At 70.9% G+C, this 56,622-nt stretch carries 56 protein-coding genes and 3 pseudogenes (2 of these 59 cut by a window edge); 19 read left to right on the forward strand and 40 right to left on the reverse strand.

The window, feature by feature from the left end; genetic code table 11:
• From VSR01_RS28050 to VSR01_RS28150, 21 genes are all read right to left on the reverse strand, one after another.
• Positions 1-1,230 carry the 5' portion of a type IV secretory system conjugative DNA transfer family protein gene (locus VSR01_RS28050; RefSeq protein ID WP_326451858.1) on the reverse strand. 567 nt of this gene lie to the left of the window's left edge, so the window shows 1,230 of its 1,797 coding nt (coding positions 1-1,230); its start codon is at positions 1,228-1,230; the stop codon falls past the left edge of the window.
• Between the two features lie 39 nt (positions 1,231-1,269).
• Positions 1,270-1,671, reverse strand: a complete 402-nt coding sequence (locus VSR01_RS28055) for a hypothetical protein (protein WP_326451859.1) — start codon at positions 1,669-1,671, stop codon at positions 1,270-1,272.
• Between the two features lie 242 nt (positions 1,672-1,913).
• Positions 1,914-2,750 carry a DUF317 domain-containing protein gene (locus VSR01_RS28060; protein ID WP_326451860.1) on the reverse strand — a complete coding sequence of 279 codons (837 nt, stop codon included), beginning with the start codon at positions 2,748-2,750 and terminating at the stop codon, positions 1,914-1,916.
• Between the two features lie 729 nt (positions 2,751-3,479).
• Positions 3,480-4,418 (reverse strand): hypothetical protein, encoded by a 939-nt coding sequence (locus VSR01_RS28065; protein ID WP_326451861.1) that lies wholly within the window; start codon positions 4,416-4,418, stop codon positions 3,480-3,482.
• Positions 4,415-5,215, reverse strand: coding sequence for a hypothetical protein (locus VSR01_RS28070; RefSeq protein WP_326451862.1), 801 nt, complete (start codon positions 5,213-5,215; stop codon positions 4,415-4,417). Before VSR01_RS28070 ends, VSR01_RS28065 begins: the two co-directional genes overlap by 4 nt.
• Positions 5,212-5,625 (reverse strand): hypothetical protein, encoded by a 414-nt coding sequence (locus VSR01_RS28075; RefSeq protein ID WP_326451863.1) that lies wholly within the window; start codon positions 5,623-5,625, stop codon positions 5,212-5,214. Before VSR01_RS28075 ends, VSR01_RS28070 begins: the two co-directional genes overlap by 4 nt.
• 46 nt (positions 5,626-5,671) lie before the next feature.
• Entirely contained in the window at positions 5,672-5,932 is a 261-nt protein-coding gene (locus VSR01_RS28080) for a hypothetical protein (protein WP_326451864.1), read from the reverse strand.
• 267 nt (positions 5,933-6,199) lie between these two features.
• Positions 6,200-7,999 (reverse strand): hypothetical protein, encoded by a 1,800-nt coding sequence (locus tag VSR01_RS28085; protein ID WP_326451865.1) that lies wholly within the window; start codon positions 7,997-7,999, stop codon positions 6,200-6,202.
• Complete coding sequence (locus VSR01_RS28090; protein ID WP_326453859.1) at positions 7,996-9,138, reverse strand: AAA family ATPase; 1,143 nt, start codon at positions 9,136-9,138, stop codon at positions 7,996-7,998. The genes VSR01_RS28085 and VSR01_RS28090 overlap by 4 nt, the downstream gene beginning before the upstream one ends.
• Positions 9,139-9,326: 188 nt before the next feature.
• Positions 9,327-9,548: a hypothetical protein gene (locus VSR01_RS28095; protein WP_326451866.1), complete on the reverse strand. Its 222-nt coding sequence runs from the start codon at positions 9,546-9,548 to the stop codon at positions 9,327-9,329.
• A gap of 243 nt (positions 9,549-9,791) precedes the next feature.
• Positions 9,792-10,961 (reverse strand): MFS transporter, encoded by a 1,170-nt coding sequence (locus tag VSR01_RS28100; RefSeq protein WP_326451867.1) that lies wholly within the window; start codon positions 10,959-10,961, stop codon positions 9,792-9,794.
• Positions 10,962-11,038: 77 nt separating this feature from the next.
• On the reverse strand, positions 11,039-11,578 hold the full coding sequence (locus tag VSR01_RS28105; protein WP_326451868.1) for a hypothetical protein: 540 nt from the start codon (positions 11,576-11,578) through the stop codon (positions 11,039-11,041).
• 384 nt (positions 11,579-11,962) lie between these two features.
• Positions 11,963-12,733 (reverse strand): glycosyltransferase family 2 protein, encoded by a 771-nt coding sequence (locus tag VSR01_RS28110; protein ID WP_326453860.1) that lies wholly within the window; start codon positions 12,731-12,733, stop codon positions 11,963-11,965.
• Positions 12,734-12,870: 137 nt separating this feature from the next.
• Complete coding sequence (locus tag VSR01_RS28115; RefSeq protein WP_326451869.1) at positions 12,871-13,926, reverse strand: hypothetical protein; 1,056 nt, start codon at positions 13,924-13,926, stop codon at positions 12,871-12,873.
• A gap of 61 nt (positions 13,927-13,987) precedes the next feature.
• Positions 13,988-14,302 (reverse strand): hypothetical protein, encoded by a 315-nt coding sequence (locus VSR01_RS28120; RefSeq protein WP_326451870.1) that lies wholly within the window; start codon positions 14,300-14,302, stop codon positions 13,988-13,990.
• A gap of 323 nt (positions 14,303-14,625) precedes the next feature.
• A complete protein-coding gene (locus VSR01_RS28125; RefSeq protein WP_326451871.1) occupies positions 14,626-15,222 on the reverse strand; it encodes a hypothetical protein in 597 nt (198 codons plus the stop codon).
• A gap of 80 nt (positions 15,223-15,302) precedes the next feature.
• Entirely contained in the window at positions 15,303-15,980 is a 678-nt protein-coding gene (locus VSR01_RS28130; protein ID WP_326451872.1) for a hypothetical protein, read from the reverse strand.
• 135 nt (positions 15,981-16,115) lie between these two features.
• Complete coding sequence (locus VSR01_RS28135) at positions 16,116-17,621, reverse strand: ATP-binding protein (RefSeq protein WP_326451873.1); 1,506 nt, start codon at positions 17,619-17,621, stop codon at positions 16,116-16,118.
• Between the two features lie 52 nt (positions 17,622-17,673).
• The gene (locus tag VSR01_RS28140; RefSeq protein WP_326451874.1) at positions 17,674-18,147 is read right to left on the reverse strand and encodes a DUF6238 family protein; all 474 of its coding nucleotides are present in this window, start codon (positions 18,145-18,147) and stop codon (positions 17,674-17,676) included.
• A gap of 134 nt (positions 18,148-18,281) precedes the next feature.
• Complete coding sequence (locus tag VSR01_RS28145) at positions 18,282-19,745, reverse strand: SCO6880 family protein (RefSeq protein WP_326451875.1); 1,464 nt, start codon at positions 19,743-19,745, stop codon at positions 18,282-18,284.
• The gene (locus tag VSR01_RS28150) at positions 19,628-21,103 is read right to left on the reverse strand and encodes an SCO6881 family protein (protein WP_442785564.1); all 1,476 of its coding nucleotides are present in this window, start codon (positions 21,101-21,103) and stop codon (positions 19,628-19,630) included. Before VSR01_RS28150 ends, VSR01_RS28145 begins: the two co-directional genes overlap by 118 nt.
• A 321-nt stretch (positions 21,104-21,424) precedes the next feature.
• On the opposite strand from VSR01_RS28150, the gene VSR01_RS28155 reads away from it, so the two are divergent.
• Together VSR01_RS28155 and VSR01_RS28160 are read left to right on the forward strand one after the other, a co-directional pair.
• Positions 21,425-22,096, forward strand: coding sequence for a hypothetical protein (locus tag VSR01_RS28155; RefSeq protein WP_326451876.1), 672 nt, complete (start codon positions 21,425-21,427; stop codon positions 22,094-22,096).
• A 10-nt stretch (positions 22,097-22,106) separates the two neighbouring features.
• The gene (locus VSR01_RS28160) at positions 22,107-22,562 is read left to right on the forward strand and encodes a hypothetical protein (RefSeq protein ID WP_326451877.1); all 456 of its coding nucleotides are present in this window, start codon (positions 22,107-22,109) and stop codon (positions 22,560-22,562) included.
• A 3-nt stretch (positions 22,563-22,565) separates the two neighbouring features.
• Here VSR01_RS28160 and VSR01_RS28165 read toward each other — a convergent pair whose 3' ends face one another.
• The 3 genes from VSR01_RS28165 to VSR01_RS28175 form a co-directional block, all read right to left on the reverse strand.
• The gene (locus tag VSR01_RS28165; RefSeq protein WP_326451878.1) at positions 22,566-23,261 is read right to left on the reverse strand and encodes a hypothetical protein; all 696 of its coding nucleotides are present in this window, start codon (positions 23,259-23,261) and stop codon (positions 22,566-22,568) included.
• Positions 23,258-23,542, reverse strand: coding sequence for a hypothetical protein (locus VSR01_RS28170; RefSeq protein ID WP_069467233.1), 285 nt, complete (start codon positions 23,540-23,542; stop codon positions 23,258-23,260). The genes VSR01_RS28165 and VSR01_RS28170 overlap by 4 nt, the downstream gene beginning before the upstream one ends.
• A gap of 348 nt (positions 23,543-23,890) precedes the next feature.
• On the reverse strand, positions 23,891-25,048 hold the full coding sequence (locus tag VSR01_RS28175; protein WP_326451879.1) for a C40 family peptidase: 1,158 nt from the start codon (positions 25,046-25,048) through the stop codon (positions 23,891-23,893).
• Between the two features lie 338 nt (positions 25,049-25,386).
• Here VSR01_RS28175 and VSR01_RS28180 point away from each other — a divergent pair, with 338 nt between their 5' ends.
• The 5 genes from VSR01_RS28180 to VSR01_RS28200 all read left to right on the forward strand — a co-directional run bounded on the left by VSR01_RS28180 (position 25,387) and on the right by VSR01_RS28200 (position 28,468).
• Positions 25,387-26,139, forward strand: coding sequence for a DNA-methyltransferase (locus VSR01_RS28180; RefSeq protein ID WP_326453861.1), 753 nt, complete (start codon positions 25,387-25,389; stop codon positions 26,137-26,139).
• Positions 26,140-26,245: 106 nt separating this feature from the next.
• Complete coding sequence (locus VSR01_RS28185; protein ID WP_442785565.1) at positions 26,246-26,866, forward strand: DUF4913 domain-containing protein; 621 nt, start codon at positions 26,246-26,248, stop codon at positions 26,864-26,866.
• Positions 26,863-27,306 carry a hypothetical protein gene (locus tag VSR01_RS28190; protein ID WP_326451880.1) on the forward strand — a complete coding sequence of 148 codons (444 nt, stop codon included), beginning with the start codon at positions 26,863-26,865 and terminating at the stop codon, positions 27,304-27,306. The genes VSR01_RS28185 and VSR01_RS28190 overlap by 4 nt, the downstream gene beginning before the upstream one ends.
• A 215-nt stretch (positions 27,307-27,521) precedes the next feature.
• The gene (locus tag VSR01_RS28195) at positions 27,522-27,791 is read left to right on the forward strand and encodes a DUF3631 domain-containing protein (protein ID WP_326451881.1); all 270 of its coding nucleotides are present in this window, start codon (positions 27,522-27,524) and stop codon (positions 27,789-27,791) included.
• Between the two features lie 131 nt (positions 27,792-27,922).
• Positions 27,923-28,468: a hypothetical protein gene (locus tag VSR01_RS28200; protein ID WP_326451882.1), complete on the forward strand. Its 546-nt coding sequence runs from the start codon at positions 27,923-27,925 to the stop codon at positions 28,466-28,468.
• Between the two features lie 74 nt (positions 28,469-28,542).
• Here the strand turns inward: VSR01_RS28200 and VSR01_RS28205 are convergent, their stop codons facing one another.
• Entirely contained in the window at positions 28,543-28,851 is a 309-nt protein-coding gene (locus VSR01_RS28205) for a hypothetical protein (RefSeq protein ID WP_326451883.1), read from the reverse strand.
• Between the two features lie 135 nt (positions 28,852-28,986).
• Here VSR01_RS28205 and VSR01_RS28210 point away from each other — a divergent pair, with 135 nt between their 5' ends.
• The 11 genes and pseudogenes from VSR01_RS28210 (at position 28,987) to VSR01_RS28260 (ending at position 38,156) form a co-directional block, all read left to right on the forward strand.
• Positions 28,987-29,430 (forward strand): hypothetical protein, encoded by a 444-nt coding sequence (locus tag VSR01_RS28210; protein ID WP_326451884.1) that lies wholly within the window; start codon positions 28,987-28,989, stop codon positions 29,428-29,430.
• A gap of 243 nt (positions 29,431-29,673) precedes the next feature.
• Positions 29,674-30,108, forward strand: coding sequence for a hypothetical protein (locus VSR01_RS28215; RefSeq protein WP_326451885.1), 435 nt, complete (start codon positions 29,674-29,676; stop codon positions 30,106-30,108).
• Positions 30,105-30,575, forward strand: a complete 471-nt coding sequence (locus VSR01_RS28220; protein ID WP_326451886.1) for a hypothetical protein — start codon at positions 30,105-30,107, stop codon at positions 30,573-30,575. The genes VSR01_RS28215 and VSR01_RS28220 overlap by 4 nt, the downstream gene beginning before the upstream one ends.
• 82 nt (positions 30,576-30,657) lie before the next feature.
• Positions 30,658-30,975, forward strand: a complete 318-nt coding sequence (locus VSR01_RS28225; RefSeq protein WP_326451887.1) for a hypothetical protein — start codon at positions 30,658-30,660, stop codon at positions 30,973-30,975.
• 85 nt (positions 30,976-31,060) lie between these two features.
• Positions 31,061-31,951, forward strand: coding sequence for a winged helix-turn-helix transcriptional regulator (locus VSR01_RS28230; protein ID WP_326451888.1), 891 nt, complete (start codon positions 31,061-31,063; stop codon positions 31,949-31,951).
• On the forward strand, positions 31,948-32,631 hold the full coding sequence (locus VSR01_RS28235; RefSeq protein WP_326451889.1) for a hypothetical protein: 684 nt from the start codon (positions 31,948-31,950) through the stop codon (positions 32,629-32,631). Before VSR01_RS28230 ends, VSR01_RS28235 begins: the two co-directional genes overlap by 4 nt.
• 98 nt (positions 32,632-32,729) lie before the next feature.
• On the forward strand, positions 32,730-33,899 hold the full coding sequence (locus tag VSR01_RS28240; protein WP_442785713.1) for an MFS transporter: 1,170 nt from the start codon (positions 32,730-32,732) through the stop codon (positions 33,897-33,899).
• Between the two features lie 44 nt (positions 33,900-33,943).
• On the forward strand, positions 33,944-35,197 hold the full coding sequence (locus VSR01_RS28245; protein ID WP_326451890.1) for an ATP-grasp domain-containing protein: 1,254 nt from the start codon (positions 33,944-33,946) through the stop codon (positions 35,195-35,197).
• A gap of 39 nt (positions 35,198-35,236) precedes the next feature.
• Entirely contained in the window at positions 35,237-36,169 is a 933-nt protein-coding gene (locus VSR01_RS28250) for a DUF317 domain-containing protein (protein WP_326451891.1), read from the forward strand.
• Between the two features lie 192 nt (positions 36,170-36,361).
• Positions 36,362-37,261 carry an MSCRAMM family protein gene (locus VSR01_RS28255; protein ID WP_326451892.1) on the forward strand — a complete coding sequence of 300 codons (900 nt, stop codon included), beginning with the start codon at positions 36,362-36,364 and terminating at the stop codon, positions 37,259-37,261.
• Between the two features lie 29 nt (positions 37,262-37,290).
• Positions 37,291-38,156: pseudogene (locus VSR01_RS28260) on the forward strand (IS5 family transposase).
• Between the two features lie 141 nt (positions 38,157-38,297).
• On the opposite strand, the gene VSR01_RS28265 reads toward VSR01_RS28260, so the two are convergent.
• Positions 38,298-39,473 carry a hypothetical protein gene (locus tag VSR01_RS28265; RefSeq protein WP_326451893.1) on the reverse strand — a complete coding sequence of 392 codons (1,176 nt, stop codon included), beginning with the start codon at positions 39,471-39,473 and terminating at the stop codon, positions 38,298-38,300.
• Positions 39,474-39,859: 386 nt separating this feature from the next.
• On the opposite strand from VSR01_RS28265, the gene VSR01_RS28270 reads away from it, so the two are divergent.
• Positions 39,860-40,567 (forward strand): DUF317 domain-containing protein, encoded by a 708-nt coding sequence (locus VSR01_RS28270; RefSeq protein WP_326451894.1) that lies wholly within the window; start codon positions 39,860-39,862, stop codon positions 40,565-40,567.
• Positions 40,568-40,676: 109 nt separating this feature from the next.
• Here VSR01_RS28270 and VSR01_RS28275 read toward each other — a convergent pair whose 3' ends face one another.
• The 14 genes and pseudogenes from VSR01_RS28275 to VSR01_RS28340 all read right to left on the reverse strand — a co-directional run.
• Complete coding sequence (locus tag VSR01_RS28275; protein ID WP_326451895.1) at positions 40,677-41,183, reverse strand: hypothetical protein; 507 nt, start codon at positions 41,181-41,183, stop codon at positions 40,677-40,679.
• A gap of 55 nt (positions 41,184-41,238) precedes the next feature.
• Positions 41,239-42,951 carry a relaxase/mobilization nuclease domain-containing protein gene (locus VSR01_RS28280; RefSeq protein ID WP_326451896.1) on the reverse strand — a complete coding sequence of 571 codons (1,713 nt, stop codon included), beginning with the start codon at positions 42,949-42,951 and terminating at the stop codon, positions 41,239-41,241.
• A 22-nt stretch (positions 42,952-42,973) separates the two neighbouring features.
• The gene (locus VSR01_RS38005; protein WP_442785566.1) at positions 42,974-43,612 is read right to left on the reverse strand and encodes a MobC family plasmid mobilization relaxosome protein; all 639 of its coding nucleotides are present in this window, start codon (positions 43,610-43,612) and stop codon (positions 42,974-42,976) included.
• Positions 43,609-43,776 carry a hypothetical protein gene (locus tag VSR01_RS28290; protein WP_326451898.1) on the reverse strand — a complete coding sequence of 56 codons (168 nt, stop codon included), beginning with the start codon at positions 43,774-43,776 and terminating at the stop codon, positions 43,609-43,611. Before VSR01_RS28290 ends, VSR01_RS38005 begins: the two co-directional genes overlap by 4 nt.
• Before the next feature lie 1,328 nt (positions 43,777-45,104).
• Positions 45,105-45,420: pseudogene (locus tag VSR01_RS28295) on the reverse strand (DUF2637 domain-containing protein); the annotation flags it as partial.
• A 122-nt stretch (positions 45,421-45,542) separates the two neighbouring features.
• Positions 45,543-46,190, reverse strand: a complete 648-nt coding sequence (locus VSR01_RS28300; RefSeq protein WP_326451899.1) for a WhiB family transcriptional regulator — start codon at positions 46,188-46,190, stop codon at positions 45,543-45,545.
• Between the two features lie 132 nt (positions 46,191-46,322).
• Positions 46,323-47,072, reverse strand: a complete 750-nt coding sequence (locus VSR01_RS28305) for an ATP-binding protein (protein ID WP_326451900.1) — start codon at positions 47,070-47,072, stop codon at positions 46,323-46,325.
• A complete protein-coding gene (locus tag VSR01_RS28310; protein ID WP_326451901.1) occupies positions 47,069-47,401 on the reverse strand; it encodes a hypothetical protein in 333 nt (110 codons plus the stop codon). Before VSR01_RS28310 ends, VSR01_RS28305 begins: the two co-directional genes overlap by 4 nt.
• Before the next feature lie 448 nt (positions 47,402-47,849).
• Positions 47,850-48,212, reverse strand: a pseudogene (locus tag VSR01_RS28315) (hypothetical protein); the annotation flags it as partial.
• Between the two features lie 1,273 nt (positions 48,213-49,485).
• On the reverse strand, positions 49,486-50,469 hold the full coding sequence (locus VSR01_RS28320) for a helix-turn-helix domain-containing protein (protein WP_326451902.1): 984 nt from the start codon (positions 50,467-50,469) through the stop codon (positions 49,486-49,488).
• A 216-nt stretch (positions 50,470-50,685) separates the two neighbouring features.
• Entirely contained in the window at positions 50,686-51,273 is a 588-nt protein-coding gene (locus tag VSR01_RS28325) for a hypothetical protein (protein ID WP_326451903.1), read from the reverse strand.
• Positions 51,274-52,298: 1,025 nt separating this feature from the next.
• Positions 52,299-52,457 (reverse strand): hypothetical protein, encoded by a 159-nt coding sequence (locus tag VSR01_RS28330; protein ID WP_326451904.1) that lies wholly within the window; start codon positions 52,455-52,457, stop codon positions 52,299-52,301.
• Between the two features lie 79 nt (positions 52,458-52,536).
• Positions 52,537-52,821, reverse strand: coding sequence for a DUF6233 domain-containing protein (locus VSR01_RS28335; protein WP_326451905.1), 285 nt, complete (start codon positions 52,819-52,821; stop codon positions 52,537-52,539).
• Between the two features lie 1,212 nt (positions 52,822-54,033).
• Positions 54,034-56,622, reverse strand: the 3' portion of a protein-coding gene (locus tag VSR01_RS28340) for a DEAD/DEAH box helicase (protein WP_326451906.1). Its footprint extends 36 nt past the window's final position; the window shows 2,589 of its 2,625 coding nt (coding positions 37-2,625); its start codon lies beyond the right edge, outside the window; the stop codon is at positions 54,034-54,036.

Here is a 56,622-nt window from a genome sequence, read left to right on the forward strand (position 1 = left end):
GGTGGTGGCGGTGCGCATCACGGAGTCGGCGCACGCTGCGATCAGGGCGGAGGCGCCTCCGCCGCCGTCCTTGGACAGCAGGTAGAGGGTGTCGCGGCTGGCCACGAAGTCCTCGGGGCGGAATTCGGAGATGCCGGGCTGGGGGGTGACCCAGGCGGCGATGTCGGCGTTGAGCAGGCACGCGGCGTACTGGCGGGCGGTTTCGTAGATGCCGTCGCGGGTCTCAGGCGGTCCTTCCACGGTGCCCTTGAGCTGGGCGGCGACGGGGCCGAAGCGGTGGTCGCGCAGGATGTCCAGCGGGGTGCGGTCGGCGGGGAACGCCAGCCAGGTCATCACGTCGGTGATGGGCCGGCGGTCGTTGGCCGCGGCCAGGAACAGCTGGCTGAGGACGTTGGAAGCGGCTTTGGACCAGAAATCGCCCTGCTGACTCGCATCCACGGAGGCGGCGAGGAAGTGCCCGGCCAGGCGCCCGGCGCCTTCCAGGGTGGTGGCATCAGCCAGCGGGTTCCACCACAGGGCGCGCTCGGCGTGGGCGATCTGCTGCGGGTCCATTGTCCACGTCCGCCCCACGGCCGCGCGGGCGTCGAGGGTGGCGGTGTAGGCGTCACCGGCGGCCTTGTTCGAGGTCAGGAGCACCGGACCGGGGGCGTTGAGGATCGCCGGAATGGCAAGGCAGGTGGTCTTGCCCGATCGCGGGGCCATGATCGCCACCGCGACGTCCTCGAAGCCCATGCGAACCTCGTGGCGGGTGCCGGCCAGATTCCCGAGCAGGATCCCGGTCTGGTGCGGGGCCGGCTTCCTCACGTCAAGGCTGGGCCGCAGGCTACGCGCCTTGGCCGTGACCGCGGGGGCGAGCAGGGGCTGGAGGTCGCCTCGCCTGGCCATGTCGGCAGCCGCGGGCGTGCGCTTGGTCACGCGGCCTCGTCGGTGCCACCACCAGCGTCCGACAAGGCCCGCGAGGACGGCGGCGAACGTCGCGGGAACGACGAAGCGGCCGATCAGCAGAGTGGTGCGGCCGGTATGCGGCCACAGCAGGGCGGGATGAAGGAGGGCGTCGGCGGGCCGGTAGGGTGCCCAGGGCCCGGAGCGGGTCACGACGGTGGCGCAGTTCCCGCCCAGCCAGACGGCGGTGGCGGCGGGAACGGCCACCGCGATGGCACCGATGATCAGTTTGAACAGCCAGTCGGTGAGGTCCGACGTGCCGGTGGACGGTGAGGGCTTAGTGGGCATCCTTCTCCGCGAGGTCGGGACGTGCAGACCGTGTCCGCATCAGGGGACTTGGTGAGGGCGGGGAGCGGTGCGCGCAACTGGACCGGGCAGTGTCACGGTCAACGCGGGGGCGGGCGGAGCTGGGTCATGCCAGGTGTTGTGCTCCGTCTGCGGCGCCGTTGCTTGTTGCAGGGCGGCGGCCAGATCGGGATCGATACCGATCCTGATGCCCACGGCCCCTGCACTGGTGCGCAGCGTGGTGAGGGCGACGCGGATCGCGGCGGCGTCGTGGGCGTTCCCGGGAAGGGTGTAGACGAACTCGCCTGGTTCGGTGACGAAGCCGGCGTGGCGGAGCAGTTCGTCCTCGATACCGGGGTCGTCCTCGGTGGTCAGGGCGACCAGGCCGAGGGATCGGTGCAGCCCGACGGCGATGCGGTTGGGATCGATGAGGGAGGACTCCAAAGCGGATCGAGGGACGTACGGCGAGGTTGCCGGTAGGGGAGAGTTGCGGGCGTCACCGGCTCGGCACTGCGGGTGGGGTTGTCGCCGAACCGGTCGGATCGCTGGGGCGAGTTCCGCGCAGATCTCGCTGTGTCCGCCGCGCCCGGCGCGCCGGATGTGGGGGCGTGCGCGTAGGAGCGCCAGCGGGGTCACCCGGGCGCGCGGGCGCGGCGTCGCGGGGAGCATTGGACGCCGAGGCGGGGTCATTGGCTCCTCGGCGGGTGTGCGAGGAGTGGGGGTGCGGGTGGCTGAGGCGGGACCGCTTGTCGGATCGGGTGCCGCGTGAGGAGCGCTCCGTGCCGTCTGCGGTAACCGAGGGTGCTGGCGGAGCGCGCCCAGGCGGCGGCGCGTCCCGCGGCGGCGCGGGCGCTGCGGATTGCGGCGAGCTGGGAGGGCAGGACGGGGTAGTCGGTGGCCGTTGTGTGTGCCGCGCTGCCGAAGGGGACGTGCCCGGGCGGGCGCAGGACCGGTCGGGGGTCGGCGAGCGCCGCGGCGAACGCTTCGACGGCGTGGAGCGGGGTGTGTTCGGAGAACGCCGCGTGCCACAGCGGCGGAAGCGGTGCGTGGGGCTCGGCGGTGCCAGGGGTGTGAGCGGTGGCCCACCACAGGCTGATGTCGCCGTCGTTCCGGTACTGCAGGAGGGCGGTGCCGTTGGGGTGGCCTGCCGAAGGATGCTCGCCCTTGCCGCGGGCCCATCCGTGGGCGGTCGCGCGGCCGAGGACATCGGGGGCGTGCGTTGGGCGGGGGCCGGCGAGCGCGTCGGTGAAAGCGCCGAGGATCTCCACCGGGACGGTGCCGCCGATCGAAGCGGTCCAGGACGGCCGGTCGGCCGGAGCGCCGGAGACGATCCACGAGGGCGTGCTGGCCTGGGCGGTGTAGGTGATCCGCACCGAGCGGTCGGGGTCTTCGAAGCAGATCGGCGAACCGGCTTTCGGAGTGCGGTTCTTCCAGCCCGCGCCGACCAGGTAGGCGGTGACGTAGGTGAGGTCACCGCCGCCGGCGAGGTGCCGGGGACGGACCAGGTAGTGGTGCACGGGCATTTCGCCGGCGGGCGGCGGTCTCCAGCGGGTGGGGCGCCGAGTCAGCGGCTTCTCCTGGCTGTGGGTGGGGTGGCGACCGGCGGGAGCGGGCGCGTGGCCGGCGCGTGCAGTGCGTCGTCCAGGTCGAGGACGAGGTCGTGGAGGTCGTCGGCGAACCTCCCGTACAGGGCGGCGTGAGGGTCGCCGTGACCCTGTGCGTGGTAGGAGGCCGTTGCCAGCAGGTGGACGATCCTGCCCAGGACGCCGTCTTCTGCGTCCAGGACGGTGCTCAGGATGCGGCGGGCGGCGTCGGGGTCGGCTGTGATCAGGGTCTCGGCGAGCCGGTCGACGTCGCGAGCGGCACCGCGTGCGACGTCACAGAGCGCAGCGTTCGTGGGCAGAGGCGTTTCCTCCGGGTGGGGGGCGGATGTGGGAGGTCGGGTTCGGGCTCGTGATGCGGGTCGGGGGCGGCACGCAGGGCCCGCCGGTGCGGGGTGTTGAGGGCCGTCACCGCGCGGCGCGGGTGTGGGTGCCACCGGGGACAGATGCGGCCGTGGTGTGCGGGGCCGGTCCGGGCTGGCTGGCCGCTCGCGGTGGAGGCGGCAGGGGCCGGGTCGGCGGGTCACAACTCCCGGAGATGCCGGCCGGGCTGCGGCTTTTCGCGGCTGCGGGGTGCACACGACTTTGTGGGCGATGCTGTGGATGTGTGGCGGGCCGTCGGCGAAGGGAGCCGCGGCGTGCGGGGCGGCGTCACCGGCGGCCTCGTGATGGTGTGCTGGGCGCGGCGGCCGGTCGCGGTGGGGAGGAGGGTGCTCGCAGGGGAATTCCCGGGCGCAGGGAGCCGCTCACGGCCTGGATGTCCTCCTGGATGCCGTGCAGGCGGCGGGCGATCCACTCCAGCCGTTGCGTGATGTCGTGGGTATATCTCGGGGGGAGCCCGGTCCTCGTCGTGGTCGTGAACGCCATGTTCTCGACGAGGCGCCGCAGGCGTGGAAGGTCGCCGGATCGTTCGTCGACGGCCCTGCTGAGCAGCTTGGTGAGGCTGTGGAGACGGTGGACATCGCGGCCTTGGGCGTCGGGTCCGGCCGGTTCGTTAGGCGGCAGCGGTGCGCGCGGTGCCTGCCCGGGAGGCCGGCGGGTGCCGGGGCGGGATGCGACCAGATCAAGGCGGTCTTCGATTCGCTGCACGGCTGCGGTCAGACGGCTGCGGACCTGGCGGGGACGGGGGAGCCAGGTGCCGTCGGTGTCGTGGATGAGGTTGGCGCACAGGTGGAGTTGCCGGGGGCCCGTCCGCACGGCCACCCACCGGTACGGTCCGTGGCCGTGTGCGTCAGCGATCCCCGCGGCGTAGGCCAGTTCGTGTGCGGCCAGCGCCCACTGGTCGTCCGTCAGCGGCCTGTCAGCGGGGTGGAGTTGCGCCTGGAGGTGGAAGACCGCGGCACGGTCCTTGCCGTCCGGGGCGGTGGCCGACGGGTGGGTGGCCAGGGGCTCGTCGAGGAATTGGGCCCACCGTGCGGCGCTCCAGGACCAGTGCTCACCGCCCGGGCACTGGTACCACAGCGCGGGCCAGTGGTCGATGACGCGGCCGTCCAGCGGCGCAGGGCCGTTGGACGGGGTGCCGGAGGGTGCCGCGGCGGGGGACAGGAGCGTGGCGGCGGAGACCGTTCGGGGCTGGAGGTTGTAGATCACTGAGTGTCCGGTTCTTCCACCAGCGGCCTGTCGCGGGTCAGGTCGAGGGCGGTCGTGATGAGGGTGCGTTCGCGAACGAGGTCGGCGTGCACGGTGGCGTCGCCCGCGGGCAGGGCGTCGATCGCGTCGTCGATGGTTGCGAGCGCTGCACGGTAACGGCCGAGTTGGCGCAGCGCTGCGGCCGTGCGCATCAGCGCGATCGGGTCCGCCGGTCGGGCCAGCGGCCCCAGCGAGGCGACGCGGAGGATGCGCTGCGGGCGGTGGGGCAGCAGGTGCCCGAGCCACAAACCGTGGAGCACCACGTGCAGTACCTCTCGGGACCCCGCCGCCTCGGGGTCGGCGAGCAGGCGGTCCAGCATGGTCAGCCCCGCGGGCTTGGACTGGCCGAGCACGGCGAAGGCCGTGTGCGCGCGGATGTAGGGGTCCGCCGATTCGACGTCGAGGGGACTGGCGCCGTGGAGGGCGGTGTCGAGTGCACGGCACCGGAAGTCGAATCGTAGCGCGGTGCAGTAGAGATGCCAGCGGGGCCGCCACCGCGGCTCGGTGAAACTGCGCGGCGGCGCTTCGATTTCTGCGAGTTCGCCTGCGGTGTCGCGTCCGACGCGGCGCGCATGCCAGGCGGTCGCGCTGCAGACCTGGGCGGATTCCTGCCAGGTTGCTCCTATACGGTCCAGGTCATCCGCAAGTGGGGTGATCCAGTCCGCGGCGGCATCAATGCGGCTTCGTGCAGCGGTTCCCAGCGACGTCAGGGCCCGGGCTCGTGCTGGCTCGTCGGGGCGGGCGGGCGGGGCCGTCATCGGCTGTTGCCGAGGTCGGCGGTGTGGACGAGCTGATCGAGGGTGGTCTGGTAGTACCAGCCTCCGTCCACCGTCTGCTGGCTTTCGGGCATCCGGGGCAGCAGCGCCTGGGACAGGGAGCGGAAGAAGCCGGTGCAGTCGGGGCAGTACCGGTCGGTGTGGATCATGTAGCGGGGGTGAGCGGTGACGTAGGAATGTTCACCGCCGCGCGGGTTGCGCAGCCGCCAGCCGGCCTCGTCGGTCGGGGTGTGCCAGGAAGGGGCGACGACCGTCATCTCCTGGCCGACCAGTTCGCCGCGGAAGGCGCCTTTGATGATCACGACATGGTCGCCGGGAGTGAAGTGCTCGTGGGTGACGAGCCGCGCCGGGGTGAGGGCATCGGCCGGTGGCCGCGGCGGGGGCGGGAACAAAGTCAGCGGAAGTCCTCTGGGGTCGGAGCCTGCCACGGGGGCGAGATCAGTGGTAGGGGTTTTCGGTGGTGCGGTCGGCGTCGGTGGCGGCGGCCAGCAGTTCGGGCAGCTCGACTGGTTCGGCGTTCCTCTGGTCGATCCACCATCCGGCCCGGTCGACCAGCCGGGCGGCCTCTTCGACCTCGGCCCATTGCCGGTCGTCGAACTCGCCTTCGCTGACCAGCTCCTGGTAGGCCGCGGTGACGAGCTGATGGCGGCAGCGCTCGCCCCACGCGACTGCCTTGACGGAGCCGGCGAGGGGCGGCATGTGGTACCGGGACGCCCACGCGGCGGCGTCAGCGCGTTCCTGCTCGCGGCGGTCGGCGAGCCATTCCTGTGTGGCTTCGGCATCGGCTGCGTGAGCGGATCGCCAGCAGTCGGTGCAGGCGCGGGCCTCCAGCCAGCGGGCGTACCTGGCGCGTTCGTCGGCCCGCCGAGTGGAGAGGTCATGGTCAAGCCGGTGGCCGCATCGATGATCAACGGTCCAGGTGGTGCGGATGTTTGTTCCTGCTTTCTGTCTTCCTTCTGCGTTGTCTCAGCGTGTCCTGCGGATGGCGTCTGTGGCCGCCTTGGCGATGGCGGCGGGAGCGCTGGAGGGCCGGGGCAGGTGCAGCAAGGTGGTCCCGGGCAAGTGGTGGGATTTCGGGGTGAGGGTGAGTTGGAGTACGGCGCATCCGGCGGTCGTGAGCTGCTTGACGCGGGTGACGGCTTGCGCGGTTTCGTCGCTGTCGTAGCGGGCGTCGGTGACGATCACGAGAAGGCGGCCGGCGCCGGGGCGGCTGAGTTCGAGGGCGTGGTCGAGTGCATCGATGGCGTCGCCGAGGTTGTGGTGGCCGCCGTTGGCATCGAACAGCGTCACGCGCTCTGGTGCTCGATGGGTGGGTCGGGTCAAGGCGGTCAGGTGCCTGTCATAGGCGATGGTGGCGGTACGGGAGTCGGGGTCGGTCGTGGCTGCTGCGCGTGCCACGATCCAGGCAGCGGACGCGACGGGCGCGCAGGCGGCACGCATGGAGCCTGAGACGTCGACGGCGATCCCCACACGCAGCGGTGGCGTGGGGGAGTTCCGGCGGCGGGTGTGGGTGAACGGTTCCGCGGTGGGGACCGACCCGGCCGCGCGCTGGGCGTCGCGGGCGAGGGCCGCGCGCATGTTGAGGCGGCCGGGCGGGGTGGGGCTGGTGGTTCGCTCCTCGGTCCGCTCGCGGTAGGCGGCGGCCCGCAGGGCGCGGCTCAGGCGCGCGGCGGCGCTCTGCTCGGCGGAGGTGGGCCTGCGGGTGCCGGTGACCGGGTTGCCGTAGGGCGCTGGTGTGCCGTCGGGGGTGACGGTGGTGCCGCGGGTGTTGAAGACGCTCTTGGCGGTGGCGGCGGCTTTGCGTCGCTGGTCGGCCCGCTGGGCGCGGTCCTGGGCCTGCGCCTTGGACTGCGCGGCCATGGCGTTGGTCGCTGCGGCCTGTGCCGCGAGGTCGGCGGCGTCGGTGGCTGCCGCGTGGTCCATGACGACTCCCACGGCGCCGGACAGCAGATCGGTGAGGTTTTCCGGCACGGGCAGGGCGGGGGCCGCGGTGTCCAGAGCGTCGCACCATTCCTTCGCGTGCGTGAGCATGGTCGTGGCGTCGTGGTCGGCGCACTGGTGGGCTGCGGTCCAGATGCGGGTGAGTGTGGCCAGCAGGTTTGCGCCCAGCACCTTTTCGCACAGATCGGCGACGGCCCCGGTCTCGCTGGCGTCCAGGATGCCGACGTCACGGCGGCCGAGGACCAGGGCCGCCACGGCGGCGGCGTGCTCGATGCCCTGGAGGGTGGGGTGGGCGATGTCGGGCATGACCAGGGTTCGGGCACTGGTGCGCAGGTACGTGCGGTCCGTGGGCCGCCTGGCCAGGTGCGCGCCTTCGACACGGCTCTCCTCCAGCAGGAGCGCGGCCTCGACCACACGGGGGTTAGCTGCGGCTGGCGCCGTCCAGACGGAGTGGGCCGCGTGCGCGGCCTCATGGACGAACACTCCCCAGGCGGCGGGGTACCTCTCCTCGTCGCCCATGATCCGCGGATGGATCTCGTGGGGCTGGAGCGGGGCGAACAGGCCGGCGTCGAGCTCGACCTCGCCCAGAGTGGGGAAGAACGCGGCCGGTGCGCCGCTGCGCGTGCCGGGGCGGCAGGTGACCAGGAGGTCCTGGCGGCCGGAGAGGGCGACCAGGCGGTCGCCGAGTTCGGCTCCCACACGCAGCCACGCGCCCGGGGAGGAACGCGGTTGCGCGGGCGGCGCGCCGTCGTCGTCCCAGCGCGCGAGGTCGGCGTCGTCGTCCGGCGTGACGGCGGGGGACAGGACGTGGTGGTGGGTGCTCATCGCGAGCGGCCCCGGTGCGCGGAGCCGGTGCTGCCCGGGGGCTGCCGGACGGCTGCGGCGGGGAGCTGCTTGCCGAGGGTGAGGGGCGCGACCTCCTTGACGCCGACAGCCTTGATGACAGCGTCGGCGACGGCGTCGCGGTCCTCCGCAGGAGCGATGCCGACGAGGTTCGCGAGTGCGGCTCTGGTGCCGAGGACGGCCTCGGTCTTCTGGTAGCTCAGCAGCTCTCGCAGTTGGGGGGCCCAGCCCAGCTCGCCGAGTTCGACTTGGCGGGAGAGGTGTCGGGCGACTCGGACCACCCGGGCATCGATCCTCAGCGCCAGGGCGAGGTCATAGTCCGTGCCGATCTTGATCTGCACGCTGAACCGGCTCGCGAGCGCCTCCGTCAACACCGCCCCGTGGACGCCGGGGTTGTGGCCCGCCACTACGTAGAAGCCCGGCTCGGCCTTGATGGTCTCGCCCTTGTGGGCCTTGACCTGGATCTGCCTGCGCCCGTCCATCGCGGGATACAGCGCCGCCAGGACTTTCGGTGAGATCAAGGTGGCATCGTCGATCAGCAGGGCGCGGCCCTCGGTCATCGCGGTGACCAGCGGACCGTACTGGAAGACGTAGGCTCCCGCGTCGTCCTGTGTGTACTCGCCGATCAAGTCGCCGACCGTGGTGTCGCCGTCACCGGCGACGGTGAGTAGGTCCGGGAACGCCGCTTCGACCAGACTCGTCTTGCCGGTGCCCGGAGGGCCGTAGAGCAGCACCGGCACGTCGGCGTCGCGCAAGCGATTCAACGCTTCGACGTCGGGCAGATCGGCAAGCTCCCGGGGGTGGTAGAGCTGGCCCCCCGCGCGGCGGATCGGGCCGGTCTGCCTGGGCGTGGCTGTTGCGGGAACGGTCGTGCGAGCCGCGGCTGTCGGGGCGCGGGGAGGGTGGGTGCCCGGTGGGCTGATCACAGCGGTCTGCGCTGCTGCGGCGGTTTTCGCGTTCGCGCGGAACTGCGGTTGCCCGGTTCCGCCTTGGTCGGCCTCGCCGCGTCGCACCAGGGTGAGGGCGGCGTTGCGGACGGCGCCGTGGGAGTGGCCCAGATGCCTGGCCATGTGCCCGATGGTGAGCGTGTCCGCCGGCCGGTCGGCCAGCAGTCGGGCCACCTTGGCCCGTAGCTCGCCGCCCTTGGTGCGCGTTGGACTGGCAGGCGTTCCGGGTGCGGTCAAAACGAGGATCCTTCAACAGGTGCGGGTGCGGGTGGCGATGCGCCGGAGAGGCCGGCCGTTCTCGGAGCGGATCACGGACTGTGCCGACACCGGTGACCGGGCCAACCAGGGCGTACCGTCGGCGCTCACCGGTCGACCGAGGGCTTGGTCCGGGTGCAGGGGATGGTCGGCGATGAGCAGCTGGCTGGCTGTCGAGCAGGCCCGTACGTCCGCTCCGTTCCGGGTTCCGTCGCTCGGCAGGCGCAGCCTGGCGTCTCCTCGAAGCCGGCCTGGAGCAGGATCCGCCGGGCGGCGGCGTTGTAGCCGGTGGTGGTGATCTCGCCACTGATGGTGTGCCGGATGGTCATGAATGGCTCTGCTGGTGCTTCGGGCACGGCGGATCTCCTATCGGTGGTGGCGGGAAAGTAGTGGTGTGTTGGGCGAAGGCGAGGCGGGCCCGGACTACCAGCATGTCAACGGTGCGTGGCTGGATCACGAACGATGGGCAATGACTGCCGACAGGCTCCAGCACGGGCCTCACCGCCCCGCCTGACTCGCCTTCCGGACGTTCTGATGGCCGGGTGTCCCCACAACGGCCAGGCCGAGTCTCCTCAAAGGCTGTTGTCGGGGCGGAAGCGGAGTCGGTGTCGGGAGGCGATCAGCAGGACTGCGGTGAAGAGGGCGCCGACGGCCGGCAGGGCGGCGCATGTGCGCGTGCCGTGGGCGGCAGTCAGGCCGGTGAAGGCGGTGCCGGCGGCCTGGCCGGTGCCGACGGCGGCGATCAGCCACGCGTACGCCTCGGTCCGCACGCCCGGCGGCGCCAGCGACTCCGTGGTGAGGAACGCGCCAGTGATCAAGGGGGTGAGCGCCATGCCCGGTGCGAGCATTGTGGCGACGGTCGCCCACGGTGCGGGGTCGGCCAGCAAGGGGACCCAGCTCCCGGCGAAGGCGGCGGCGGCACAGAGGAGTTGAGCGGAGGGAGCGCCGGGAAGCGGTCGGCGTGCTAGGAGCGCCCCGGCGAGGATGCTTCCGACCGACAGCGCACCGGGCGCGATGCCGGACAGCCAGGGCGCATGGTGCCGGTCCGCGGCATCCACGGACCAGATGGTCAAGGCGCCCAGCGCGAACCCGACTCCGCTCAGCGCCGTGAACAACCGGCGAAGGCCCATGCTTTGGAGGGGGCCCAGCAGCGAAGTGCGTCGGCTGGTGGGCTTCCAGGCTCGTGATGGTCTGGCGGTGAGCACGATTACCGCGCCCACGAGCCCTGCCAGGGCGCTCGCGGCCAACGCGATGCCCGCGCTGAAAGCGTGGGCGAGCATGACGGTCAGGGGCGGCCCGGCGATGTAGATCAACCCCTGACATCCGGTGTCGATCGCCAGCGCGGCCCGCCGTTGGCCGGGATCGGCCAGAACACAGGGCCACAGGGCGCGCAGCCCGGCTTCCAGCGGAGGGGTCGTCAACCCGGCGAGGACAACGAGCGTTGTCGCTGTCGACGAGTGAGTGGAGGGCCGGGTGAGGGGGAGCGTCAGAAGGGCGGCGGTGGTTAGGACGACCGCGGTGCCGGTGGCCAGGGTCTGGCCGTGTCGGTCGACCAGGCGGCCGAGCACCGGCTGCCCGACGGCGGAGGTGAGCCCGTAGAGCGCGCACAGGAACCCGCCGAGCGCGAGGGTTCCGCCGTGGTGCTGGACGAGGAGCAGGATCGCCAGCGGCGCCATGCCGTTCGGGAGACGCCCGAGCAGGGTTCCTCCCAGCAGTCGTACGACATGGTCCGAGCGCAGCACGGCCGTGCCGCCCAGGTGGCCGTCGGACCGCGTCGTCGAGGCGGACCGGTTCCCGCGGACGCTTCCGGCGTGCCGGCTCACCGGCGCGCACCCGTGGCAGCCGATGCGCCTGGCCGAGGAGCACCCGCCGTGACCACCTGTGCGGTCCGGTACGGAGGCGACGGGTGGAGTCCAAGCAGGGCGTGCCGTGCCTGGTGGTAGGCCGGCAGCAAGCGTGAGGCGACCGCGTAGGCGGCCTTGGCGGGATGGCGGGCGACCGCGATGCCGTGAGGAGTCAGCGGCACCTCGCTGCCGGTGATGTCGATGCCCAGCGGGGTCAGCGCGCCGGCGAAGAACTGGCGCGGCCGGGTCGGGCGGCCGATGACCAGGAGCTGGGTGAAGTCCTCGGCAGTCAGCAGGGCGCCGCGGCTCAGGCCGTAGGCGAAGACTACGAGCTGCGTGGCGGCGTGGTCCCATGGGAAGTCGGTCACCTTCCGGCGCTCGGTCTGGTCGGGCCAACTGAGGTCGGAGCTGGTCCAGTCACCGTGAAGTCGGTCGGCGAGCGCGGTGGCGAAGCGCGACAACCGGTCGAGGGGCGGGCGCAGCGGCTCGGACTCGACGGCGGCGAATTCGGGCATGGCCGAGGCGGGTCTCCTGTCATACACGCCTGAGCGTGAGGTCATCGGTGTGGACCTTGCGGAACGGACACCGCTGGTGTGGGCGGCGACAGCATTGGGCGCGGAGGTCTCCAACCGCGGGGAAGCGTCGCGGTGGGTTTGTCATGCAGCGCGTCGGCTATCAAGATCGTTGTGCCGGTGCGGCGTTCGATGACCAGCCGATGCGGTCATGCTCACGGGCCGCCGGTGGCGACTGCGGTGGCGGTCCGGGCCGTCGCGGGGTCGATGGGGTGGCAAAGCGGGTCCGCGCGATCAGCGGTCGTGTCCAGGTTGATCGCCGCGGGGGCGTCGGGGCGGGGTCAACCAGGTCTTGGCCGTCGGGTGAGGCTGCCGAGAACTGCGGCTCTACAGTGTTGCCCCTCCCGCGGTTTTCCGGCCGGTGTGCGGTCGGTGGCCGAGGGCGAGGGCCAAGTCGTTTCCTGACCTCCAAGCGAAGTTCCGGGCTGCTGCTTCCAGTTCGTCGTACTGCGTTTGCCGGGTGAGTTGGTGGGGGTGTTTGCGGTAGTGGTAGACGACCTGCGGCAGCAGCTCCCCGGCTGCCAGGTGGGTGACGCGCAGGGCGAGGTAGTCCTCGCCCTGGACGAGGCCGCCCATGCCGCCGATTGCGGACCACAGGTGGGTACGGGCCAGGATGGTGGTCGGGCCGAGCGGGATCGTGTGGTGGGGGGTGGGCCAGTACGCCCACACCGCACCCGGCTCGTGCCGGCCCGACGGAGTGGAGCACTTCCACAGGTGGAGCGAGCCGTCGTCGTACAGGTCGGCGCTGTCGCCGGCGACCCATCCCAGGCCGGTGTTGTCCAGGTGGTGCAGGCGGCTGCTCAAGCTGAAGGGCGGCAGAACATCGTCGTCATCGGCCCATGTCAGGGCCCGCCCGCTGGCGAGGTTCACCGCGAGGTTGCGGGCGCAGGCGGCGCCGACCGGGCGCGGCAGGGGCAGCACCCGGACCCGTGAGTCGGCGGCCAACGGTGTCGGCAGCAGGGCGGGGTCGGCGCCGTCGATGGCGAGGACTGCTTCCCAGTCAGCGTCCTGGGCGTCGAGGCTGGCATGCAATTCCGTGAGAAAACGGAGTCGTTCGGGGCGCAGCCGGGTGGCGACGACGACGGTGACGTCGGGTATCGCGTGCTCCTTTCGGGTTGAAGGCCGGTCGTGGTGAGCGTCGGGGCGGCTCGGGAGCCCGAGGCGGTGTGCGCGGGCGGCTGGCGGCACGTCCAGTGGTCTGGGCGCTCGCTCGTCCCTCCAGTTGGCGAGCGACCTCAAGAACGGGTGGAGGCGGGCGGTCCCTCGGCGCCGGTCAGCTCGCATCCGTAGCCCAGCAGTAGGGCTTTGGCCGTCGGGGTGGGGATCAGGGCGGCGTCGTTGCACACGAAGGTGTCGGTGACCGCGGTGCGCGGGGTCTTGCCGAGCCAGGCCCTGGTGTCGGGGCCGGCGGTGAGCTGCCAGCCCGGGGCGAGGGTGTCGGTCTGGGTGTGGGTGTGGGCGAACAGCAGGACGGCTCCGCCGCCCACGGTCTTCAGGCCGTAGGCGTTGTTCCAGACGTTGTTGGCCGCGGCGAAGACGGTGACGCCCTTCTTCCCCAGCCGGTGGATGTTCTTGTCGTGGACGCCGGCCTGCTGCCTGCTGGCCGGTGTCGGGGTGAAGAACTGGGCCGCCGAATTCTTGCCGCCGGTGGCGAAGTTGTCGGTGACCCCGGTCCGGAGTCTGTCGGCGTCGAAGGCGGGTTGGGCGCTGCCGTCGGCCGCGACCGCGGTGGCGTACCCGTCGGCGTCCAGCGCGATGTCCGGCAGCGGCACTGCGTCCAGGTCCGGTGCCAGGACCATCTGCCAGCTGCGGTCGGGCTGCTGGGCGAACACGACCAGTCTCCAGTTCTTGGTACCGGTCTGTGTGAGGCCGGCAGCGAACCACCGCGGCGTTCCGGGCAGGAACTTCGGGATATACAGGCGCGCGGTGGCCGCGTCGTAGGACCACGGCTTGTACGGCTCACGGTCCTTGGCCGGCGTTCCGGAGTCCTGCTTGTACCCGCCGACCGACATCGCGAACAGCGCGTCGTTCTCCACGGTGTCCAGCAGCCGTGCGTCGTCGTGGGCGTTGGCCTGGTTGTTGACCTGCGAATAGTGCCGGATCAAGCGCAGGGCGGTCTGCTTGTCCAGCGCGGGCGACGCGGTGTGCCGCGGCGAAGGCTTCGTGCCGACACGGCTGGCGGTGTGGCTCGGTGCCGGGGTGCTGGTTGTGCCGTGGCACGCGGTCGCCGTCAGTGCGAGGCAGACAGTCGCGGCAGCGGTGAGGGTGATGCGGAGGATGAACTGCTCCAAGGGGTGGCGGGAGGAAGCGGGGGGCGTCGGGGAGGGCTTCGGGGCGACGGTGCTGACGGGCTCAGCGGCGGCTGGTGAGCTGCTGGGGCGAAGGTGATCCTGCGGCCGGCGGGCGCCTGACTGTCAGGCAGGGAGCCGTGGGACGCAGGCCGGTCAGCGGTGGGTGAGCGTCCGGTCGCCACAGCCGTGGGTCGTCGCTGTAGGACCCGAGGGGGTCGCTGTCCCAGCCGACGACCGGGCCGCGGGTGTATTGGGTGAGGGCGATGACCTCGACGCCGTGCGGGCGCAGCACGTAGGCCCATTCCACATCGCTGTCCCGGGTGTTGGACTGGTCGATGACCATGCGCTGGGCGGGGCTGCCATCGGTGGTGTGCACGTTGTCGATCGGTCTGCTCGGGCCGATGGGGTGGGGGTGGAGGACCGTGCCGAAGTGGACCGGGGCGCCGTCGAGCAGGTCGTCGCCCAGAGAGTCCCAGCCGATCGCGTGGGTGTCGATCAGGTGGCGGCTCAGTTCCTCGGCGCTGCGGGCGAAGCGGTACTGGTGAGCGGCGAGCAGCAGCGGGAGATGGTTGCTGGGGTAGCCGTCGTGGTGGACGTAGATGCCGCGGTACCCGGCATCGGTGAGGCGCGCGACGCAGGAGCGGGTGGCCAGGGGAGCCTCCTGGAGGCGAGGGTCGAGGTGGAGCCGGGTCTTGGCTGTCAGCGAGCCGGGCGGCGCGGCGGGATTGCCGGGAGGGGTGTGCCGGGGCGGACAGCGGGTGCGCTGGATCGAGGAGCCGGCCGGGGCGACCGCGGCGCGGTGGGTTCGCTGGCCGGTGTTGGAGCGACGGGCGCGAGCGACGCCACGAAGGCGCGGTCGGCGGTGCGGCGGAGTCGTCCGCCGCTCTCGTTGAGGTTGCGGCGGGCGGCGTCGACCGCCTCGGCGATGGCTGATCGGGCTGTGCGCTGTTCCGCGGTGCGCTCGGCGGAGCGAGGCTGGCTGCGGAGCTGGTGCAAGTGTCCGGCGTGGGTCACGGCGGCGCCCAGGTGTGCCAGGGCGGCTGTCAGGGCGCCGACGGCGCCGGTCAGAACGGCTACTCTGCTGCGGGCAAGGTCGGCTGACGGGTCGCGGCCGTTGCCGACGGACAACTCGGCGTCGGCGGCGGCAGCCGTCGCGTACGCCACCAGAGACGTCAGTTCGCGGACCCGCGTCTCCAGCCAGGTGAGCTCGCCGCCACGCCGGTACGGCGACTCGGGGACCAGCAGCTCGTCGGCCGTGCGGTGTGCTTGCTGGGCGATCCAGTGCAGCTGACCCATCTCGTCGAAGGCGAAGATCGTGCGTCCTTCCGGTCCTGCTTATGCGGTGGCCGGCACCCGCGGGCCAGACGGGTGACGGGTCAGCGTCGTCCGCGTCGCGATCCCGGCGGCACATCGCGGGCCGGGTGGGGCCGCTGCGAGGACGCGCCGGACACGGCGGCGTCGGCGACGCGAAGCTGCTGAGCGATCGTCCCCATGACGGCGGCGGCGCGCGCGAGGACGGGCGACGGGCTGTCGGCGTCGATGCCGTGCCGCCCCGTAGCAGTGGCAGCGGTCTCCACCGCGGCGAGGATCTCGGCGAGTTGTTCCAGCAGATCCGTCGCTGGTTCGAGGATCTGCTGCGGCACCCCGGCGTACGGATCGCTCGATTCTCCTGGGACGAGCCGCGCGGTGAGGGAGCGCAGAGCGTCGCTGTAGCGGCGCGCTGTTGCGGCGTCGGGGACGCTGGCGCGACGGGCCGTGGGGTTGTCGCCGGCGACCGTGATGTCGGTGTCCCTCACCTTGCCGTAGGTGATGTGGGTCAGGTGGACTCCGTCATCGAGCAGGGTCTCGACGCGTGCCTCGGTGGCTTCGAAGTCGGACACCTGGGCCCAGGCGTCATCGACATTGCGTGCGCGCACTGTGAAGTGCAGCGTCCCGTCCTGAGCGACGCGGAAGACAGTGGCGGGGTCTGGTCGTTGGGCGGCAGTCAGGGCGGACTTTCCTTCAAACGCGGGTGGCGGGGTGGTCGGCCACGGCGGGCCGTGAGGCGTGCGCATGCGCTGGCGTTGTGCGTCGGCGTGATGGGCGGGTGCGCCCGCGGAGTGCGACGGCTCCGCGGGGTCGGACGGGGCGGGAAGCCTTGGCCTCTTCACCTCGGTCGGCTGCGACGCGGGTCGGGGGGTGTCCGGCGGTCAGTGCATTCTGGCGTCGGTGTCGAAGAGGCGGGCCTCGTGCGGGTGCAGGAGGTGCTGGACGATGAAGCTGCGTCCGGCGACCTTCCACAGGCCGCGTCCGCGTTGGAGGGCGGAGACGGCTTGCGTTTCGACGCCGGTCAGTCCGAGGAGCCCGGCGGAGGCGGTGAGCTGGTCGGCCTCCTGGCGGTAGATGACGCGGGTGGAGCAGTCTGCGAGGAGGCCCTCGGCGAGGACCCGGCCGCGTGATCCGGCGTCGCCGGCGGACAGCAGGTCGGACAGGCGGTGGATGATCAGCAGGTTGGCGATGCCGAGGCCGCGGCTGAGCTTCCACTGGGACTGCATCCGCTCCAGCAGGCCGATGTGCCGCAGCAGCCGCCAGCCTTCGTCGTAGACGATCCAGCGCCGGCCGCCGTCGGGGTCGGCGAGAGCGGCCTCCATCCACGCCGAGGCGCAGGTCATGGCGAGTACGAGGGCGGTGTCGGTGCCAGATCCACCGAGGCGGGACAGGTCGATGGTGAGCATCGGGGCGGCGGGATCGAAGGCGACGGTGGTGGGGGCGTCGAACATCCCGGCCAGGTCGCCGTGGACGAGTCGGCGCAGGGAGTGGGCGACGTCGCGCGCGGCGTCGCCGAGTTTGCCGGAGACGGCGCCCGCGGCGGCGTCCAGCTGCTTCGGGGCGTTGAGGGTGGCGGCGATGTCGCCGAGCAGGGGCGTGCGGCCGGTGTTCTCGCTGGTGGCGACGACGGCGTCGAGGGCGACGTCCAGGGCGGTGTGCTCCATCGGCCTGAGATCGCGGCCCAGGACGGTGCGGGCGAGCGAGCTGAGCAGCAGCAGGCGTCGCTTGCGGACCTCGTTGGCCCATTCGGCGGCGGTGGAGGTGGCGGGGCGGGGCGGGGCGTCGAGCGGGTTGAGCTTTCCGGGCAGGCCGACGCCGAGGGCGATGGTGGTGCCGCCGAGCGCCGCGGCGACCACTGACCACTCGCCCTTGGGATCGCAAGGAACGTATACGCGGTAGCCGTGGGCGATCGAGCGCAGCGCGAGTGACTTCGCCAGGGCGCTTTTGCCCTGTCCGATGACGCCGGCGAGCAAGGCGTTCGGGTTGGTGAATCCTTCCAGCGTTCCGTACAGGGAGAACGGGTCGAACGTGAAGGAGGCTTCGGCGTGCACGTCGCGGCCGATGTAGATGCCGTCGGAGCCGAGGCCGCCTTCGGCCAGGAAGGGGTAGGCGCCGCTCACGGTGGCGGTGGTCATCCGCTGCGCCGGGAGCTTGAGACGACGGCTGCGGGCGGATGCCGGGCCGGGGCGTCCTGCCGCCGGATAGACCGGCGCGGGCACGCCCGTTTCCTCGGCGGCTGGACTGTCGCCCGGGGCGTCGGGCCCCGCGTCGAGGGCCCGGGCCGCGGCCCGGGCGAGTGCGAGGCGGGCGGCCCTGCGGTCCGCGCGGGCGGCGTGGTGTGGGGTGAACAGGTCGCTGGCGCTGGTGCGGCGCGCTCGGGCGGTCATCGGGCGTGCGTCTCCTTCTTCGGAACCAGCCGGCCGCGCGTGGCCGGGGGCGTCAGCGCACGCACGTGGTCGTGTGGCCGTGCAGCGGGGCGTTGAGGTCGGCAGCCGTGGTCGTGCGGCGGGCTGTGTGAACGGCGGCCAGGTGGCGCTGGCAGATGGTGACGAACGGCGGCCCGTCCACGAGCCGCGCTGGAGGGTGGCACGGCGGGTTCGCATCGGGAGCCGCCAGCGGCAGGGCGTGGAAGGCGTCGTGGACGGCGGCGGCTGCTTGCCACAAGCGGGTGCGGGAGCGCGTGAGGTGGTGGCCGGCAGCGGGGGAGGAGGGCCCGGTGGCGTCGCTGAGGTCGTCCAGCAACTGATGGCAGGCGATCAGGTGCTCGTGGATCAGGTCCAGGTGCGGTCGGTCGGCGGCAGCGGGAGGCGCGTCGTCGTGCGGGCGGCGGATGTTGGTGTGGCGCCGCAGCGCCGCGCCGGCGGCGCGCAGATAGGGATGCGTCGGAAAGGTCTCGGCGCGGGGGTGGGGCAAGGGGAGTCCTCGGGGTGTGTGCCGCCGGTCGCCGGTTGCTGCCGGGACCGCATCGGGGTGAGACGGGGTGTCGGGCGGGAACCGGGCCGTCGGGCTGCGGGTCGGGGCGTCGGCGCGGTGGTCCGAGCCGGTGGTCACAGGGCGAGGCGGGCCAGCGGGAGGGCTGCGGCGGCGAAAGCTTCGGACTGCTGGTAGGTCAGGCGTCGCAGGTCGATCTGGGTGGTGGCGGCGGCGGTCTCCGCGGTGGCGCACGCCGCGTCCAGAGCTTGGCGGGTGTCTGCAGACAGGGTGAGCAGGCCGGTCAGCGCGACGTCGGCGTGGCCGGCTATCAGCTCGCGCTCGCGTTGCGTGGTGTCGGCGTATTCGATGCTGTCGGATTCGGAGTCGACCCGGCCCTTGCGCTGGCGTTCGGCGGCGTCGGCGAGGATCGTTGCCTTCCTGCGCTGGACGTCGCGGAGCGCCGCGTCGAATTGCTGCGGTGCGTAGATGAGGGAGAAGGCGCGCCGTGTGCCGGCGGTGAACAACAGCTGGTGCAGAAATCCCGCGCCCGTCTGGGTCCGCGGCCAGTTCTCCACCCAGTACGTGGCGTGCTGTGCGGAGTCGGTGATCAGCCTGTCGGTTTCCTCGACCTGCACGACAGGGCCTGCGGCGGCGGGGGCGGCCTCGGCGTGACCGGCCGGTGACCACTGCTGGAGCCGGGGCAGGGCGGCCGGGTCGTAGGCGGTGCGGATGACCGCGGCGATCTCCGTGGCGGACAGCCATCCGGCCACGGTCAGCCCGGCGTTGCGCGCGGCCTGGCTGACGGTCGCGGTGACCTGGCCCAGGACGGTGAACGCTCCGGGAAGGCCGCCGCCGGCCTGCGTGACCAGCCTTCGCGCGGCTTTGAGGTCCACGGCGACCACCAGATACGTTTCGTGCGGGGCGGCTGCGGGGGCCGCAGAGCCGACGAGGTCGGCGTAGACGTCTCCCGCGACGGGGGCTTGCGGGCGTCCGTGCTGCTGCCAGTGCCGGACGAGTGCGTCCCCGGTGCCCGGAACGGTCCGCTCCAGCACCTGCACGGCGGTCACGTGTCCAGTGCGGGCGATCCCGGCCAGCGCCCGCCCCCAGGCCGTGATGTTGGCGTTCTGCGTGGCCGGGTCCAGCAGAGCGAAGGCGCGCGCGCTGACCCGCGCGACGGCGGTGAGGGTCTGGTTCCGCGGGTCGTGCAAGGCGGCGGCCTCCACACCGTCGGGCGAGATCACCCGCAGGGAGGCTGCGGAACCCGGTAGGTGCAGGAGTCCGTGGACGTGCGGTCGGGAGACCGGACGCGCCAGCCACAGTCGCTGCTTGAACCACGCGCGGTACACGTAGCCGGCCGTGACCGGTATCCAGTCGATGAGCGTGCGCCCGCCGCGGCGCACGAACACCATGACACCGGCCGCCGCCCACAGCGGCAGCAGCGCGAGGGCGCCCAGGACGCCGGTGGTCATGACGGTGACCATCAGCAGGCAGACGACGGCGGAGGAGGCGAGCAACTGGGGCAGGGACAGGCCGAGCAGGATCCCGCGGCGCGGCCGGTGGGGGAATCGCACAGTGAGCGGGACGGGCTGCTCGGACAAGGACGGTCCCTTCTGCGATGGGGATACAGCGGCGAGTTTGCGGCTGTGTGCGGGTCGGGTTCAGGCGCCGGTCGGGGACGGTGGGGGTGGCGAGGCGCTGGAATCAGCACCGAGTTGCGCTGCGCCGCCGCCTGCGGCAGAGGCGGGCGACTGGTGTGAAACCCAAGCTGTGGACGGTGTCGTCGGCGAGGTGCCGGGCTGCCCGTCGGTTTCGTCGGCGGGGCGGGTGGGGTGCGCCTGCACCGCCTTGGACAGGCCGTCAGCGGAGGGCGAACTGCTCGATCCTGATGGCGCAGCCGGTGCCGGGCTTCCAGCGGGGTTGATCTGGGCGATCCCACCGGGTCCTTGCCCGGGGACCGTTGGAGGGCCCTGGGGGAGCCGGCGGCGGCACCACCGGCACCGCCGGCACCGCCGGCCATGGCCATCGCGGCTTTACGGGCTGCGCGTTCGGTGTGCTGGCGGGCGATCGTCGCCCCGGTGCCGCCGGCGCGGTGCAGGGTCTCCGCGTCGGTGCCTTCGGAAGCCCAGTGGACGAACTTGAAGACGGCGTACGGGCACAGCAGCACCAGCATCATGATCACGATTCCGGACATGCAGTCGGCCAACGCCGCCATGCCGTCCTTGCCCTGGGTTCGTCCCATCGCGGAGATCCCGAGCAGGAAAATGATCGTCATCAGCAGCTTGGAGGCGACCAGGGTCGCGGTGGCCTCGATCCACCCGCGCCGCCAGCGCCGCGCGGCTTCCCAGCCGCCGCCGCTGGCAGCCAGCGGGGCGAGGGTGACGAGCACCAGGACGCCCACCTTGCGGACCATCATCACGCACCAGAACAGGACCGCCCCGACCGCGGCTCCGAACGCGGCGAACGTGGTCACCAGCCAGCCGAGCGGGGACATCGCCGCGATCTCGGTGACGTCGACCATCCGGCGCACCGCGGCCTGCAGCGAGGTGTGTCCGGCGGAGAACAGCCCGTCGGACAGGGCGTCGGTGGCGGTGAGCGCGACGCTGGTGAGTGAGATCGCGGCGAACGCAAACAGCACCCCGGAGGCGGTCCCGACGAAGGCTTGCGCCAGGGCCCTGCCATCACGTTTGAACGCGGCGCGCACGAGCTGGGCGCAGAACGTGGCGACCAGCATGACCAGGCCGATGGGCAGGATCATCGCGTAGTTGTCGCGGAACCAGCCCGCGTTCAGGTCGATGCGTGTGGTGGTGTCGACGCCGTCGGCTGCCAGGTCCGCGCAGGCGGCGGCGAGTTCACCGGCGGATTTCGCGATCCACGCGCCGATGCCGTCGGTGATGGCATGGCCTGGGTCGGTGACGAAGTTGATGGCCCCAGCGGCGTCGCACACGGCTCCGGCCACGGGGATGGAACAGAATCCCAGTTGAATCTCCTTGCGGATCGAGCACGGAAAACGGAAGGCGGAGCCGAAGACGGCTTTGCATGTCGCCGGGACGTGTCTGATGGAAAACAGCGAAAGCGGAGCGGGGCCCGGCCGCAAAAAAGGTGGGTGTGTCAGGCCGCCGCGAAGAATGCCGTTGCAACACACGGGGATGCGTGATTAGCTTCCGGCTGCCGACGGGTTATCTTCGCCGGATTCATCACGAGGGGGAAAACGGGAATGATCTCTACCGGATATCGTCGTCTCATCCGGCGCCGATACCTCATGCTCGCTCTCGCGGGGATGGCTTCCGCGGCCATCCCGCTGGCGACATCGGCCGCGGCCGACAGCCCGTCAGACGCGTCCGTTCAGCAGGTGGTCAGCTCCTCGACGCCGCCTCCGGACACCCTGTCGCGGGCGGACATGGCGGCCCTGCAGGCGGCAGCGCCGGCTGAGGTCCACCCCAACGCCTCCACACCCGACGGTTACGCGCTCCTGGACCCCGGCTACCGGCGCAGCGACTACCGGTACGACTCGGACACCATGTACGAGGCGGTCTACGCGTGCCCCGGGGACGAGTGCACGCTGGAGGCATCCACGAAGTCGCAGTTCAGGGAGACCGTCGTCGGCGGCTCGTCCAAGCGGTGGCAGCTGACCATGACCCGTTCCACGGACAGGAACCCGGCCGGCCTGACGTGGTCCTACTCCTCCACGTACTACTGCGGCGTCAACATATCCGGGGGCAGCGACCACACCTGCGGCAACAGCGCGAGCGCCAGCGGGGTGTCCTTCGAGGCGAACACGCCCACCTACAAGGACTTCGAGCACGTCAACAACAACACCGTCTTCCCCATGGTCTCCGCCAGCACGATCTTCAGCACGGGCAAGACGGCGACGAACAAGTTCCGGGGCTGGGATGTCCTGAACCGGGCCTCGTCGACGAAGCTGAACACCAGCTCCGGAACGGGCGACTAGGCTCTTCCGCATGGCTGATCTGTGGTTCTCCCCAGGGCCCGACGGGCCGGTACGGGCGTTCGGAGACACCCTTCACGTGCTGCACGGCTCGCAGGTCTGGGCCGTGCAGCACGTCAAGGAGCCGCTGTACGGCTCCCCTGGCGATGAAGCCCGCGAACTGCGGGGGATGCTCGGAGCCATGGTCGAGTCAGTGGGCTCGACGCTGAGCCGCCTGGGCGCGGAACTCCCCGAGGCGCTGCGGCAGTGGGCCGAGGAACGCGATCGGCCGGCGGCGCAGACCGGCCAAGGGCAGCCGTGCCTGCTGGTCGTCTCCGGCCGCTTCCACCTGGCCTGGGCCTGGCACTTCGATCAGCTGACCGCGGCGGTGGGAATCGTGGACGACCGGTACCTGGCCACCGTGTGCCCGCGGACGGACGGCCCCGTCGCCCTGAGCGAGTTGGCGGAGGAGCCGCAGTCCGCCGCGTGAGCGTCAGGGGGCGACGGTCGGGGCGATGTCGACCAGCGCGCAGTCCCTGCCGGGACGGCACTGGACCGCGAGGGTGACCGCGCGGGACTCAGCCCCGGCGCCGCCGTCTTTCCAGGTGATGCGCTGGGTGCCGGTGACGGTGACCGCGTAGATGTACGCCGTTGTCAGCGCCGCCGGGTCGTCGGCCAGCGCCTGCTTGAACGCCGAGGGGAAGTGGGCCTCGGTGATGGTGGCGGAGGCGTACTGCTGGTTGTCGGCCATCCGCGACCAGAGCACCGGATCGGGCACCTGCGCGGCGACGGCCGGCCAGTTTGCGTACTTCGTGCCGGTGGCCATCCAGGCACGCATCCCGGCGAGTTGCTGGTCGCGGCTGGTGGTGCGCGTGTCGTACGACCACAGGAGGCGCGCCGCGGCCTTGGCGTAGCCGAGCGGATCGGTGATGTGCGCCGGCGCGGTGACCGATCCGGTGCCCGCGGCGGACGGCGGCGCGGGGGCTGGCGAGCGCTGGGAGGGAGCTGCCGTCGCCGGGCTCGGCTCGGCAGCCGGTGCGGGCGCATTCCCACTGCGGCGGCCGGTGAGCCAGGCGGTGGTCCCGGCGAGGGCGAGCAGGACCGCAGCCGCCACGGCAATGATCGCGATGCGCCGCGCCGGCGGTGACCAGGAAGCGGGGTGGGCCGGAAGGGCTCTGAGAGGCGTCATTTGATCTGCGACCCGAGGGCGGAGAAGAACAAAACCAGGCCGTTGGCGGCGCCGAGCCCGAGCGCGGCGCCCACGCTGGCGATGGTGCCCTTCTTGCCGTTGGCCTCGGCCTGGTGCCCGCCGGAGAAGTGGCCCCAGGCCCACATCGCCAGGCTGGCGGCGAGCGCGCCGACGACCGCGATGATGCCGTAGAGGTTGATCGAGCTGACGATCTTCTGCAGGACGTCGAGTCCGGGCAGGCCGCCGGCCGCGGGCTTGATGCCGGGGTCGTAGGCCAGCACCTGGGAGTGGAGGGGCTGAGGCGATGGGGTCGGGGTGATGGGCCGGCTCCTTGTCGGGGGACGGTGACGGACGGGGGCGCGGTGACGCGTGTGGTGCGCCGGATGGCGTCAGCTGTAGGTTCCGGCTGAACCTGTCGTCCGGCGCCGCGCTGGCAAGGGGTTTCGCAGCTCTGTCCAGGCGACTTGTCGGCGGATTTGTCCGCGCGATCTGTCGGTTTCTTCCAGCGAGTTCAGCCATCCGGGTTGCGCCGACAGATCGCGCGGGCGGCCGACCTGGGGCTTTGGCCCGGCTGCCGACACGTCGGCGACAAGTCGCTTGGACGCCGACATCTTCAGCCGGAAACTACATCAGCCTGCGGGCGGTGCGGCGACGCGCCGCGCGGCCAGGATCTGCCACTGGCTGAGGGGGTCGATGCGTACGACGGCGCCTGTGTGCGGGGCGGCTATCACCAGGCCGTCGCCGAGGTAGATACCCACGTGCTCGGGCCGCGCCGCGGTTCCTTCGGTGAACAGCAGGTCTCCGGGTTCGAGCGAGGACAGCGGGACGGGGATGCCGGAGGCGACCTGGGCGTAGGTCGTGCGTGGCAGCGTGATTCCGGCGGCGCGGTATGCCTGCTGGGTGAGGCTGGAGCAGTCGCAGCGGGCCATCGGGTCGGGGCCGTGGGCGCCGGTGCACGATCCGCCCCACTGGTAGAGGGTGCCGAGCTGGTGCAGGGCCCAGGTGATCGCGGCCTTCACCGCAGGCGGGGCGTCGGGGGGAACGGTGTACCCGGCGGGCACGGAGCCGGCCGGGACGGGCCCGTCCTGCCCGCTGCTGTCGGCCGGCGTGCAGTCGGGTGGGGTGGGCGGTGCGGCAGGTGCCTGCGTCGGGGCGGAGGAGGGAGCGGGGCCGGTGGCGGGTTGACCGGTACCGGGAAGGGCTGCGGTGATGGCGCGTTGCAGGGCGGTGGCCAGCGGCTCCCACACGGCGTATGCGTCGGGCAGCGCGCTCTTCTGGACGGCCTGGGCGGCCTGGGCGACGGTGAGTTGCTGCCAGCCGGGGACGGCAAGGAGCGCGGTGTAGAAGCGGGTGCTGGCGTAGACGGGGTCGAGGAGCTGGGCCGGGGTTCCCCAACCCTGGGAGGGGCGCTGCTGGAACAGGCCGCGCGAATCGCGGTCGCCAGCGGGCAGGTTGCGAAGCCGCGATTCCTGCAGGGCGGCTGCCAGGGCGATCACCTGGCCGCGCGCCGGCACCTTCAGGGTCGTGCCGGTGACGACGATGGCCTCGGCGTTGGGAACCTGCTCCTGCGGCAGGTCCAGGCCGTCGATGTGCGGGACCGCGTCTGGGGTGCTGCCGCCGAGGACGGCGGCGACCTGCGCGGTGACCGCCGCCGTGTCGATCGTGCCGGTCGAACAGGATGAGGTCTGGGAGGCGGGCCCGGCTCCGGCGGCGGAGACCGCGGACATGCCGGCCAGCAGGAGCGGGGTCAGGCAGAGCAGGCCGAGCACGGCCGCCAGCCACTTCAACGGCGGCGGCTCCGCAGTTGGTCAGCGGCAGGCGGGCGGTGGGACGGTCGGGTGCGGTAGCACGGCAAGGGGCGTGTCCTTCACAAGGCTGTCGGAAGCGGATGCGGGCGGCGGGAATTCCCAAACCATAGGGCCGGACCGGCGGCGGGCCAAATAATTCGCCTGTTGGCTCCGAAATATCGTGAAGGAGTCGTCGCCGCGGACAGGATGTGTCTAGGGTTTGGGAATCTCCCGGACCCGCTCCCGCCACCAGACCGGCCTCTCTGCGGCCAACGCAGGAAGCGATGTTCCAGGACGCAGATCTCGTCCACCCTCCCCTGCCCGCCCGGAGTTCCTTCTTGCCGTTTTCCCTTCACCGCGGTGACGCGCTCACCGTGCTTTCCGGCCTGCCGGATGACTGCGTGGATGCGGTCATCACCGATCCTCCGTACAACAGCGGTGGGCGCACCGCCAAGGAACGCACGTCGCGTACGGCCAAGCAGAAATACACCTCGGCCGACGCCGGCCACGGTCTTGCCGATTTCACCGGCGAGAACATGGATCAGCGCTCCTACGGATTCTGGCTCACGCAGATCATGACCGAGGCCCACCGGCTGACCAAGCCCGGCGGGGCAGCGTTGCTGTTCACCGACTGGCGTCAACTGCCGATCACCACCGACGCGCTGCAGGCCGCCGGGTGGCTGTGGCGGGGCATCCTGGTGTGGCACAAACCGCAGGCCAGGCCCCAGAAGGGCCGCTTCACGCAGAACGCGGAGTTCATCGTGTGGGGCTCGAACGGGGCCATGGACAACTCCCGAGCGGTGTACCTGCCCGGCTTGTACTCCGCATCCCAGCCCTCGGGCGCCAAGCGCAAGCACATCACCCAGAAGCCCGTCGAAGTCATGAGGGAGCTGGTGAAGATCGCTCCCGAGCGCGGTACCGTCCTCGATTTCTGCGCCGGCTCCGGCTCGACCGGCGTGGCCGCGGTGCTCGAAGGCCGAGACGCGATCTGCGTGGAGAAGACCCCCCACTACGCACAGGTCGCCGCCGACCGACTCGCCGAGGCCGTCAGCCAGACGCTCACCCGGGACGATTGCGCCCTGGCCGCCTGAACGCGCACAGCCGACGTGCCCTATGGCGTCGGCTGTGCAGTAGCGGCCCACCCGTTCCCTTACCAAGCATTGACCCTTGCCGCTTCGGCGGCGTGAGGAGTTGCCCGTGCCCGATGCCGTCGACCCATCAGACGAGGGGATCATGGAACCCCTGCGCTTCCCCGACCCCGGCGTCGAGTCGCTCCAGGCCAGCGTCCGCCGGCTGATGGCCGAGTCCCAGCAGCAGGCCCGGCTGCTGGACTCCCTGTCCTCCCGACCCGAGGACACTACTTTCGCGTACGACGGATTCGCACCGGGCCCTCCGTCGCCGCGCGGGTCCAGGCCCGAGCCGCGGTTCATCCTGACCCTGGACGGCACCGCGTTCGAGGCCGAACTGGACGCACTGTCGGACTGGGTGACCGATTTCCTCCTGCCCACCTACGGCGCGGAGGTCTCCACAGCGGCCCCCTGGTGCCTGCAGTGGACGGAGCACCTGGACGTGGTGGGCTGGCTGCACGGCCTGTGGCTGGCCTACCAGCAGCACATCGACCCCGAGGCCGGCCCGTCCGGGCCGGCGGTCTGGCACCGTGACTTCCTGACCCACACCATGGCCGCCGTCCGCGCACCCGGCGGACCGCTCAGCGCCTGCATGACCAGCCCGGACCGGCCCTCCCACCGCATCCTGCCCAGCCCCCACGGCTCCGCGGACGCCGTGCCCGGGTCGGTCTCCAGCAAGGCGGCGGCATGAACAGCGAACCCCGGTTCGCGCTGGCAGCCGATCCGCGCGTGGTCACCGACTTGGTGATTGCGCCCGCCGACATCCGCACGGCCGCCCTGGACTGCCTGGCCGCTGTTGTGGAGGGCGAGCTACGCGGCGAAGAACTGGCCGGCGCCCTCGCCGGATTCCGCGCCGTCGCCCTGGATCCACGCTGGCGCCTGGTCTACCGGCTGCGTCCGGCTCCGGCGGGCGGACCGTACGCCAGGGAGGTGTTCGTGGCCGCGGTGCGCCCCCGGGCACGCTTCGACGTCTACACCGCGGTCGCGTCCCGGCTTGGGCTGAACCAGCAGCCGCTCAGCGCCCTCGCCCATGCCGCCCGAGCCCGCTCCCCGCAGATGACAGCCGCCCCTATCTTGCGCCTGGCTCCCGTTCCCACCGCACCGACTCCGCCCCGAGGTGACACCCGTTGACCTGCTGCGCCCAGCGCCCCTTCGCCCACGCACGCCCTCCCGAACCGCGCTCTGCCAGCTGGCCACACTGCGATTCTTCGACCGGTTGCCGGGCAGACGTCCTGCACACGGCACAGATCCCGTCCGCTTCCCACCGCGGCGGCGCCGCTGACGGTTGCAGACCACGGGCAGGCGCCGGGCTCGACGCCTGCTGCCGCCCCGGCACGCGGGAGCCGGTGGGAGTCGTAGCGGCGTGCCTGGCCGCCTTCGCCGAACGGGGCGACCCCGACGCGATGGCCTCGGCTGACCTGCTCGCGCTGCTGCACCGCATGCCCGGGTTCGCGGTCGGCCGGTGGAGGTTCACCGACCTGACGCAGACCCGTCTCGCTCAAGTCCTCGCTCCCTACGGCGTGGAGACCCGCGATGCGACCCTGCCCGACGGGCGGCGGCGCAAGTCCTACCGGCTGCGGGCCCTGCAGGCCGCCGAAGACCTGGTGAAACGCTGAATCACTCCACCTCGCCGCCGGCTGCTCCGGGCCAGTCCACGGTCCTGGAGGGGCGCATCGAGAAGCTGACCGGCTACTCGGGCGAACAACTGCAGCGCCACCACGCCGCCGAACTGCTCCGCCCAGAGCTGGTGCCACTCGCCCGCGCCCACCAGGCTCTAACCCACGCGCAGGCCGACGTCACCCACCACCTACGGCGAACGCACCGGCTCAGCGACGGCCGCGCCCCGGCCGACGTGGCACTCCTTGAGCGCCTGGAACGAGCGGTGCACCACCTCGCCCAGGCCGTGAACGAGTACACCGCCCGCCTGGAGGCAACCGTCTCGGTGCTGGAAGGGCTGGAAAAGACGTTTCGGGACCGGGAGGAGGTCGACGTGCCCGAGCTGGCGGCACCGGACTTCGCCCACCTGCTGGCGATGGCCCGCGGCGCCAGACTCCACCAGCACCTGGTCACCCACCGGTTGTCGGTGATCACCGCGAACGGGCGGACGCCCTACCCCGTCCTCCAGCGACTGGAGAGCGCCGGCCTCGTCGAGATCGATCGCACCCGTCCCCTGCACGCCGGCCAGCGCATCGAGTTGACCGCGCTGGGCCGCCGCACGCTCACCGTGCCACCGCGCACTCGGGCCCTCACCGACTTCGGCGGCCCTCTCGCCGCACCGGCCCCTCACCGCTGAGCCCAACAGCGCGCCACAGTTGTCGCCGCGCCGCGCGGACCAGCGCCTCCGCCGCCGAAACTTGGCGTCAGCCCTCAACCGGGCTCGTCCGACCACAGCACTTTCATCGCTGCGAGGAACATGCCCCCGACAGACCCCACAATGACGGCACCGACAGCCACCCGGCTCAGCCGGCCTCCGACGGCCTGAACGCCCCCGCACACGGCGGCGAGCATGCCGATCCAGGCCCCGGCGACGCGAGAACGGCCGGCTCGGCGGCCCTGTCTGCGTTCGACTTCGACAGCTGCCTGAACACCGGCGGCTTCGAGGCCGCCGACGACACCGACACCACTCACCGCGAGCTGCGGATCGACGACACGGACTTCCTGCTGCTCAAACGCCACCACCAGGCGGACAGCACCTTCGCACTGCTCTACGACACCGCAGCCGTATGGGATGTGCCCGGCACGGCCAGACTTCTGGCTGTGCATCTCGCCCGCGACCGAGCCGGCCGGACATTCCGCATCAGGGCACGCCGGATGCCGCTGCTGTCGCTGGCACAGCAGTGGCTCGTGGCCAGGGGCTGCCCACCGGAAGCTCTCGTCCTCGGTCCCGGCAGCATCAGCCAGCCCGCCGATGCGGCGACCGCGCAGTTGGAGGAGCATCTGCGTTCCTCGGCCGACCGGTACACGCTCGTCGACCACTACACGGACGACGGCGAGCCGTTCGAAGCGTGGGCGCTGCTGCGCGACTCCCACCCTGCGCCGGACACCGCCGCGTTCCGTCTCATCGTCGAATCAGCCGATGTGCGTTCCGGAACCTACACCCTGCGCGAAGGTGCGTTCGCCGACGAACAGGCTGCGTGGGAGTGGCTTGACGAGCGCGACCGTCCCCTGCCCTCGGTGCCGCGTACCGCCGGACCGCCTTCGGCAGCGAGAGCTGCGGTGATGCCGTCCGCTGAGACTGCCGGTCGACGCCGCTGACCATGACCGGCGGCACGTAGCACGGAAAATACCGTCAGGCAAAACGCTTTTTCTGGGGATCATCGAACCGTTCCCAGCCGAGCCCGTGCGGCCGGAAATCCCCGCTCCTTCTCCCCGATACCTGTGCCAGGAGGCCATTTCTGTATGCGTGAATTCCCGAAGTTTCCCGCGCCGGGGACCCGTGCTCCGACGTCCGGCCCCGTTTCGCGCGAGCCGGCAGCGGTCCGCGCCGATGCCGACGGCGTGGTGGAGGTGCTGGCCGCCGAGGTCCGCGACCGGTTTGGCCACAGCGTGGAGGATCTGCGCGCGCTGGTGAATAGCGCGCCGGACCGGGTCCGCGGCGCGAGCGAGGTGCTGCGCTGGTTCGACCAGCTCACCGAGGCCCAGCAGTTCCTTGAGGAAGCTGAGGAGGCGCTGGTCGATGCCCTCGTCGCCAACGGCACCGACGCGCTGACGGAGGACCAGATGGACCTGGCGCGCACCGTGGATGCCGCGGTGACCCTTCGAGACGGGCGCGCGTTGGTGGTCCGCTACCTGCTCGACCCGGACGCGCCGGGCAAGCGCACCGGCGCGGCGCGCGGTGAGGCCCTGGGAGTGCGGCGCTCGGCCGCCCTGAGCACCAGCGTGCCACCGCGCCCGGCCGCTCCCGCGCCGGCGTCTGCGGGAGTGCGCCGATGAACACCGCAGAGATGCCTACCACCCAAGACGCTCGTATCGAGGCTGCGTTCGGCCAGCCGCTGGCCGTGCTCTACGCGCGGGCGCAGGCCGGCACCGCGCAGCATCCGGTCGACCAGGTGCTGGAGCTGCGCAGTTTCCTGGCGGTGGTGGAAGGCCATGCCTCTGCCGCACGCGAGCGTCTGCACCAGGCCACCGATCCGCGACGCGGCGGCCTGTACGACATGCCGCTGCAAGACCTCCGGTTCCAGACCGACCTGCTGGAGGCGGCGTTGGGCACCGGCCGCAGATACGGGCGGGCGGTCGCCGAGCTGCTTGCGGGGCTGACCCGCGACACCGTGCCGGTCGACCGGCCGGCCCTGTACGCCAAGGCCGCCGAGCCCCCCGCGCCCGCCGCCGAACCGGCCGCTGTGCCGGAGACGATCCGCGGCGAGGCGGTGGGAGCGGGCACTGGCCGTCACCGCCGCTGACCTCGGCGCCCGCATCGAAGACCTCTTCGGCCTGCCGCTCGCGGATCTGCGTGAACACGCCGACTCGCATCCCGGCGGCACCATGCTCGCCGCCCTGCTCAAGCTGCACTCCGACAGCCAGGTCGCCGAGCACAACATCGCCATCCAGCGCGAGCGGCTGCATCAACTGACCCGGCCAGGGGAGGAGTTCGGCCCCTCTGCCGCCCGCCGGGCCGTGGACGCCGCCCAGCGCCTGGCCTGTGCGGTCACCGCCCGGGACGCCCACCACGCCGCAGCCGCCGCGGTCCTGCAAAGCCTGCGCCGTGCCGAGCGGCCGAGCGATCACCGCCCCTCGATCGCCTCGACACCCGACCGAGGCGCCGGACCCGCGCTGTCCGCGGACATGCTCCGCGCCCGCTGACCCCGCGGACCCTGCTTGAAGCCGTGCCCGTACCCGGGCCTGTTCCTTCCGCTTCCTTCCGCCCCTTCAGGAGAGTGTTTTCTTCTTGACCGACACCGGTCTGTCCCGTGCCGCTGCCGCCGACCTGACCCGCGTGACCCAAGCGCTGGAGATGCTCGCCCCACGCTGGAGCGTGTGGACGCTGATGACCCTGTCCGACCAGCCGCTGCGCTACACCTCGATTGGGCCCCGCCTGGCCCTGCTGGCCGACAGCCAGCTGTCGATGCGCCTGAAGAAGCTCGTCTCGGACGGGCTGGTGGACCGCGTCGCGGTCACCTCCCGCAACGTCTCCTACTGCCTGACCGAGCGCGGCCAGGCGCTGGCCCCGGTCGTGAGCGAGCTCGCCCGCTGGGGGGACACGCGACTTGAGAAGCGGAAGGTGCCCAGCACGATCCCCGGGATGTGGGAACCGGAGCGGATACCCGCTGCCCAGAACGCCGAGGACACTCTCGCCCTGATCACCGCCCGTTCCGCCGCCGCGGCCCTGTGGGGACTCAGAGCCGGCGGTACCTCGACCGCCACCGACCTTGCGAGCCGTCTGCCCGGCGCGCTGACCGCTACCCGCCTGTACCCGGTACTGCACCAACTGGTCGACGACGGGCTCGTCGAACGCACCGGCAGCCGGGGATTCGGGCTGACCGACCACGGCCGTTCCCTCGCCCCCGTCTTCAGGGCTCTGTCGGCCTGGGCGGCGGGCCGCCCCGCTTCCGCCGCGCGCCGCCACCCCATCTGGGCTGCCGGGGAGCAGCGTGAGCCGATGCTGCGTCTGGCCGCGCCGCGCCGCGCGGTGGAGACGACCCCGGCCGGTGTCCTGCCACCCGCCCTGTCGACGGCACCGGGCACGGTCAGCCCACCGAGGTGGCGGCCCGGCGACCTCTTCTCGCACAGCGCCTCCCCGCTGGTCGGCGCCGGCGCGACGGGAGGCCGGTCCCGATGACGACGAAGACGCCTCGACCCGCCTCCACCACCGACCTGGTGGTGGCGGCCGCGCAGCTGCTCGGCCGGCAGTGGACGACCCGCATGATCGCCGAGCTGACCGACCACGGGCCGATCCCTCTCGGCCTGGTCGCCGGCACCTTCTCCGACCTGACGCACGACCAGTACACCTACGGGCTGCGAGTTCTGCGCGACCGGGGACTGATCGCCTACGGCAAGGACACCGGCCGTGACTGCTACGTGCTGACGGCCGCCGGCGAAGGGCTCGGAGACGTCCACTTCGCGATGTCCCGCTGGGCGCGCAACCACGGTTTCCCCAGCCGCGAATGCGACTTCGTCACCCGCGTGGACGCCACGCTGCGGCTGCTGAGGGACCGCGATCTTCTGGCAGTCCTCGGCGGCGCCGACACCGAACCGCTCGCCGAACCGGTCGGTGGCGCGGCCGTCGGCATGGACACGCAGGCCGAACGCAGCCTGACCGAAGCCGGCTTCATGTACGTCGTGCGCGATGGCGTGCCCACCCTGACCCGAGCCGGTCGGGACCTCCGCGGGCCGCTGACCGCGCTCGCTTCCTGGGCGCAGGCCCATGCCGACCTCCTGCAGCGCCGCATCGACACCCGGCCGGGGCTGCGGACGACCATCCCGGGACCCCAGCGGGCACCGGCCAGGCGGTCGGTGTGAACACCCCTCCTGCGCCGAACCTTCGCCGCAGCGTGTATCTGCCGCGGGCGGCTGACGCGGTCGCGACGGCCACCGCGACCTACACGCTGCCCTTGCTGGTGCTGTCGACCACCGACTCCCCGGCACTGACCGGCACCGCGTTCACCGTGGAATGGGTGCCCCGGCTCGCCTCCTTCGGGCGGGCCGGGGCCCTGGTCTCCCGTCACGGGGCCGGGCGGGTCATGCGGTGCGCGGCGGCGGCACGCGCCGGTCTGCTTCTCGCGGCGATCCCCCTTCTGACCGCGGGGCAGGCGAGGACTGGGGTGGTGACCACCGCGACGGTCATGGCGCTGGCCGCGCTGGTCGGCGTGCTCTCCCAGTTCAGCTACCTCGCGGCCGAGACCGCGGGGGCCGCCGCGAGCCGTCGTGCCGAACGGCCGCACCGGGTGCAGTCCGTACTGCTGGCCATCGACCAGGGGGCGATGCTCGCCGGGCCGGCCGCCGGGGGAATCCTCCTTCAACAAACCGGCCCGGGAGGACTGCTGGCTGTCGTCGCTGTGATGTCCGCCGCGGCAGCGGCCACCGCCCCTGGCGCGAGAGCCGCCCCTGTCGGCGTTCCCGGCTCCGCCCCGGACCACCGCCCGTCGCCATCGGCCACAGGCAGCAGACCGGCCGCCCGGGCGGGATGGGCGACGCTGCGGTCGTTGCCCGCGCTGGCCTGGCTGGTTGCCGGGCTCGCAGTGTCCAACCTGGCCACGGGCACGGTGCAGGCCGCGGCCCCGGTCATCGTCGTGACGAATCTGGGACGCTCCAGCGCCTCGGTGGGCGCGGTATGGTCACTGGCCGCCGCCGCGACGCTGCTCGTGGTAGCCGGCAGCAGACCGGCGATCGACCGGTGGGGGCTGTGGCGGGTCGGGGGCGCCGCCGCGACGGCCGCATCGTTGGCATGCCTGGCCGTCGCCGCCGTCGCCCAGACCCGTCACTTTCCCGCGTTCATGATCCTGATCGCGGTGCTGATGGCGGCCGAGACCGGGATGACCGTGGTCCTGCGCACCGCGCGCTCGCAACTGATTCCGCCCGATGCGTTCGCCCCCACCCTCGCCGCCACGATCGTTGTGCTCCTCCTGCCGTTCCCGCTGGCCGGCGTCCTGGTTGCCTGCACCCCGCCCGACGCCCTCGGCCAGGTCCTCACCGGCCTGGCCGTCGCCCAGGCCGCCGCCCTGGCGGCGGCGTTCACCAAGGTGCGAGCGGCCCTCACTCCGCGAGCCGTCGCAGCCGCATCCGGCTGACCGCCCAGCCTCCTTGCCCTCTCCCCGCCTTCTTTGGAGCGTTCTTGTCCTCTCGCCCCACCGTCCTGGTCGTCACCCTCGGCGACTTCCGATACCGCGGGTTCTGCCTGCAGCAGGTGGCCGCCGCCTACGACGTCGTCGTCATCGACTCGGTGCCGCCCACCGCCGAGCACGCGCCCTACGTGACCGACGTCGAGATCGCCGATCCGCACGACGAGCGCGCGCTTCTCGCCGCCGGGCGCGCCCTCGCCGCACGGCACGCCCTGGCCGGGGTGATGACCTGGAACGAGTGGGTGCTGGTGCCGACAGCGGTCCTGGCCGGGCACCTCGGTCTGCCGTTCAACACGCCCGAGACGATGCTGGCCTGCCGGGACAAGGCCATCGGCCGCAGCGTCTTCGCCGCGGCAGGGGTCCCCTCGCCCGCCTCCATGACGGCCGGCTCGCTGCTGGAGGCGGCCCTGGCGGCCGACAGCGTCGGCGGTTACCCCGTCGTCCTCAAGCCGGCCGCCTTCGCCGCCAGCGTCGGAGTCACCCACGTGGAACGCCCCGAAGACCTGCCTGCGGGGTTCGCGTTCGCGACCGCCGGCGCGGCCCGGGCCCGCGAATCCACCGCGGTCCTCGTCGAGAGCTACCTCGACGGACCGGAAGTGAGCGTGGAGACCGTCACGTTCGCCGGAGCGACCATCCCGGTCGCTGTGACCCGCAAGGATCTCGGAAACCTCCCCTACTTCGAGGAGACCGGCCACACCGTCGCCGCCGGCGACCCCCTGCTCGCCGAGGCCGGCCCGATCGCTGTCGCCGCCGTCCAAGCCCTCGGCATCGACCGCGGCGTCTGCCACACCGAGATCCGTCTCACCGCTGGCGGCCCGCGCATCGTCGAGGTCAACGCACGCCTGGGCGGAGATATGATCGGCCACCTCGTCGAGCTGGCCACCGGCATCCAACTCGCCCGCGTCGCCGCCGACGTGGCCTGCGGACGCGCCCCCGACCTTTCCCCGACCCGGCACCGGGCCGCCGCCGTCCGCATCCGCTATCCCGACCGCTCCGGCACCGTCACAGCGCGCCGCCTGTCGCGCGCCTTCACCGCCGGAACCCCGTGGCTGGAGAGGGCGACATGGCTGTGCGAGGAAGGGGACACACTCATGCTGCCACCGCAGGGATCGAGCTTCACCGCCCGAGCCGGCCTGGTCGTCGTCACCGCACCCACCGCCGACCTGGCCGCCAAGCGCGCCGACCGGGCGCTGGATCGCATGACGGTGGACACCCGCCCTGCGGTCGAGACCGGCTCGGCGACCTGAGCCGCTCACCGCGACCGACCGCATCGACCGAGAGGACCTGTGACCCTCACCCCCGGCGACGCCGTCCCGATCCCACGGCGGTGGCGCGCCGTCCGCGACACCTCGTACGACGACGTCCTCGTCGCGCCCCGTTACCTGGCCGGCCACGGTGGCGATCCGTCGGACGCCTTCGCGCCGCTCACCCATCACTACTGGCACGACATGCACGACGAGCTGGGCAACCACTACGTCAGCACCGGTGGTTCACAGCTGCGGATCGCGTTCGTGCCGGAGGTCTCGGAGCTGATGCCGGACGCGACCGCGCTGTGGCAGATCCGTGCTCGCGAAGGCTGGCCGCCGCGCGACGTCTGGTCGGCCGCGCTCACCGACGACACCCCGCCGGAAATCATCGCCGCAATCACCGCTGCGCTCGACGCCGCGGTCAGCAACGAACCCGGCCGGGAGCTGTACACCGACCGCGGCATCAGCCACGACGCCGACCCCGCCGCGGTGTGGGAGATCTTCCGAGAGGCCCACTGGCGGGTGACCGCGGCGGGATTCCTCGCGCACGCCGAGTCGCCCGACGAACTCGTCCAGGTGGCCTACCGCAACCCCCGCTCCGTGGGCAGGGACCGTGCCTGGCTGGCCACCATCGCCGATCCCGAAGGCAACCGCCCGCTGTGGGAAGCCTGGTTGCACAGCGCCACCCCCACCTTCGTCTTGCGCGCCTTCGCCACCGCACTCACCGACCCGACCCCGATCCCACGCGACGTCGACATGCTCGCCCCTTCGTGCCGCCCCTACGCCACACCACTGCTCCCAGCGCCCCCGGCCGTGCAGACGGCGGTTCCGACACCGCTGGAGCTGGCCCGCCGACAACCACGCCGCCCGTCGGCCCCGCACGCCCGCAGTATTCCGCGCTGGTCCACCAGTACCCGGCCCGCATCTCCCATGCCCACGCCAACCAGCGCGTCGCTCGGCCGCATCCGGTAACCCGGCCTGCCCACCACCCGAGCCCTACCGACCAGCCCCGTTGCCGCTAACCAGGAGTCAACACTGCTGTCCCACCTACGCGCCCCCCGCCATGCCTCCGGCTTCCTGCCGCGCGTCGTTGCTGGCTTCTGCCTGGGCACGGCCGCCGCGCTCCTCGTCCAAGCACCGGCAAACGCCGCCCCTTCCCCGCCCGTGCCGTCGCCGGCCACCCCGCACGGCGGCCCCACCAGAGACGTCCTGACCAGCGGCATCAGCATCCACGTCACCGCCACCGACGACACCCCCGTCTCCGGCGCCACCTTCGTCCTCACCGACGTGGCCGGCACCACCACGGCCTCCGGCATCGCCGACGCCGACGGCCGTCTCTCCTTCGCCGACCTTCCCGCGGGCCTCTACCACCTTCGACAGACGGCGACCGGCTCTGCCGCCATCCAGCCTGCGGCCGACCAGGACGTCGTCGTTCCCGCCGACTCCACCCTCCCCACCCTCGTCACCGTGATCGACCGTTTCACCCCGGCCAATCTCACCGTCCGCGTCACCGACCGAACCGGCAAACCCCTCCCAGGCGCCGTCGTCGCCGTTACCGACTCCTCCGGCACAACGCTCACGATCACCACCGGCCACTCGGGCAGCGCCCAGACGGCCCTGCCGATCACCAACCGCACCGGCACCGTCTACACCGCAACTGAGCGCTCCGGCCCCAACGGCGCACCCCTGCACGGGCAGCACATCACCCTGCGCGCCGAACCGGGTGCCCTGGTCGCCATCACCCTCACCGACCCCACCACGCCCAGCACTCCGCCGACCACCGCCGCCACGTCGACCACGGCGCCGACACCGTCCGCAACTCATCCAACCTCGCGCGCCAGCCAACTCTCGGCGACCGCCCAGGCGCCGTCGGCCTCCGGTGCGCCAACCGGCCGCGTACCGCGCGCCCAACTCGCCCAGACCGGAGCCGACGCGACCACATGGCTCGCCGGAATCGCCGGCCTCCTCATGATCGTCGGCGCGGGAGCGTTGTCGGGTGCTTCCCACCGCCGCGCTCAGAGCAAGCGCGAGCGTGACGGTAGATCAGCCCGGTCCTCCCGCTAACGAGGCGTAACAGCGGCTAACACAATGAGGTGGTTCGGTCCTGGTGGCCCTGTCCAGGGTGGTTGTTGCGCGTTCGGTTTGGTGTGAGTGCTGAGCCGTGGAAGGTGTCGGATGACTTGTGGCAGCGGATCGAGCCGCTGTTGCCGAGGCGGGAGCGGCGGTTTCGGTATCCGGGCCGCAGGCCGGTGCCGGACCGGGATGTGCTGTGCGGGATCTTGTACGTGCTGCATACCGGGGTGCAGTGGGAGTACCTGCCCAAGGAGCTGGGCTTCGGCTCAGGGATGACGTGCTGGCGGCGGCTACGGGACTGGAACGAGGCTGGAGTCTGGCAGCGTCTTCACGAGGTCCTGCTCGCCGAGCTCAACGCGGCCTCGCGCCTGGACTGGTCACGATGCGTGGTGGACTCTTCGCACGTCAGGGCGTTAAAAGGGGGCTCGCGACGGGCCCGTCGCCGGTCGACCGAGGCCGGGCGGGCTCGAAACACCACCTGATCACCGACGGGCACGGCACCCCGCTGGCAGTGCTGCTCACTGGCGGCAACCGCAATGACGTCACCCAGCTCCTGCCACTGCTCGACGCGGTTCCGCCGGTGCGCGGCCGACGTGGCCGCCCGCGCCGCAAGCCCGACTCGCTGTTCGCCGACCGCGGCTACGACCACGACGTCTACCGCGACCAGGTCCGCGCCCGCCGCATCGTGCCGGCCATCGCCCGCCGGGGAACCAGGCACGGCACCGGCCTGGGAACCTACCGCTGGGTCGTGGAACGCACCTTCGCCTGGCTCCACGGGTTCAAACGACTCCGCACCCGCTGGGAACGAAGGGCCGACATCCACGAGGCCTTCCTCAAACTCGCCTGCTGCCTCATCACTCACCGACAACTCAGCTCATTGTGTTAGCCGCTGTAAGGCGGGGTGAAACAACACTTGTCCGAGATCTCTTTTAGGGGATTCCTTGCCGGTCAGAGGCGAATCCCCGGCGGAGCGTTGCACCCAGTTTCACTACCGAGCACTGAAGTAGGGTTTGCCACGCTGCTCAAGTCATTCCTCGGGCGTCTGCTCTCCGCGCGGGAAGGAGTCGATCCGTTCTGAGCTGTCGGCGCTGAAGGCGTAGATTGCAGCGTGTTCGGAAACGGCAGCCGGGGGTGGGGCGGCCGAAGTCCGCGCTCTGGGCAGTGCGATGCCCTGAGCGTGAGCGGCCGTCCCCGGGCGCAACGTCCACGGTACGGGGCTTGTGTCCGTCAGCCACTCATTTTTCAGCAGAAGCTGGACGATGAGCCCCCGCAACGCGCGGTCCACGTCCCAGCCCAATCCCGAGCACAACTGGGCGTAGGAGGGCCCGTGCCCGTGGGCGGCACGGAAAGCCACAGTGAACTCAGCTGCTTGCGGGCCGCGGTGAGGATGTGCGTCTTTCCACTCCCCGTATGCTTCTTTGATGCGTTTGGGGAAGAACTGTGGCCTCATGGGCACCATGAACGCCGAGGCGACCCGCTCCTGGGGGAGAACGCACTGAGTACAGCGCTCGACGGTCTCAATGTGCCGTTGCAACGCGGGGGTCGCCGCTGTCTTCCACTCCGTCCACACATCGGCGTCGAACCGAAACGCCGGCGGCGCGGCGGTGACGGATGATTCTGGGCACCCGGTGGGATCTACTGCCCGCTCCTCTTCAGTAGGGCGACGCATGCCCGAGAGGTGGCGTACGGCGGGATCAAGCAGGTAACCATCCGTAGAAAATTCCGCGAGGAATCCACTTGATTTGAGATTGGGCAGGGCTTCTCGACACGAATCAGGAAGGTCGGATGGGATCTCCCCTACCAGTTTGGACGTGCTGTGGGCTGCGAGGAATAGGCTCGCCAGCCGCGCGGCGGGAGGAAGTTTCCTGACCGGCTTGGCCGATAGGACCCGAGCAGTCCAGCCGGACACCCGGGAGCGCACGTTCTTTCCGAAGGGCAGAGGATGGCCCGTTTCCCTCTCAAGATCGGGGACGGTGATGGGCAGGGGCGTTGTTGGATCGCCGTCGAGCAGGGCGGCGTCAATCTGCCAGCCGAGTGCACGAAGCGCGTCAACAGCGCCGCGGGCATCGGTGAGGCGTAGGGCTGAAAGGTCCGCTCCGATGACGTTGCCGACACCACCGCGCGCGGCTCGGATGGCCACGACCACGCAGAGGAGCTGGGATTCGGCGGTGTCCAGCGGCAGCGAAGCTGCGTAGCTCAACAAGGTCCGCGCGGCCTCTCCTTGCTGAGAGGTCAAGAGGAACGGCCTCTTTGGCGGCGCGGCAGGGGCGGCACTGGCCGCGATGGGGCTGGATGCTGTGTCTGGCACGACGGTATCAACGCGCGGGCGCGGGCTGGGGTCACCGTGGATACGCCGTCTGGCTCAGCCTGCAACGCTGACAGCAGAATTGGACCGGCCCAGTATGCTGGCAATTTGGGCGTCTGCATGTCAAAATTGATGGAATTCTTCCGGGTAGCGCCCGGGTGACGACCCGTTGACGGCGTATCAATATTTTCTGGCGATACCGTCAGTGGTGTGCGGAGAACACATCCCGTCGCTCGACCGAAGGCCGACGCTGCCCATCCCGAGTTCTGGAGCCGCCCCTGTCCATGTTCTGGTCGCCCGTGGGCGACGTCCGCTTCCTGACCAGCCCGCGCTATCTTGCCGGTGACGACGGGGCGTTGGCCGATCAGGTCTGCGCCTCCCTCGCCGATGCCGGCTGGTCTTGTTGGACCACCTCTCGTCAAACTCTTCTGCTCGCCGCGCCCAGCCAGCTCGTCAGCGCCGAATGGGTTTTGCCCGACCAGCCCATGCTGCTGGGCGATCTGCCTGTGGCCTGGCGTGTATCGGCCCGTGCTGAGCCTGCGCGGCGAAGAGCGTCCTGGAACGCCTACCTCACCACCGGGTTGCCTGGTGAAGTCGTCGTCGCGTTCGCGTTGGCCGCTGACGCTGGCGTACAGGCTTCTGGATCGGGTGGGCCCGAGACCGTAGTCGACGAGTTGTTGGGGGCGGGCTGGTCGCCGGACCCGGTCCATCCCGACAGTTCGGTCTGGGACCCCCACTTGGTCGCCTGCTTCACTCTGCGCGCGCTTCCTGACGGTATTTGGGACGAGGATCCGACCCTCCACCTGTCTGGTTGGCAGGCGTGGGCCGAACCCGAGTCCGGTGCTTCCTACCTGTGGTGCGCCGCCTTCAGCCACTCCACTCCGCACGCGCTTGTGGCGGCCTTTGCTGCCGCGCTCAGCGCCCCCCGCCCCGTTATCCGCCGCCTCATTCCCGTCCTCGGCCGACGCTTGATCACGGTGACCCCTACCTAGCGCGCACCTCCGAGTAGATGAGGGGCGTGGTGCGAGCCATCGGCGGCTGGCGCCACGCCCCTTTCTCTTGTGTTGGCGTCAACTGGGTTTGAGAATGCCGACCAGCGGATCAGTCGGTAAAGACAGTTCCGGAGAATGTTCCGTCGAATCCTTCTGCTGCGAGACCTTCGTCCTTGGTGGTGAAGACGTGCTGGACATGGCCACGTGTTTTTTCGTACCAGGTGCCGGTCAGGGCCGGTTCGTGGAATTCGTGAGCGCTGCGGCAACGCAGCCATACGTCCGGTCCTATGCACAGTACGAGCCAGTCGCGGTCGACTCCGCACTCCGGGCACGTGCGGATGGTGCCGTCGACCTCCAGGGGGGCCGGGTGACGCGTCATCTGGCCGGCGAACCCCTCTGCTTCAGGGAGTTGCAAGGTCGGAGGAAGGAAGCCCTCGCCGGGTTCGGCCGGTTGGGTGTCGTGGGCGGTCTCCAGGTGGGCCTGGTCGATCAGGCTGCGGAGTTCCTGCGGGCCGGGGGCCAGGAGGTTGGCGGCCTGGCGAAGGAACTCCTGCTGTTCGGCCTCTAGACCTCTGTAGCGGCGCCGGTTGAACATGCCCCTCCCATCGTTGCCCATGCGGTATGCATTTCATTGTTTCCCAGGTGAGCGGTGAATTCCAGGCATGCCTTTGTCAGAGAGAGCGGGTTTGCTGGTGGGTATCCGGTTTACTCTGGGGCTTGGGTGCGGCGGGGCCGGCGGGTCGGGGCGGATGGGGAGCGGTCGGATCGGCGGGGAGACCGGCGGTGCGGCGCAGGCGCCAGAGGAGCACGTCGCTGACGGACTGCGCCGTGCTCAGTTCGCGCCGCGCGGCTGCTTCGGCGAGGAGTTCGGCGGGACGGCGGCCGACGACCTCGATGTCGGTGAGGGTGGCTGCCAGCGCGTACCAGCCGGGTTCGGACAGGATCTGTTCGGCGAGGTCGGGGAGCGCTTCGCGCACGGCTGCCGCCTGCCGGTCCCGGACCGGCGCCGGGAGCGACTGGCCTCGCTGGCGTGCGGCGCGAAGGGGCCGGTCGGCGGCGCCGCGGTAGGCGGCGCGCAGGTGTTCGGCTGCTTGGCGAGCGGCGGCTGCCTGCTGGGCGTGCCGCTTTCGGCTGTGCCACAGGGCGGTCGCGGTGACGAGGAAGAACAGCATGTCGATGGCCATGGCGGTGCCGGCACCGTCCTCGCCGCGGCCCAGCGCGGGCCCGGAGTAGACCAGGTCGCGGGCCGCCCGGCGCAGTGCCCGCGCGTGCTGGCGCTCGGCGCGGATGTGGGAGCGCGTCGCCCGCTCGAACGTTTGGGCTGCCTCACGCAGGTGTTGCCGGGTGTGGGCGGCCGAGGTCAGGGCGAGTGCGTCCAGGATTTCTCCGGTGGCGGCGATCTGCGCTGCCGCTGCCCCGTCGCTTCCCTGGTCGATGAGGAGGATCGCCGCCCACGCTGCTTCGGCGGTTCGGCGACGAGCTGGGGCCGGCCGCAGCCTGGAGCGCCCGGATGCCGGCGACGAGGATCGCCCGGTGGCCTCGTGGCCGCTGGGGTCGGCGAAGCGCTGCCGGACCCGGGGCAGCGACAAATCGGGCGCGAGGGATGAGCCGGAGTAGAAGACCGGCTCGCCCTGGGCGGTCAGGTCGTCGGGCAGGGCGACGCTGAAGCCGGACAGATCGCCGGAGGGCATCACCTTGGTGCGGACCAGCAGCCCGGCGTCGCCCAGCCGGGTGAAGAACTCCTGCTCACTGTCCGTTCCGGCAGCGGCACGGCGTACGGCTTCACGCAGTTCCTCGCGCGCCGTGCGCTCGCGCCCGGTGCGCTTGGCCTTGTGGAGTTCGGCGCTGGTGGGTCGTTTGGCCGCGGTCTTGTCGCCGGTGGTGAGCTGTCGCAGCCCGTAGGCGACTTCGAGCAGACGCGCTTCGGCCTGGGCGCGGGATGCGTCGTTGTGGAGGTCGGGCCTGTAGCCGTCCTCGCGGACCACGGTGGCGATGATGTGGATGTGGTCGTCGGCGTGACGGACCGCCGCCCACCGGCATCCGGCGCCGTCACCGGGGTCGATACCGGTGGCGGCCACGATGCGGCGCGCGATGTCCGCCCAGTGGCCGTCCGGCAGGGTGGGGTCTTCGGGTGCGTTGCGGACCGACATGTGCCACACGTGCCGGGCCGGACGGCGCACCGGTTCGAGGGCGGCGACGGGCTGGTCGAGCAGGATTTGGAGCGCCTTCAGCGTCGCCGCCGGGTCACGGCCCGGGTCCGGGGCCATGCCGTCGAAGGAGGCGACCAGGTGGGGATCGGTGTGCTCCTCGGCCTCGCCCGGCCCGTAGAGGTAGGACAGCAGGCCGTAGGTGTTGGCACCGCGTTTGTGGATGTGCGGAATCACAGGCTTCGCCTGCCAGTGTTGGTCACGTGCGCTCCAGGAGCCGGTCGGTGGCGTCCTGGACCCGCTGGACGGCCCGGTGGACGGCGGCGATCACGGCGTCGGTTTCGGCCGGCTGGCCGCCGGAGTTGATCGCGCGGGCGACTTGGTTGAGGTTGTTCCCGACCTGTCCCAGGTGCCGGCGGGCAGCGAACAGCTCGGTCACCAGCTCTCGTTGCCCGGCGACCGCTGCAGCGGCGGACTGAGCGTCGGCCGCGGCAGCGCTGCCGGCACGGGCCAGGAACGCCGGGAGGCTCGCGCCGACAGCACGGGCTGCGGCGCTGAGATGGGCGTGTTCCGCCTCGTTGAGGCGGACGCTGCACACGTAGGAGCGCTTCTGGGCGGGCGGCTTGGGGTAGCGCTTGCGGGTACGCGGGGAAGTGGCGCGGACTCGGCTCGCACGCGGCTTGATCGTCCCCTCCGGCTGCGGTCCGCCCTCGGCCGCTGCTTCTCCGGTCGGCGCCCCCCGGCGCTGACCGGCTCCCGCCACCCCCGGGGCGGGAGACTGCCACGGCGCCTTCCCCGACGGGGAAGAGTGTCTTGACGGATATCTTGCTCGCGTGCGACGGGGCTTCTTCTGCTGCGGCGGCTCGTCGCCCGGCGGTGTTTTCTCGGGGTTCGTCACCGTCTGCGGTTCCTTCGGGCGAGGACCTGGTGCTGCACTCGGGCGGCGAGGTCCAGCATCGCGGCGGGACCGTTGAGTACGTCGACGCGTCCATGGGGGCGCTGCTGGACGAGAAACTGGCCGCTCGGGGTGGGCAGCGCGGCGTTGAGGAGGCCGTAACGCATCAGTACCTCGGCCCAGGCGCACGCCTCGGACCAGGTCGACGCTCGTCGGACGCCATGAGGGGGCATGTCCTTATCTCCATGGTGAATGGGGGCGGCCCGGCCGGAGCCGGGCCGCCTCGCGAAGTGTCGAGGGACGGTTCGCGCGGTGACAGGCTGGCGTGTGTCCGCGGCTGGCGGTTCGCGGGGGCGGGTCTTCGCCGTCTAAGTCCTCCTTCTGGGGCGGGGCAGGTGCGCAAGCGCCGGATCGGCGTACAGCCGCTGCTGGAGTTCGGTGAACCGCTCGTTGCTGATTGGGACACCGGCCTGGTTCAGGTAGGGCCGCAACGCGCGCCGTGTCATCCGGCCCTCGGCCAGGGCGGCTTGGCGGGCGATCTGCAGCAGCTGCTCAAGGTCCCCGGTCCGCGTACCGCGCTCGCGGTGTTGCGCAAAGGGCCGCGGTCCGCTTCGCGGCTGTGGTCCGCGGTCTCCGAGTGCGCGGCGGTCCTGGGCGGTGTGCTCCGGCCGGTCCGGCGGTCCGCCTGCCGCGCGGTCCGGGGCGGATGGGTTGTCCGCCGCACCGGAGAAGCGGTCCGCGTGCTCGGGGATGTTCGGACCGGTGGAGCCCGGCCGGTGCCGGTCTGCGGTTGCGGTCCGTTCGCGGTCCGCCGATCCGCCGCCTGGTTCGTGGATCGGGCGCCCGGCGGCTCGCGTGTCCCGGTCCGCGGCGCCGGCTGCTGCCGGTCCGGCGGGCACAGGTCTCGAGGGTCTCGAGGCGGACGGGGTGTCGCGGGCGTCCACGGGCGGCTCCGGGTCGGCCGGTCGGCCCGTGAACGCCCGCTGCTGCGGGGTAGGCCCCGGTGCGGCCGGTGCGGCCGGGTCCGTTGGTTCCGTCGCTGGGCGGGGTCCGGTGGGCGTGTGTGTGTTGTGTTCCTGCGCGCGATGTTCGGACCCGGCAGGGGTGCCATGGTCCGCGGGCGGTCCGGCAGTGTGTCCGCGCTCGGCGGGTGCGGCTTCGGGCAGCGACGGTTCGCGGTCCTGCGGCCGGTGGCGGTTCCCGCCGCGGTGGTCCGCGGGTCCGTGGTCCCCGTAGCGATGCTGGGTCTGCTGGGCCGGTCCGGGCACCTGCTGGGCGGCCGGCTCGTGCTGCGGCGTACCGGACGGCTGGTCTGGTCCGTGCTGGGGCTCCCGCTCGGTGCGCAGGCCGAGTCCGGAGCCGTGGTCCGTGCGCGGGTGGCGGTGCGGGAGACGCTCGGTCCGGATGGTGCCCTCGGGGCTGGCCGGGACGGTGATCGGCGTTGTGGGACGGTCCGCGGCCCCGTGGGTGGATTGGTCGTCGGGGGCGGTGTGGTGGCGGGTGATGAGGATGTACAGGTGGACGGCGCCGGCCAGGGCGAGGGGGGCGATGGTGGACAGGACAGCGACAACGTGGTCGCCCAACCGGAGTCCGCCTGCGCGGGCCTGCTGGTTGAGGCGGACGGCGTGCAGGGCGTTCGCCCAGATGCTGGCGGTGGTCGCGGTCGCGAACAGCGTCCAGGTGTAGAGGCGGGCGCGCAGCGGGGCGGTGGACATCACGAGCAGGGCGCGGATGCCGTAGGCGATGAATCCGTCGATCACCAGCGGGAACAGGTAGCTCAGCTGGGGGCGTACGTGGATGGCGACGGCCATCTGCTGCAGCGCGTCGTACGACAGCGCGCAGCCGGCGCCGCCGAGGGCGAGGATCGCGGCCCGGTCCCACCAGCCCACCGGCGGGGTACCGGGGGCGGGGGAGGGGCCGTGGTGTGGGTCGGTCACGCGGCCTGCTCTGCGAGCCGGGCCTGCTCGGCGAGTTCGGCGTCGGTGGGTCCCTGCAGGGCGTCGAACTCCTCCGCGCCGGTGGTCATGTCGTCCGGGTTGGTGCCGCCGAGGTCTTCGGGGTCGTCCATGCCGGACAGGGTGTCGGCGAGGATGCCCTCCTCGAGCAGGCGGTGGCGGGCGGTGCCGAGCATGTCGCGGGCGTGTTTGACAGTGAAGCCCAAGACGCTCGCCAGCCGTTGGGCGTTCCAGCCGCGCAGGACGGCTTCCCGGGCGACGGCCCGGCGCTCCCTGCCGGACAGCTTGATGTCCCGGCCGGCGACGACCGCGTCAACGCGCTCGGCATCCAGCCGGTTGGCCGCATCCGCGTGTGTTTTCTGCCGCTCGGCTGCGGTTTGGCCGCCCCAGATTCCTTCGCGGGAGGCGGTGTCCACGGCTGCGTTCAGGCACGTGGTGATGACGGGGCAGCGTGCGCAGAGGGCTTTGGCCTGGGCGACGGCGGCGGCGTTGCGGGCGGTGGGGAAGAAGATCCGGTCGGCCTTTGTCGGGCTCAGGTCTTTGCAGGCACCGTGCCGTTGCCAGGTGGTGTCGCCGATGCCCCGCAGGTCGGTTGCGGGGGCGTCATGGGTGGTGATGTAGCGCAAGTGGTGGCTCCGTGGTGCGGGTTCGGCCGGGCGGCAGCGCAGGGGCGCAGGGCATGCCCGGTCGGGGCAGGGGAGGTGGAGGTGAGGGTGCCGGGCGGGCTGCGCCCGCGGGTGAAGGGGCAGGGCGGCGGGTCAGGCTGCTGCGTAGCGTCGGTCGGGACCGGTGAGTTCGACGGCTTCGCACATCCCGGACAAGCGGCTCAGGACGCGGTCGCCGACCATGTCGCGCAGTACGCGCGCCTGCGGGTGGATCCGCTCGCTGCGGACCGGCGGCAGGTTGGTGGTGATGAGCGTCGGGAGGCGGTTCTGGCAGCGCCAGTTGAGCAGCCGGAACGTCATTTCCTCTGTCCACTCGCTGGGCTTGGCCGCGCCGAGGTCGTCCAGGAGCAGCAGCGGGACCCGGACGATACGCCGCAGCTGGTGCTCGACGTCCACGCCGGGGCGCGGGCGCATAGCGCCGTAGAGGTCGGCGGCGGTGGTGGCCTGCCACCGGGCCGCGCATCCAGCGGCGGTCAGGGCGCGGACCGCCCCGTACGCCTGGTGTGTCTTGCCGGTGCCGGTCGGCCCCCACAGCAGCAGGCTGGGGCCGTGGGCGATCTCGCGGCGTCCCCGGCCGCCGAGGTCGGGGGCGACCGCGCCGGAGGCGATCCGGTTCACCCAGGCGGTCACCTGCGGGTGGCTGGCGACCGCGTGGCGGTAGTCGTAGGGGATACGTTTCTGCGCAGCCTGTTCGGCTGGAGACGGGCCTTCGCCTTCGTCTTCACAGCTGGAGGCGGTGAGGTCGGTGTCGGTCAGGCCGCGCTCGGCGAGCTTGGCTTTCATCCACGCCGCGACGCGGTCGCCGGCTACCGGACGCGGGTCCTCCAGGCGGCTGCGGGTCATCGCCGGCCTCCGATTCCGAACGTCGCGGGCGGGGGCGCGGTTGGGTTCTGGTACGGGATGTAGGCCGGGGAGGCGGTGCGGGCCCACGGCCCCCCGCCGGAGGCGCAACCGGTCTTCGGGCTGTTGACGACCTCGTTGACCAGGCTGTGCAGCACGCTGGGGTGCAGGCCCTTGGCGCGCAGCTTGTCCAGCCCGGCCCTGATCGGCTCGGGGCCGAAGCCTTCGTCGAGCAGAGCGCGGATCTCCTTGCCCAGGTGGCTGAGGGTTCGGGCAGGCGGGCGGCGGTTGCAGGCGGAGATGTACTCCCCGAGCAGGTCTTTGGCTGACACCTCGACGGCATCGGAGCCGGACTTCTCGGGTGCCGGACGGACGGCAGGCGCGGGCGCGGGGCTGTTGCCCCCCACAGGTACTGATCCAGGATCTACGATCCTAGATCCAGACGACGAGGTGTCCCCGAATCCTCGACGAACCTGCGCCGAGACCTCCACGAGTACCGTCTGGCCTGCGCTTTCGTCAGCATCGTCCCAGTCTCGGGTCTCGCCGCTCACCTGGTCGTCGCCTGCTGCGCGCCCGGGCCGGCCGCGTCCGCACCGCCGCCGGGGAGCGGTCCACTGCCCACGGCGCTTGCCGGATCGGGCCGATCGAGGGCTCGCCGAGGCTGCGACGAAGCCCCTGCGGCGGTGTCCGGGGCCGTATCCGCCATGGGTGCAGCCGCCGCGGGAACGGCGGCCCGGATCCCCGGGGGCTGCCGCACACGTCCTGGCCGCAGCCACCGCACCCGTGCTTGGCGGGCGACGTGTGGCTCGGGCAGGACGGCAGACGGCTGGCGCTGGGCCGGTCGATCCTCTGATGTTTGGCCCAGGTGACGATGTGCAAGTACGTGCGGCCGTCGCAGCCGGTGTACAGGCAGATCAGCCCCGCCGCGGCGAGCTGCTCCAGATCGGCGGCAACGTGAACGGGCGTGTGCTCGGGGCGCAGCGCCCACAGCCGCCCGTGGATGATCGCCGGATGCGCCCGGAACCGCCCCGCGTCGTCTGCCAGCGTCAGCAGACCGAAGAACGTCAGCACCGCGGTCACGGAGACGGAGGCCAGATCTTCCGAATCCCACGTTTCGGGCTTGATCGTCCGGATACGGGCCACTAGAGCTGCTCACCCCCGGCCAGGGACTTCGGTGCGGGGGCGGCGCCCCGGGCGGAATCGAAGAACGGCTCGAACGGCGGCTTGCCGACGCGCCGCGGCCTGTTCCCGGAGGCGCGCGCGGTCCCCGCGGAGCGGGCCGGACGGGCAAGGCCGGGTCTGACGGAAGGCGGCGCGGCCTGCGCTATGCACAACGGCCTGGGCATGCAACACTCCCTCATACGTGGCCGCACCGGGGCTCCCTCGCCAAAGGGCCGGTGCGGAGACTGTGGTGACCGGGCGCCGTGCAAGGGCGCGTAAGGCCACCGTGGCCGGCCTCCTGGGAGTGCATGCACTCCCAGGGCCGGTCCTTCTCCCGGAGCGGGATCGCTCCGCTGCTCTGTCTCCTCTCCTCGGTCGCGGCCCTTCGGCCAGCGGAAGGACCACGAACATAGACGCCACGGCGGGAACGATCCAGACTTAGCTACACAATCCCCGACGCGAGCGTGGCCAAGACCCGCCCGTCCATCTGCCGGCCAGCCGCAGCCGCCAGTCGATGCCGTCGACGAAACCGCCCGATGACCTGGCCCTTCAGCGCGATCCGGCTGCGCGGACGTCTTTCGCTTCCCCAGGTGTACGCGCCGGCACCGAAGCCAAAAAACTCTGCGCGTGCACCTGTTTTCCCGAGAGACGGGACGGCCAGAGCCGCCCGACCAGCCACGACGCGTCACTGCAGGTGCGGTGGCGCGTCGTGCCCTGATCTTCAATCGGCCCCCGCCGCCTGTCAACGAACCATCCGCAGCGCCCTGACCAGGGAAATTGCGAATATGCCCGGAAAATTCGCTTTGTTCTGATGGTTCACAGGGTGAGACCGGGCCGGCAGTCAGCTCGCTGACCTGCATAAACGCCGACGGATGGGGTCAACGCCGACGGCTTCAGAGACTTTGGACTGGACCTGGCCAATGTCCGATTCCGGCCAGGGCCAACAACTCGCAGGTCAGGGCCGGTTGGCAGAGCCGTTCATGCTGGGTCGCCCAGGTGCCGAACCGGTGTCGTCGGCTGGCCCCGCGTCGGGACAACCGGTCGCAGACCCCCGCAGAGGGCCGGGCGGGGGCTACACCCCATGGGGGCTGCCCGAACCCGAAGCGGTGCAGGCGGCTGGGGCAGTGCCTGGCACGGTAATGGGGTGGAAGGAGCCGGTTCCGCTGTACGCCGTGTGCGGCCTAGCCGGGGCGCACCACCAGGGGGCGCTGAGGGTCAACGCCCGTGGGGCTTGGCCGTGCGAGCTATCATGGCGTTACTCGTTCTTCTCGCCGAGCCCGCCGTCGACGGGGGCGACGTGGCCGCGCGCGGCAGCCAGGGCCCCCATCTGGAACCGGCTAGCGGCGCCCATCCGGTCCATCAGGTCCGAGACGATGCGCCCCACGGTGCGGGGGGACCTGCCGAGACGGCGTCCGATCTGCTCGTCGGTCAGCCCGTTCGCCAGCAGGCGCAGAACCGCCGCGTCGCGGCTGTCAGTCGCCGTGCCCTTGTCCTCCTGTGGGTTCTCCGGGGTGAAGGGGACGGCCCGCAGCCACACGTCCTCGAACAGCGCGACATAGGTGGGCATCAGGCGCGACCCGCGCAGCACCAGGGCAGACTCGGCGGGAACGGAGGGGTTGCCGGGCAGCAGCGCGGTGTGGGAGTCGAAAATGACCAGGTCGAAGGGCAGTTGCGGGGCGAGCCGCACGTTCACTCCCAGGGCTGCGATCTCGGTGAGGTAGCGCAGGCCCCGTTTGGATGAGGCGGCGCTGTCGGCGTACACGGCCCGTACCTCCACGCCGCGGTTGAGCAGAACCCTGTCCTGCGCGAGCGCGTCGTGCAGCACGTCGGGCGGGGGCAGCGGCCCGGGGTGCATCGACCACGTCGCCGTCCGAACGGCGGCCACCAGAGCCTGGACCACGGCGCGGACCTGCCCGGCCGGCAGGTTCTCGATATCAACCTGGACACCCTCGTGCAGAACAGCCGGCCGGTAGCGGTGCACCAGCATCTCGGTGCTGCGGTGGAACTGCTCCAACTCCTGCATCTGCGCCGCGACGCGACCTCTGTGGGCATCGAAAAGGCGGGCCAGGGCGGTGTCCGGGTCGAGCGCGACGAATGTCGCGCCGGAGCCCGCCGGGTCCACCAGGCACAGCTCGCGCAGGTCCCGCAAGATGCGGGCGCACTCATGCGCCGGCAAGCCCAGCGCTGACGCGATGTCGGATGCGGTCGCGCTCCGTCGGCTGCGCAGCTCCAGGTACACCGACAACTCTTCGCCGTGGCTGCGGGACGCGGACGCGACGGAGGGCAACGCCACAACCGGCGTGGGGACGCCGGACCGGCGGTCCGGCACCGGGGCAAGTGGACTCGCGGACATTCAGATCCTTTTCTTCGCTTCACGGACGCGCAGAAGAGCAAGACCGTCCGGAGCCGACCAGCACTGCGCGGCGCTGGAGAAGAGGGCCCGGACCTGCCGGCGCTACGCGGGTGGGGCTTGAGCGCCCGCCCAGGTGTCCTGGAAAATCCGTTCCGCCATCCACGCCAGCGCCGGGCGTTCACAGACGATCACGGCGGCACTGGGGTGATCCGGGTACAGGGGCAGAACAACGAGCCTGCTGTCGATGATCATCATGGCGATGGGGACCACGGCGGCCAGCCGGATCTCCACGCCGACCTCGGTCAGGCGGTGAAGGCTTTGGGCCTGCGCCGGCGATGCCTCGCAGCTGGTGCGGAAAATTTCTCGCACCCTCACCCCGCGCTCAACCAGACCCCCTGCGACGACGGCCCTGGCTGTGTGCCTGACCGGTACGGGCTCCGGCAGCAGACTCATCCGTGTCGTTGACGCGGACGCGCCAAGCGCAGCCAGTGCCTGCTGAATGCGACGCGCCCCGGTCACTACCGCCCCGGCGCCGGCCGCCGAGGCGGACGGACTGCTGGTACCCCACAGCCGCTCCAGGCCCCACACCGACCCCGCGGTGGTCAACTCTCTTGCCTCCCGAACGGATCGTTCCCGCTCCAGCAGTCCACCCAGAAGAACTCCCGCGTCCAAAGCGGTGAATTCGGTCATGCATCGTTCATCCGGAACGACACCCTCGCTCCGCAGTCTCGCGAAGTCCTCTTTTACCACGGCCAATTCAACGCTTCCGGGTGTGGAACTCGTGCGCACGGGCGCCTCGTCCTCTTGCGTCGCCGGCGTCATCTTCCGCCCTCTCGTGTGCCGTGCGGACCATGCGTTCCGGCACGGAACTCAGAGTCCGATGAAACAGGTGCCCAGACCGTCGCCGCTCCGCCTTCCGGCGAAATCCGAGGAGCTGCGGCCTCGGCCCAGACCAGTGGTCTGGAGGATGGGCAGAGGCGGCCCCGCACTATCGCGGCTGGCACCGGTTCGGCACCATGAACTGCCCTTGACCTGGGGTGTCCCTGGATTTAAACCACAGATCAGTCAGGAGTCAACACCGATAAGTCGCCTCCTGGGACGCACCGTGAGGAGCGTGAACCTGACAAATGTGAGGTGATCGACTATCAACTTCCCGGGCGGGCGGGCGTATTACCGGATTCGACGACCGGAGGGTCGGTGCTTGGGCTGCTCAAGGGCACGGGCCTCGCCGGGTTTCAATTCGTATGGAAAAAATCTCCGCACTCCAGCATGTCCCTTAATGTGCCAATTTGTGCACTTTGGGAAGCGCGGTTTGCCTCGTGCGTGAGTGCGTGATAAAGACTCGGCTCCCGTATTCGAAGTCAAGCGTGTCCGGTGACTCGCGGTGCGTGCCGCGGCGCCTTCGGTTGGCCCGTGGGTGGGATGTCATTTGCGAATAAAATGCCAGGAAAATAAGCGACCGAATCCGCCCGCTCGGTAGTTCGCGGTGGCATCGCGCCGTCACCGACGGCGATCTGGGGCTGGCGGCGCCCCTTCGGGTCGGCATGCCGGTGCATGCTGGTGTGTCCGAGTCGTCGGTGACCGCCCCCTGACGCGGTCACCGGCGCGGCCTTCCACGCGGACGAGGACCTTCCCGACCACCTCGGCCACCGTGACGATGCCTATGGCTACGATCACGTCACCGGGCTCGGACAGGCCGACCTCCACGCGGGCTCTTAGCGGGGCCCTACGGCCACCTGGACCCGGCCGCCGACCGTGGTGGTGATCCCGGCAGTGCCGGCCTGAACCTCGGTGGCCACTGCGCGGTACACGCCGAGCAGGATCACCTCGTTGGTGCCCGCGGCCAGGGCTTCGCCGATCGCCAGCCCGAACACCGCGGTGCGGAGCGGTGCCGCCCCGCGGCTGGCGAGCGCGCAGCGGCAAACTCTGCACCCCGTCGCGGTGGGGCCTCGCTTACGGGTCCGGCCGGCAGATCTGGCAGGGCTCGGTGTCGTCAAACCGCGCCATCATGGTGCGCGCCATGCCCGCGTCGATCGTCTGGATCGTGTACCGCCACCGATTTTTCCCGAGGGTGAAGCAGTCCGGTTCGTGGACCACGAGCTGCCGCTCGGGACGGTCGGGGCCCGGTGAGACAAGCAGATACACCGGCTCCGGCGCGGCGGCCGGCTCGCGGGGAACGGCGGCGTAGGTCTCGCCGGGAATCTGCCGTACCGCGGCGGCTGGCGCGTAGAGACTCACCTCCGCCCACCACGTACCGGTCCGGTCCTGCCTCCACCGCCGGAGGCGGGCCGGTACCGTACGGCCGCCCGGCAGATCCAAGCGGACCCGCGGGGGCTCAGCCGACGAGGATTCGGACATGTGTTTGATGATAGTGGGGGGCGCCGCGCACGCCCTCACGCGGGGCGCCCCGGCTACATGTCTGGGGCGAGCCGGCGGCTCCCGCCCCTCACCCCGGGGAGGGGAGCCGCCGGAGCAGACTCCTGGCGCGACTACGCAGAGCTGCGGCATCAGCGGGCGCGAGGCCCGCCAGTGCGTGCTGGAGTACGACTTCGACCAGACGCCACCTCTCGGTCAGCACCGAGGGCGGTGCGGCGGCGGGCGAGTGATGTCGGACTGGAGGCCGTGCTGCGATCGGGCGCAACGCGTCGGCGGCGCCGCCACGCCCAGCCTGCTGCAGTTGCGCAGGCGTCACGCCGACCGCGGCGGCCATCCGCGCTACCGTCTTGTCCGGGCCCGTGACCGGAGTGGCGATGCCGCTCACCGTCTGGTAGCCCAGGACGATCTGACGCCAGCGACTCGGGCTGATGCCGGCGCGCCGCGCCGCCTCTGCTGCTGATATGCCCAGCGTCCGCTGGGCCGACTGGATCAGGGCCCCTTCGGGGCGCTGCGTAGGTAACCTGCCCATGCGCGAACTATCGCACAGCTTCGCGACATGCTTCAAGGTCGACTGCGCACCTCCGGTGCTCCGGGCAATAGTGCGCACCTTCCCCTACCTCTGCGCCACGTCAACTCAGCTAGGCGCATGATGTCGCGCCGCAGATGGGTGACGGTGCCACAGGGCCGGACCGGCCTTCGGCGCCACTCCGCTCCCGCGCGGTGGGGAGGTGTCCGACTCGCACTCGCGGTCTGCCTCTCGCCTTGACCGCCGCCGACCGCGGCCGGCGCATCCCACTCCCAGTGGCGCGCCTTGTGCTCCCCGCGTCGCCGGGGTGTGGTCGAGCCCCCTCGATCGGTCGCCCGCCGGGACCCGCCTCCGACCGCAGCCCGGAGCGTGGGTCCAGGTGGGTGGTCGCGCGGGTCTCTCGTCCGGACTCCGTGATCCCGTACCGCCCACGGCGGGGCGGACCTGATGAACGTGGTCGGACGCGTCTGCCAACTTCGCGACTTGCAATGGCATGGCCGTACTCGCGGCGAGAGTCGTGAGCTAGCGTCGCGTCCATCGAGGTCCGCCTAGTCTCCATGCATCGACCACCGCATTCCCACGCTTTCGAGCTTTCTTATCCGTTCGACTGAAAGTGATCCACTTTTGAAAGCCCTGCGCTGCGTTGCGATCCATGCTCCGAGCTTCACGCTTTCTGGCGGGTCGGTGGAGTACAAGTAGGGGACATCGAGAGTGCCGTTTGCGCGGTAATATGCTTCGGCCAGTGCGAATTTTGCATTCCAACTCTGATCTCGTTTCCCTTCGGGAATGTCCCAGGACACTCCGAGGGCTTCCAGTGCCGCGCGGCGGTCCTTCGGAAGTCTTCCCGCTGCTTTTTCTTGCCGCATTTTCCGGAGCCAGTCCCAGAGAGGGAAGGGGTGCCCGTCGGGATCCTGCACCTTATTGTGAGGTGGAGGGTTGAGATGGCCTTGTGTGCGATGATATTTTTGAGCGACTCGAAAACCTGATTCCCAGTAGCGGTCGGTCTTCTGCTCGAATGCGTCATCGAGGATGGCCAGCTCGGCCGCCAACTCCGGCGCGAGTCGCCCCGTTTCCAATCTCCTTCGTTCGTCCCTCAGCCAGGAAGCGAGTTTTATCTCGGTTCCGTCAGGGAGTTTTACGCCTTGAGCGGCCGGTATATTGAGATGGCCGTTGCTCCCAAGGAACGCTCGTACTGCGGTGAACGCAAGCGTCCAGTTGGCTCTCGGAACGTCCCACTCGATTCCCAAGCCTTCCAGATCAGCGATGCGCTCTTGACTAAGATTTCCCCGCTTGTACGCTTGGCGGTTGTTGACTATCCAGCGCCCCAGTTTGAACCCCGCCGGCTCCCCTGTCCCGTCCTTTTCGATGTGCCCTACCGGCACCCTCAGATGCCGTTCTCTTTCGACAAAAGAGCGGGCTGCCTCGATTCCCCGCTGCCATTGTTCGTCGCGTGGCAGCCATGCAATTCCCAGGGCATCCAGAGCCTCTCTCTGCTGCGGCAGCAACGACTCCCGGCGGCGGCGCTGATTACTCAACCACTCCCCGATCGGTGCAGATTCGGGGCCGGGAGCCCGATGGGTGCGCCCAGGGAGCCGTCCATGCTCCTCCTTGTAGGCCGTGACGGCTCCCAGGTACTCATCCCATAGGGTCGTTGCGGCACGGACAGCCTGCACTGTGATGGAGTCCGCGAAACCAGGCGGAATCTCAGACCCGACGAACCGCAGCCATTGCGGTGTACTGAGCCGGACGTCGGGGACTTCATCTGCTCTATAGTTCCTCATCCCGATCAGGCGGCGTCCAGATCGCATCTCTCCGGCAAGATCCTCATCGTGCGCGGCCAGCGCGCGAACGACTTGATGCACCATCGAGAATTGAGAGGAGCCCAGGGCCTGGGAGGCATCCTGGTCAGGCTTCAAAACGATAGGGATAATGATATACGCGGTTTTATCGATCCTATTGCCAAGGCGCAGTGCGCGGCCAATAATCTGAACGATATCGATTACCGAGTTGCGTGGGTTGAGGAATGCAACAGCGTCGACGGAAGGCGCATCATAGCCTTCGCTGAGAACCTTGGCATTGGAGATGATTACTCGGCCATGGCCGTCGGACTGCAGGGTGTCGAGCACCCTGCGGCGTTCGGCCCTTTCTTGAACTCCGTAGACATAACCCGTTGAGAGGTCTGATGAAGAACCGATCAGCGCGTCTGCGGCCGGCAGCGTTTGCGAGAACCAGGCGGCGTCTCGAATCCGAGAATGGTAGGTGAGCATGCGCTGTACCCCGAGGTCTCGGGCGGCCCGCAGGACGGCCACCTGGCGGGCCAAAATATCTGCAGAAACCCCGACGGGCCCAACTTGAAAGAACGCCGACCCTTCGCTGCTGGTGGCGAGCCTGTAAATTTCTGCGTCTGTGACGACGGAGACAACAACGCGATAGTCAGCCAGAATCTTTTTCTCCCGGGCCTGGCCAAATGTTAATTTGTATCCGACTCGTCCGAATACTTTCTCATCGTCCATGCTGAAAACGTCGGAGCCGTCGGAGCCGGTCACAATCCGCGGTGTGGCCGTCATATAGAGGCGTTTGTCTGCTGGAATCAGCTCATCCTTATGAAGGACGGACCAGGGCCTTCCCTGGATGCCAGCGGATCGATGCGCTTCGTCGACGACATGCAGCTTCCACGGCTTTGTTCCAGGCACACGGTGGGCTTCGATAATCCTCGGCAGGCTGTGATATGTCGTTGCCGCGATGAATCGTCCGTCTGGAGCGCGCAGTAGTTCGGCGAGCCGTTCCGGATTCGTGGTGACTTCGACGCCTAGGTCTGTCAGGCGCTCGGTGTCTTCCTGGTTCATGAGGTCTTGGTCCCCGCACACTGCGACTACCTTTCCCATCGCCTGTCGGCCGAGGGCCGCGACCCATGCCTTGAGAGTCTGAGCCACCAGGTCGACTGTCGGCTCGGAGATGAGTACAGGACCATTGGGCGCGACGGTCTTTGAGACTTCCGCTCCGACACGGGTTTTCCCCGTCCCGCAGGCCATCACCAGGGTGGTGCGAGCGGCTGAGGAAAACTCCTTCTGGATGCCGTTGACTGCCTCTTCCTGATGTTTCCACAATGGCTCTGCCAAATGCATCTTCCGGTCCTC

The sequence above is a fragment of the Actinacidiphila sp. DG2A-62 genome (genome assembly GCF_035825295.1).
Taxonomy (GTDB): Bacteria; Actinomycetota; Actinomycetes; order Streptomycetales; family Streptomycetaceae; genus Actinacidiphila.

Bases quoted from the DNA above. Each gene is read 5' to 3' on its own strand.
- VSR01_RS28060 (WP_326451860.1), bottom strand. From the start codon at position 2,750: ATGCCCGTGCACCACTACCTGGTCCGTCCCCGGCACCTCGCCGGCGGC.
- VSR01_RS28070 (WP_326451862.1), bottom strand. From the start codon at position 5,215: ATGACGGCCCCGCCCGCCCGCCCCGACGAGCCAGCACGAGCCCGGGCC.
- VSR01_RS28080 (WP_326451864.1), bottom strand. From the start codon at position 5,932: ATGCCGCCCCTCGCCGGCTCCGTCAAGGCAGTCGCGTGGGGCGAGCGC.
- VSR01_RS28085 (WP_326451865.1), bottom strand. From the start codon at position 7,999: ATGAGCACCCACCACCACGTCCTGTCCCCCGCCGTCACGCCGGACGAC.
- VSR01_RS28095 (WP_326451866.1), bottom strand. From the start codon at position 9,548: ATGACCATCCGGCACACCATCAGTGGCGAGATCACCACCACCGGCTAC.
- VSR01_RS28105 (WP_326451868.1), bottom strand. From the start codon at position 11,578: ATGCCCGAATTCGCCGCCGTCGAGTCCGAGCCGCTGCGCCCGCCCCTC.
- VSR01_RS28125 (WP_326451871.1), bottom strand. From the start codon at position 15,222: ATGGGTCAGCTGCACTGGATCGCCCAGCAAGCACACCGCACGGCCGAC.
- VSR01_RS28130 (WP_326451872.1), bottom strand. From the start codon at position 15,980: ATGCGCACGCCTCACGGCCCGCCGTGGCCGACCACCCCGCCACCCGCG.
- VSR01_RS28135 (WP_326451873.1), bottom strand. From the start codon at position 17,621: ATGACCGCCCGAGCGCGCCGCACCAGCGCCAGCGACCTGTTCACCCCA.
- VSR01_RS28155 (WP_326451876.1), top strand. From the start codon at position 21,425: ATGGCTTCCGCGGCCATCCCGCTGGCGACATCGGCCGCGGCCGACAGC.
- VSR01_RS28160 (WP_326451877.1), top strand. From the start codon at position 22,107: ATGGCTGATCTGTGGTTCTCCCCAGGGCCCGACGGGCCGGTACGGGCG.
- VSR01_RS28165 (WP_326451878.1), bottom strand. From the start codon at position 23,261: ATGACGCCTCTCAGAGCCCTTCCGGCCCACCCCGCTTCCTGGTCACCG.
- VSR01_RS28190 (WP_326451880.1), top strand. From the start codon at position 26,863: ATGAACAGCGAACCCCGGTTCGCGCTGGCAGCCGATCCGCGCGTGGTC.
- VSR01_RS28210 (WP_326451884.1), top strand. From the start codon at position 28,987: ATGCCGCTGCTGTCGCTGGCACAGCAGTGGCTCGTGGCCAGGGGCTGC.
- VSR01_RS28220 (WP_326451886.1), top strand. From the start codon at position 30,105: ATGAACACCGCAGAGATGCCTACCACCCAAGACGCTCGTATCGAGGCT.
- VSR01_RS28225 (WP_326451887.1), top strand. From the start codon at position 30,658: ATGCTCGCCGCCCTGCTCAAGCTGCACTCCGACAGCCAGGTCGCCGAG.
- VSR01_RS28235 (WP_326451889.1), top strand. From the start codon at position 31,948: ATGACGACGAAGACGCCTCGACCCGCCTCCACCACCGACCTGGTGGTG.
- VSR01_RS28270 (WP_326451894.1), top strand. From the start codon at position 39,860: ATGTTCTGGTCGCCCGTGGGCGACGTCCGCTTCCTGACCAGCCCGCGC.
- VSR01_RS28275 (WP_326451895.1), bottom strand. From the start codon at position 41,183: ATGGGCAACGATGGGAGGGGCATGTTCAACCGGCGCCGCTACAGAGGT.
- VSR01_RS28290 (WP_326451898.1), bottom strand. From the start codon at position 43,776: ATGCGTTACGGCCTCCTCAACGCCGCGCTGCCCACCCCGAGCGGCCAG.
- VSR01_RS28305 (WP_326451900.1), bottom strand. From the start codon at position 47,072: ATGACCCGCAGCCGCCTGGAGGACCCGCGTCCGGTAGCCGGCGACCGC.
- VSR01_RS28325 (WP_326451903.1), bottom strand. From the start codon at position 51,273: ATGACCGAATTCACCGCTTTGGACGCGGGAGTTCTTCTGGGTGGACTG.